Annotated in this window: 58 protein-coding genes (1 of these 58 running past the window's edge); 30 read left to right on the top strand and 28 right to left on the bottom strand. The window is 64.8% G+C overall.

Annotated elements, in window-relative coordinates; genetic code table 11:
• The 3 genes in view from ACP16H_RS19650 to dapE are tightly spaced (at most 17 nt apart) and all read right to left on the bottom strand, a layout consistent with a single transcriptional unit that may run on beyond the window.
• Positions 1–18, bottom strand: the beginning of a protein-coding gene (locus ACP16H_RS19650; RefSeq protein ID WP_425073945.1) for a TIGR04282 family arsenosugar biosynthesis glycosyltransferase. It extends 528 nt beyond the left edge of the window; the window shows 18 of its 546 coding nt (coding positions 1–18); it begins with the start codon at positions 16–18; its stop codon lies beyond the left edge, outside the window.
• Positions 19–35: 17 nt separating this feature from the next.
• Positions 36–449, bottom strand: coding sequence for a GNAT family N-acetyltransferase (locus tag ACP16H_RS19645; RefSeq protein WP_425073944.1), 414 nt, complete (start codon positions 447–449; stop codon positions 36–38).
• A complete protein-coding gene (gene dapE / locus ACP16H_RS19640) occupies positions 446–1,585 on the bottom strand; it encodes a succinyl-diaminopimelate desuccinylase (protein ID WP_425073943.1) in 1,140 nt (379 codons plus the stop codon). The genes ACP16H_RS19645 and dapE overlap by 4 nt, the downstream gene beginning before the upstream one ends.
• Positions 1,586–1,831: 246 nt before the next feature.
• Here dapE and ACP16H_RS19635 point away from each other — a divergent pair, with 246 nt between their 5' ends.
• On the top strand, positions 1,832–3,463 hold the full coding sequence (locus tag ACP16H_RS19635) for a Hint domain-containing protein (protein WP_425073942.1): 1,632 nt from the start codon (positions 1,832–1,834) through the stop codon (positions 3,461–3,463).
• Positions 3,460–4,533 (top strand): Hint domain-containing protein, encoded by a 1,074-nt coding sequence (locus ACP16H_RS19630; RefSeq protein WP_425073941.1) that lies wholly within the window; start codon positions 3,460–3,462, stop codon positions 4,531–4,533. The genes ACP16H_RS19635 and ACP16H_RS19630 overlap by 4 nt, the downstream gene beginning before the upstream one ends.
• 75 nt (positions 4,534–4,608) lie before the next feature.
• Here the strand turns inward: ACP16H_RS19630 and ACP16H_RS19625 are convergent, their stop codons facing one another.
• Positions 4,609–4,932: a hypothetical protein gene (locus ACP16H_RS19625; RefSeq protein ID WP_425073940.1), complete on the bottom strand. Its 324-nt coding sequence runs from the start codon at positions 4,930–4,932 to the stop codon at positions 4,609–4,611.
• Between the two features lie 166 nt (positions 4,933–5,098).
• On the opposite strand from ACP16H_RS19625, the gene ACP16H_RS19620 reads away from it, so the two are divergent.
• Positions 5,099–6,136, top strand: a complete 1,038-nt coding sequence (locus ACP16H_RS19620) for a Hint domain-containing protein (protein WP_425073939.1) — start codon at positions 5,099–5,101, stop codon at positions 6,134–6,136.
• 90 nt (positions 6,137–6,226) lie between these two features.
• On the opposite strand, the gene dapD is transcribed toward ACP16H_RS19620, so the two are convergent.
• On the bottom strand, positions 6,227–7,054 hold the full coding sequence (gene dapD, locus ACP16H_RS19615; protein WP_425073938.1) for a 2,3,4,5-tetrahydropyridine-2,6-dicarboxylate N-succinyltransferase: 828 nt from the start codon (positions 7,052–7,054) through the stop codon (positions 6,227–6,229).
• A gap of 90 nt (positions 7,055–7,144) precedes the next feature.
• Positions 7,145–7,927, bottom strand: a complete 783-nt coding sequence (locus tag ACP16H_RS19610; RefSeq protein WP_425073937.1) for a hypothetical protein — start codon at positions 7,925–7,927, stop codon at positions 7,145–7,147.
• Between the two features lie 213 nt (positions 7,928–8,140).
• On the opposite strand from ACP16H_RS19610, the gene ACP16H_RS19605 reads away from it, so the two are divergent.
• Positions 8,141–8,983, top strand: a complete 843-nt coding sequence (locus ACP16H_RS19605) for a TIGR00730 family Rossman fold protein (protein WP_425073936.1) — start codon at positions 8,141–8,143, stop codon at positions 8,981–8,983.
• Between the two features lie 486 nt (positions 8,984–9,469).
• On the opposite strand, the gene ACP16H_RS19600 is transcribed toward ACP16H_RS19605, so the two are convergent.
• The 3 genes from ACP16H_RS19600 to ACP16H_RS19590 form a co-directional block, all read right to left on the bottom strand.
• Positions 9,470–11,371 (bottom strand): polysaccharide biosynthesis protein, encoded by a 1,902-nt coding sequence (locus ACP16H_RS19600; RefSeq protein WP_425073935.1) that lies wholly within the window; start codon positions 11,369–11,371, stop codon positions 9,470–9,472.
• Between the two features lie 159 nt (positions 11,372–11,530).
• Complete coding sequence (locus ACP16H_RS19595) at positions 11,531–12,394, bottom strand: helix-turn-helix transcriptional regulator (protein WP_425073934.1); 864 nt, start codon at positions 12,392–12,394, stop codon at positions 11,531–11,533.
• Positions 12,378–12,839, bottom strand: a complete 462-nt coding sequence (locus ACP16H_RS19590; protein ID WP_425073933.1) for a hypothetical protein — start codon at positions 12,837–12,839, stop codon at positions 12,378–12,380. The genes ACP16H_RS19595 and ACP16H_RS19590 overlap by 17 nt, the downstream gene beginning before the upstream one ends.
• A 326-nt stretch (positions 12,840–13,165) precedes the next feature.
• Here ACP16H_RS19590 and ACP16H_RS19585 point away from each other — a divergent pair, with 326 nt between their 5' ends.
• From ACP16H_RS19585 to ACP16H_RS19575, 3 genes are read left to right on the top strand one after another with little or no spacing between them, the layout of a single operon-like run.
• Positions 13,166–13,744 (top strand): thymidine kinase, encoded by a 579-nt coding sequence (locus ACP16H_RS19585; protein ID WP_425073982.1) that lies wholly within the window; start codon positions 13,166–13,168, stop codon positions 13,742–13,744.
• Between the two features lie 13 nt (positions 13,745–13,757).
• The gene (locus tag ACP16H_RS19580) at positions 13,758–14,909 is read left to right on the top strand and encodes a benzoate/H(+) symporter BenE family transporter (protein ID WP_425073932.1); all 1,152 of its coding nucleotides are present in this window, start codon (positions 13,758–13,760) and stop codon (positions 14,907–14,909) included.
• Positions 14,906–15,343, top strand: a complete 438-nt coding sequence (locus ACP16H_RS19575) for a GNAT family N-acetyltransferase (RefSeq protein WP_425073931.1) — start codon at positions 14,906–14,908, stop codon at positions 15,341–15,343. Before ACP16H_RS19580 ends, ACP16H_RS19575 begins: the two co-directional genes overlap by 4 nt.
• 143 nt (positions 15,344–15,486) lie before the next feature.
• Here the strand turns inward: ACP16H_RS19575 and ACP16H_RS19570 are convergent, their stop codons facing one another.
• Positions 15,487–16,605 carry a beta-ketoacyl-ACP synthase III gene (locus ACP16H_RS19570; RefSeq protein ID WP_425073930.1) on the bottom strand — a complete coding sequence of 373 codons (1,119 nt, stop codon included), beginning with the start codon at positions 16,603–16,605 and terminating at the stop codon, positions 15,487–15,489.
• A gap of 123 nt (positions 16,606–16,728) precedes the next feature.
• Here ACP16H_RS19570 and ACP16H_RS19565 point away from each other — a divergent pair, with 123 nt between their 5' ends.
• Positions 16,729–16,992, top strand: a complete 264-nt coding sequence (locus tag ACP16H_RS19565; protein ID WP_425073929.1) for a hypothetical protein — start codon at positions 16,729–16,731, stop codon at positions 16,990–16,992.
• 69 nt (positions 16,993–17,061) lie between these two features.
• Here ACP16H_RS19565 and ACP16H_RS19560 read toward each other — a convergent pair whose 3' ends face one another.
• Complete coding sequence (locus tag ACP16H_RS19560; RefSeq protein ID WP_425073928.1) at positions 17,062–17,400, bottom strand: tRNA-binding protein; 339 nt, start codon at positions 17,398–17,400, stop codon at positions 17,062–17,064.
• Entirely contained in the window at positions 17,393–18,208 is an 816-nt protein-coding gene (proC, locus tag ACP16H_RS19555) for a pyrroline-5-carboxylate reductase (RefSeq protein ID WP_425073927.1), read from the bottom strand. Before proC ends, ACP16H_RS19560 begins: the two co-directional genes overlap by 8 nt.
• A 154-nt stretch (positions 18,209–18,362) precedes the next feature.
• Here proC and ACP16H_RS19550 point away from each other — a divergent pair, with 154 nt between their 5' ends.
• Both ACP16H_RS19550 and ACP16H_RS19545 read left to right on the top strand, forming a co-directional pair.
• Positions 18,363–19,406, top strand: a complete 1,044-nt coding sequence (locus ACP16H_RS19550; RefSeq protein ID WP_425073926.1) for a permease — start codon at positions 18,363–18,365, stop codon at positions 19,404–19,406.
• An 11-nt stretch (positions 19,407–19,417) separates the two neighbouring features.
• On the top strand, positions 19,418–19,654 hold the full coding sequence (locus ACP16H_RS19545; protein ID WP_425073925.1) for a thioredoxin family protein: 237 nt from the start codon (positions 19,418–19,420) through the stop codon (positions 19,652–19,654).
• On the opposite strand, the gene ACP16H_RS19540 is transcribed toward ACP16H_RS19545, so the two are convergent.
• The 3 genes from ACP16H_RS19540 to pcaQ form a co-directional block, all read right to left on the bottom strand.
• Positions 19,651–20,664, bottom strand: coding sequence for a sensor histidine kinase (locus ACP16H_RS19540; RefSeq protein WP_425073924.1), 1,014 nt, complete (start codon positions 20,662–20,664; stop codon positions 19,651–19,653). The genes ACP16H_RS19545 and ACP16H_RS19540 overlap by 4 nt on opposite strands.
• Positions 20,665–20,877: 213 nt before the next feature.
• Positions 20,878–21,378: a YbjN domain-containing protein gene (locus ACP16H_RS19535; RefSeq protein ID WP_425073923.1), complete on the bottom strand. Its 501-nt coding sequence runs from the start codon at positions 21,376–21,378 to the stop codon at positions 20,878–20,880.
• A gap of 198 nt (positions 21,379–21,576) precedes the next feature.
• Entirely contained in the window at positions 21,577–22,497 is a 921-nt protein-coding gene (pcaQ, locus tag ACP16H_RS19530) for a pca operon transcription factor PcaQ (protein ID WP_425073922.1), read from the bottom strand.
• Between the two features lie 81 nt (positions 22,498–22,578).
• Here pcaQ and pobA point away from each other — a divergent pair, with 81 nt between their 5' ends.
• The 5 genes from pobA (at position 22,579) to ACP16H_RS19505 (ending at position 26,639) form a co-directional block, all read left to right on the top strand.
• Complete coding sequence (gene pobA / locus ACP16H_RS19525) at positions 22,579–23,748, top strand: 4-hydroxybenzoate 3-monooxygenase (RefSeq protein ID WP_425073921.1); 1,170 nt, start codon at positions 22,579–22,581, stop codon at positions 23,746–23,748.
• 18 nt (positions 23,749–23,766) lie between these two features.
• Positions 23,767–24,150: a 4-carboxymuconolactone decarboxylase gene (gene pcaC / locus ACP16H_RS19520; protein ID WP_425073920.1), complete on the top strand. Its 384-nt coding sequence runs from the start codon at positions 23,767–23,769 to the stop codon at positions 24,148–24,150.
• 45 nt (positions 24,151–24,195) lie between these two features.
• Entirely contained in the window at positions 24,196–24,921 is a 726-nt protein-coding gene (gene pcaH / locus ACP16H_RS19515) for a protocatechuate 3,4-dioxygenase subunit beta (RefSeq protein WP_425073919.1), read from the top strand.
• A 58-nt stretch (positions 24,922–24,979) separates the two neighbouring features.
• Complete coding sequence (locus tag ACP16H_RS19510) at positions 24,980–25,672, top strand: protocatechuate 3,4-dioxygenase subunit alpha (protein WP_425073918.1); 693 nt, start codon at positions 24,980–24,982, stop codon at positions 25,670–25,672.
• Between the two features lie 136 nt (positions 25,673–25,808).
• A complete protein-coding gene (locus ACP16H_RS19505; RefSeq protein ID WP_425073917.1) occupies positions 25,809–26,639 on the top strand; it encodes a 3-keto-5-aminohexanoate cleavage protein in 831 nt (276 codons plus the stop codon).
• Positions 26,640–26,642: 3 nt separating this feature from the next.
• Here the strand turns inward: ACP16H_RS19505 and ACP16H_RS19500 are convergent, their stop codons facing one another.
• The 3 genes from ACP16H_RS19500 to ACP16H_RS19490 form a co-directional block, all read right to left on the bottom strand.
• On the bottom strand, positions 26,643–26,909 hold the full coding sequence (locus tag ACP16H_RS19500) for a c-type cytochrome (protein WP_425073916.1): 267 nt from the start codon (positions 26,907–26,909) through the stop codon (positions 26,643–26,645).
• A 14-nt stretch (positions 26,910–26,923) separates the two neighbouring features.
• Positions 26,924–27,463, bottom strand: a complete 540-nt coding sequence (locus ACP16H_RS19495; protein ID WP_425073915.1) for a DUF3859 domain-containing protein — start codon at positions 27,461–27,463, stop codon at positions 26,924–26,926.
• Positions 27,464–27,614: 151 nt separating this feature from the next.
• Entirely contained in the window at positions 27,615–29,213 is a 1,599-nt protein-coding gene (locus ACP16H_RS19490) for a phosphoenolpyruvate carboxykinase (RefSeq protein WP_425073914.1), read from the bottom strand.
• 347 nt (positions 29,214–29,560) lie between these two features.
• Between ACP16H_RS19490 and ACP16H_RS19485 the strand changes: the two genes are divergently transcribed.
• Genes ACP16H_RS19485 through ACP16H_RS19455 form a run of 7 tightly spaced genes read left to right on the top strand, consistent with a single transcriptional unit; the run spans position 29,561 to position 34,994 of the window.
• Positions 29,561–30,262, top strand: a complete 702-nt coding sequence (locus ACP16H_RS19485) for a response regulator transcription factor (RefSeq protein WP_425073913.1) — start codon at positions 29,561–29,563, stop codon at positions 30,260–30,262.
• Between the two features lie 3 nt (positions 30,263–30,265).
• On the top strand, positions 30,266–31,984 hold the full coding sequence (locus ACP16H_RS19480; protein ID WP_425073912.1) for a sensor histidine kinase: 1,719 nt from the start codon (positions 30,266–30,268) through the stop codon (positions 31,982–31,984).
• A 36-nt stretch (positions 31,985–32,020) separates the two neighbouring features.
• Positions 32,021–32,452 (top strand): HPr kinase/phosphorylase, encoded by a 432-nt coding sequence (locus tag ACP16H_RS19475; protein ID WP_425073911.1) that lies wholly within the window; start codon positions 32,021–32,023, stop codon positions 32,450–32,452.
• 1 nt (position 32,453) lies between these two features.
• Positions 32,454–33,380 carry an RNase adapter RapZ gene (gene rapZ / locus ACP16H_RS19470; RefSeq protein WP_425073910.1) on the top strand — a complete coding sequence of 309 codons (927 nt, stop codon included), beginning with the start codon at positions 32,454–32,456 and terminating at the stop codon, positions 33,378–33,380.
• Positions 33,377–33,775 carry a PTS sugar transporter subunit IIA gene (locus tag ACP16H_RS19465; protein ID WP_425073909.1) on the top strand — a complete coding sequence of 133 codons (399 nt, stop codon included), beginning with the start codon at positions 33,377–33,379 and terminating at the stop codon, positions 33,773–33,775. Before rapZ ends, ACP16H_RS19465 begins: the two co-directional genes overlap by 4 nt.
• Positions 33,776–33,802: 27 nt before the next feature.
• Positions 33,803–34,081, top strand: coding sequence for an HPr family phosphocarrier protein (locus tag ACP16H_RS19460; protein WP_425073908.1), 279 nt, complete (start codon positions 33,803–33,805; stop codon positions 34,079–34,081).
• Between the two features lie 34 nt (positions 34,082–34,115).
• Positions 34,116–34,994: a lysophospholipid acyltransferase family protein gene (locus ACP16H_RS19455; RefSeq protein ID WP_425073907.1), complete on the top strand. Its 879-nt coding sequence runs from the start codon at positions 34,116–34,118 to the stop codon at positions 34,992–34,994.
• A gap of 153 nt (positions 34,995–35,147) precedes the next feature.
• Here ACP16H_RS19455 and ACP16H_RS19450 read toward each other — a convergent pair whose 3' ends face one another.
• On the bottom strand, positions 35,148–36,023 hold the full coding sequence (locus ACP16H_RS19450) for a 3-hydroxybutyryl-CoA dehydrogenase (protein WP_425073906.1): 876 nt from the start codon (positions 36,021–36,023) through the stop codon (positions 35,148–35,150).
• 167 nt (positions 36,024–36,190) lie between these two features.
• Between ACP16H_RS19450 and ACP16H_RS19445 the strand changes: the two genes are divergently transcribed.
• Together ACP16H_RS19445 and ACP16H_RS19440 are read left to right on the top strand one after the other, a co-directional pair.
• On the top strand, positions 36,191–37,027 hold the full coding sequence (locus ACP16H_RS19445; protein WP_425073905.1) for a DUF6473 family protein: 837 nt from the start codon (positions 36,191–36,193) through the stop codon (positions 37,025–37,027).
• 39 nt (positions 37,028–37,066) lie between these two features.
• On the top strand, positions 37,067–38,173 hold the full coding sequence (locus ACP16H_RS19440; RefSeq protein ID WP_425073904.1) for a serine hydrolase domain-containing protein: 1,107 nt from the start codon (positions 37,067–37,069) through the stop codon (positions 38,171–38,173).
• 69 nt (positions 38,174–38,242) lie between these two features.
• Here the strand turns inward: ACP16H_RS19440 and ACP16H_RS19435 are convergent, their stop codons facing one another.
• The 8 genes from ACP16H_RS19435 to ACP16H_RS19400 all read right to left on the bottom strand — a co-directional run bounded on the left by ACP16H_RS19435 (position 38,243) and on the right by ACP16H_RS19400 (position 48,148).
• Entirely contained in the window at positions 38,243–39,169 is a 927-nt protein-coding gene (locus tag ACP16H_RS19435) for an electron transfer flavoprotein subunit alpha/FixB family protein (RefSeq protein ID WP_425073903.1), read from the bottom strand.
• Complete coding sequence (locus ACP16H_RS19430) at positions 39,169–39,927, bottom strand: electron transfer flavoprotein subunit beta/FixA family protein (protein WP_425073902.1); 759 nt, start codon at positions 39,925–39,927, stop codon at positions 39,169–39,171. The genes ACP16H_RS19435 and ACP16H_RS19430 overlap by 1 nt, the downstream gene beginning before the upstream one ends.
• 210 nt (positions 39,928–40,137) lie before the next feature.
• Positions 40,138–40,866: a hypothetical protein gene (locus ACP16H_RS19425; RefSeq protein WP_425073901.1), complete on the bottom strand. Its 729-nt coding sequence runs from the start codon at positions 40,864–40,866 to the stop codon at positions 40,138–40,140.
• A complete protein-coding gene (locus ACP16H_RS19420; protein ID WP_425073900.1) occupies positions 40,830–41,957 on the bottom strand; it encodes a M48 family metallopeptidase in 1,128 nt (375 codons plus the stop codon). Before ACP16H_RS19420 ends, ACP16H_RS19425 begins: the two co-directional genes overlap by 37 nt.
• A gap of 4 nt (positions 41,958–41,961) precedes the next feature.
• Positions 41,962–43,203: a YjgN family protein gene (locus tag ACP16H_RS19415; RefSeq protein ID WP_425073899.1), complete on the bottom strand. Its 1,242-nt coding sequence runs from the start codon at positions 43,201–43,203 to the stop codon at positions 41,962–41,964.
• Positions 43,204–43,310: 107 nt separating this feature from the next.
• Positions 43,311–44,402: a M48 family metallopeptidase gene (locus tag ACP16H_RS19410; RefSeq protein WP_425073898.1), complete on the bottom strand. Its 1,092-nt coding sequence runs from the start codon at positions 44,400–44,402 to the stop codon at positions 43,311–43,313.
• The gene (locus ACP16H_RS19405) at positions 44,399–45,619 is read right to left on the bottom strand and encodes a DUF898 family protein (RefSeq protein ID WP_425073897.1); all 1,221 of its coding nucleotides are present in this window, start codon (positions 45,617–45,619) and stop codon (positions 44,399–44,401) included. Before ACP16H_RS19405 ends, ACP16H_RS19410 begins: the two co-directional genes overlap by 4 nt.
• A 99-nt stretch (positions 45,620–45,718) precedes the next feature.
• Positions 45,719–48,148: a DNA topoisomerase IV subunit A gene (locus ACP16H_RS19400; RefSeq protein ID WP_425073896.1), complete on the bottom strand. Its 2,430-nt coding sequence runs from the start codon at positions 48,146–48,148 to the stop codon at positions 45,719–45,721.
• Between the two features lie 174 nt (positions 48,149–48,322).
• Between ACP16H_RS19400 and ACP16H_RS19395 the strand changes: the two genes are divergently transcribed.
• From ACP16H_RS19395 to ACP16H_RS19380, 4 genes are all read left to right on the top strand, one after another.
• Positions 48,323–48,901: an SH3 domain-containing protein gene (locus ACP16H_RS19395; RefSeq protein WP_425073895.1), complete on the top strand. Its 579-nt coding sequence runs from the start codon at positions 48,323–48,325 to the stop codon at positions 48,899–48,901.
• A 37-nt stretch (positions 48,902–48,938) separates the two neighbouring features.
• A complete protein-coding gene (locus ACP16H_RS19390) occupies positions 48,939–49,769 on the top strand; it encodes an SDR family NAD(P)-dependent oxidoreductase (protein WP_425073894.1) in 831 nt (276 codons plus the stop codon).
• Between the two features lie 99 nt (positions 49,770–49,868).
• On the top strand, positions 49,869–50,072 hold the full coding sequence (locus tag ACP16H_RS19385; RefSeq protein ID WP_425073893.1) for a twin transmembrane helix small protein: 204 nt from the start codon (positions 49,869–49,871) through the stop codon (positions 50,070–50,072).
• 18 nt (positions 50,073–50,090) lie between these two features.
• On the top strand, positions 50,091–50,663 hold the full coding sequence (locus ACP16H_RS19380) for a cob(I)yrinic acid a,c-diamide adenosyltransferase (protein ID WP_425073892.1): 573 nt from the start codon (positions 50,091–50,093) through the stop codon (positions 50,661–50,663).
• A 243-nt stretch (positions 50,664–50,906) separates the two neighbouring features.
• Here ACP16H_RS19380 and ACP16H_RS19375 read toward each other — a convergent pair whose 3' ends face one another.
• A complete protein-coding gene (locus ACP16H_RS19375; protein WP_425073891.1) occupies positions 50,907–52,262 on the bottom strand; it encodes a cytochrome P450 in 1,356 nt (451 codons plus the stop codon).
• A gap of 123 nt (positions 52,263–52,385) precedes the next feature.
• On the opposite strand from ACP16H_RS19375, the gene ACP16H_RS19370 reads away from it, so the two are divergent.
• Both ACP16H_RS19370 and tuf read left to right on the top strand, forming a co-directional pair.
• Positions 52,386–52,964 (top strand): hypothetical protein, encoded by a 579-nt coding sequence (locus ACP16H_RS19370; protein WP_425073890.1) that lies wholly within the window; start codon positions 52,386–52,388, stop codon positions 52,962–52,964.
• A gap of 98 nt (positions 52,965–53,062) precedes the next feature.
• Positions 53,063–54,238: an elongation factor Tu gene (gene tuf / locus ACP16H_RS19365; RefSeq protein WP_425073719.1), complete on the top strand. Its 1,176-nt coding sequence runs from the start codon at positions 53,063–53,065 to the stop codon at positions 54,236–54,238.
• The last annotated feature ends 4 nt before the right edge of the window (positions 54,239–54,242 follow it).

The raw sequence follows: 54,242 nt of genomic DNA, 5'->3' as shown, positions 1-54,242 counted from the left end.
GCGCGGTTCCTTGACCATGACCAGCAGGACGGGTTTCAGAACACCAGCTCCATGTCGCGATGCGCCACCGCCCCGTCCATGTAGCGGGCACCATAGGCGCGGAACCCCAGCTTTTCGTAGAACCCCAAGGCCTGCTCCTGCGCGCTCAGGTAAACCCGCGCCGCGCCCTCCTTGCGGAAATGGTCGATCCCGTAGCGCACCAGCGCCGCGCCCAGCGACAGCCCCCGATGCGATTTCAACACGCAGATGCGCCCGATCTTGCCGGTTGCGCCATCGCGCAACAACCGCGCCGAGGCCACGGGCGCGCCGCCGTCCCGCACCACCAGTTGCACGGCGCCCGCATCCAACGCGTCCCATTCCTCGGCCTCGGTGAACCCCTGCTCGTCGATGAACACCACCCGCCGGATGTGATGCGCCTCGGACAGGTCCTCCGTCACCTCGACCTTCATGCAAAGTAATCCCGCAGCATCCGCGTATAGATCGCCTTCAACTGCCCGATCTGCTCGACCGAGACCCGCTCGTCCACGGCGTGCATCGTCCGCCCCACCAGCCCGAATTCCACCACCGGGCAGTGATCCTTGACGAACCGCGCGTCCGAGGTGCCGCCCGTGGTGGACAGTTCCGGCACGACGCCCGTCTCCGCCTCGACCGCACGCGCCACCAGCGCGGACAAGTCCCCCGGCGGCGTCAGAAAGCTTTCGCCGGAAATCTTCACCTTCACCTCGGTCACGGTCCCGAACGCGTCATCCACCGACGCCGCCTCGGCCCGCAGCCAGTCGGACAGCGCCGCGCCGGTGTGCAGGTCGTTGAAGCGGATGTTCACGCAGGCGCGCGCCTGCGCCGGGATCACGTTGGTCGCCGGGTTGCCCGTGTCGATGGTCACCACCGCCAGCGTCGAGGCGTCGAAATGGTCCGTCCCCTGATCCAGCTCGTGCGAGGCCAGCCTGTCCATCAGCCGCGCCATCGCCGGAAGCGGGTTCAGCGCGCGGTGCGGATAGGCGGAATGCCCCTGCTTGCCGGTCACCGTGAACCAGGCCGACAGGGACCCGCGCCGCCCGATCTTCATCATCTGGCCCATGTGGTCGGGGCAGGTGGGTTCCCCCACGAGGCAGACCGACATGCGTTCCTGCTGCTCCGACATCCAGTCCAGCAGGGCCACCGTGCCGTCCGTCGCGTCGCCTTCCTCGTCGCCGGTGATGGTCAGGATCACCGCGCCGTCCGGGGGCGTCTCGGTCACGAAATCCACCGCCGCCGCCGCAAAGGCCGCCACGCCGGACTTCATGTCCGTGGTGCCGCGCCCGTACATCATGCCGCCGTCGATCTCGGCCCCGAAGGGATCGTGCTGCCAATCCTCGCGGTTGCCGATCGGCACCACGTCGGTGTGCCCGTTGAAGCCGAAGGTCCGGGGATGCCCCTGCCGCCCCCAGCGCGCGAACAGGTTCGAGGTCTCGCCCCTGTCCACACGCGTGCAGTCGAACCCGGCCCCTTCCAGCAGATCCTGCAACAGAACCAGCGCGCCGCCTTCCTCGGGTGTGACCGAGGGACAGCGGACAAGGCGGGCGGTGAGGTCGACGGGATCGGTCATGGCGGGCTCCATCATGGGCATTTGCGTCTTGGCTATCGTGCCATTGGGCTGATGGCAAACACGTCCACGACCGGGTCAAACGGGCCACAATGCTTAAGGATAGGTTAACACTCGCCTCTGGGCTGTGCTAACCATTGGAAAAAGAAACAATAATACGCCGGGCAGGCATTCCAGAAAACAGATGTCCACCCGCATTGCGGGTAACGGGCGCGCTGTCTGCCACGGTCGAGGCAAACGAGGCAGGCAATGGTTGCTCCATCAGAGCTGCCACTGAACACCAATGCGTCGGCGATGCAGATGGCGCAGACCATCTTTGGCGACGGTGTGACGGTGGTATCGGCAAGCTACACCGGGGACGGGCGGTCCTCCGGCATCTACAGCGACGGGCTGGGCACCATGTCCGGCGTCGCGCCCTCGGACACCGGCGTGATCCTGTCCACGGGTCAGGCCGGGGACATCACCAACTCTGCCGGAACGGGGGGCGGCACGGGCGGTGGCGGCTGGTGGAACTGGTGGAACCCGCCGACCTACACCAATTCGAACCAGGACACGAACACCTCTACCAACACCAGCGGGCCGAACGGCCTGTCGGACTTCAATCAGGCGGCAGGCGCGCAGACCTATGACGCGGCCTTCATCGACGCGAATTTCATCCCCACCGGGGATGTGATGACGATGCAGTTCGTCTTCCTCTCCGAGGAATACCCCGAGTACCAGACCAGCCTCTACCAGGACTTCGTCGGCGTCTGGATCAACGGTGTGCAGGTGGACCTGCAAGTAGGCGACGGCGACGTGGACCCGCGCAACCTGAACGACACGTCGAACGAGAACCTCTTCGTCGACAACATGTCGGACCAGTACAACACCGAGATGGACGGCTTCACCGTCACTATGACCCTGACGATCCCGGTGGTCTCGGGGCAGGTGAACAACATCCGCATCGGCATCGCGGACGTGGTGGATTCGAACTACGACTCCAACCTGATGATTGCCGCGAACTCGGTGCAGACCACTCTGGTGGCGCGCCATGACCAGGTGACGATTGCGCCCGATGGCACGCGCACCGTGGATGTGCTGGCCAATGACGTGAACAACACCGGCGGCACACTGACCATCACCAAGGTCAACGGCCAGACCGTCAGCGTCGGCAGCACGGTGACACTGGCCTCGGGCCAGACCGTGACCGTGAACGCGGACGGGACGCTGACCATCGACGCCGACAGCGACATCGGCGGGTCGAACTTCACCTATACCGTGACCTCCTCGACCGGGGCCACCGACACCGGCTTTGTCACCGTCAACCAGGTGCCCTGCTTCGTCGCGGGCACGATGATCGACACGCCGGACGGCCCGCGCGCCGTGCACATGCTGGAACCGGGCGACCTTGTGAACACCCGCGACCATGGCCCGCAACCGGTGCGCTGGGTCGGGCGGCGCACCGTTCCAGCCAAGGGGGCCTTCGCCCCCGTCCGCATCCGCGCCGGCGCGCTGGGCGATCACGACACGGTCATGGTCTCGCCGCAGCACCGCGTTCTGGTGCAGGACGTGCTCGCCCACCTCATGTTCGAGGAACCCGAGGTTCTGGCCGCCGCGCGCCACCTCGTCAACGATCACTCCATCCGCGTGGTCGAAGGCGGGCGCGTGGATTACGTCCATGTCCTGTTCGACCAACACGAGATCATCACCGCCAACGGCCTGCTGTCCGAAAGCTTCCTCCCCGGCCCCGAGATCACCAATATCTTTGCCGAGGAAACGCTGAGCGAGATCACCGCGCTCTTCCCGGAACTGGACGCCGCAACCGGGGAGGGCTACGGTCCTCCTGCACGTCGCGTCCTCAAAGGCTATGAAGCGGCGGCAATAAGGGGCCGGGCGGCATGAGCTGGATTGCACTATCGGGACAAGGTCTCGCCTGGGTCTGCCCGGAGCGTTTCGGCACGACCGCTGCCAGCCGCGACATCCTGATGCCGCGCGGCTCCATCGTGATCGAGACCCGGATCTCCCCCGAGGACCGCCCCCAGACCCTGCTGGCCTACGAACGCGGCCACCCGTGGAAAGGCTCGTTCTCCGTCCGCGCCGTCCCCGGCGGCGGCATCGTGCTGGTCATGAGCCAGGGCGAAGACGTCTTCCACACCGTCCTCCAGCACCGCCACGACAGTCGCACCGACGTGCTGCGCGTGACCTTCCACTGGGACAGCGAGGCGCGCTATGGCCGCATCACGGTCGAACGCCCGGAATCCGACGCCGTGGTGTCACAGGACACGCCGCCCCCGCCGCCCATGCTGCTCGAGGACATCTACACGCTGGTCCGCCGCCCGCAGCTGATCGAAAAGGACGAAGACGTGCTGTTCTTCGCCGTCTCGGACGAGATCGAGCCGGTGGGCCCCATGCCCTCGCTCGTCGGGCAGGTGCCGGTGCTGACTCCGGACGGCTACAAACCCGTCAGCAGCCTGACCACCGGCGATACGGTGGTGACCCGCAACCACGGCATCGTGCCGGTGCTGGCGCGGGTGACCCGCCGCGTGCCCGCGCTGGGCACGTTCCAGCCGGTGCGCCTGCGTGCGCCCTACTTCGGCCTGCGCCGCGACCTCGTGGTCGCCCCCTATCAACGGCTGGTGATCGGCGGGTCCGAAGTGGAATACCTCTTTGGCCGCGAGGCGGTGCTGATCCCCGCCATCAGCCTGGTGAACGGCTTTGCCGCTGTCTACGAACAGGGCGTGCAGATGGTGCGCTACCATCAGCTGCTCCTGCCGGGGCATGAACCGGTGATCTCTGCCGAGGCCGAACTGGAAACGCTCTACGTCGGACGCCTGCGCCGCAACCGCGCGCAAATCAGCCGCACGCTGCTGTCCGACGTTCCCGCCAGCCTGATCCCCGAACACGCCCGCGCCGGTCTGAAGGTGCTTGGGTCGTTCGAGGCCATCACGCTGGCCGAAGCCCGCGCCGCCTGATCCGGCGACCAACCTGACCGCAGCGCCACCGGCCCCGAATTTTCGCAGAAAATTCGTGCCCGCCCGGCACGTCCGTCAGTCGAAGAATGGCGAGACCTGCGCCACGATCACCGCGTTCTCGGCGAGCGCGCGGTCCATCAGTTCCGCCTCGTCGTCGTCGATCTCGTGGCCCTGCGCCTCGCGCTCGTCGCGGGTGCCGTAGCCGGTCACATCCAGCGGAGCCATGTCGGCCTGCTTCAGGATCGCAACCGTTTCGCGCACGGCCTCGGCCTCGTCCACGCCCGAGGCATAGCACATCAGCGCCGCGCCTGTGGCGTCCTTTGGCAGACCATCGCCCGCCTTGCGGCCGACCTCGACCAAAAGCGTGTAAACCTGCTGTATGCGCGTCTTCTTTTCCATGCGCCGCGCATGAGGCCCGCCGCACCGTTTGTCAAGAACCGCCAGTGCGCCGGCGCGGCAAGGCTGTTGCGCGGAACGCAACATTTTGTCCCTGTCCCGCCGCATTTACGCCAAGGAAACTTGCGAACCGTTAACCTGACAACGATTAAATGAGCGCTGAACCAGAATGGACGTTCCGCTTCAATACCAGATACTGACCCTGTCGCTGATCCCCGACACGCTGCTGTCGGCGGATTACAACCTGTTTCTGAACGGTCTCTCCGCGGTTCAGCCCGCGGCGCTGCTCAGCGACGACACCGGCATCCTCTATGTCGGTGAACAGGTCACCATGGGCAGCCGCACTGTCGAGATCCTCGGCTCCGGCACGGCGCAGCCCGGCGTGCAGATCCTCTCGCTCGTGGTGCCGCTCGGGACCGCCGTCGACGTGGTCTACATGCGCGACGTGGACACCGGTGAGCTGATCCTCAGCTACCCCGAGGGGCCGCCCAACCTTTTGTCTGCCGTGGCTCTGGTCCTGACCATCGAGCCCGAAGGCTACAACCTCAACACCAACGCGCCGGTCTGCTTCTGCAAGGGCACCCGTCTGGCCACCGCCACGGGCCCCGTGCGCGTGGAAAAGCTGCGCCCCGGCGACAGGCTGCTGGACTGGAGCGGTACGCCGGTCACCGTCCTCGCCTGCATCTCGACCCACTACCCGGCGCCGCCCGCCGACTGGCGCCCCATCGTGATCGACCCGGACGCCTTCGGGCCGGGCTTTCCCGAACGCCGCCTCCGCATCTCGCCGCAGCATCGGCTTTGTATGCCGGGCATTGACCCGGTCAGCTTGCCGATCCTCGGTCCGGCCAAGGGTTTCACCAGCCTGCCGCGCATCCGCCAGCGCGGCAACGGCCAGCCCGTGACCTACTACCACATCGTGACCGAGCGCCACGCCCTGCTGTGCAGCGAAGGCCTCCCCTCGGAATCGCTCCTCCTTGCCCGCAACACCCTGCGCCTGCTGCAACCCGAGACGCGGTTCAAGCTGCTCAAGGCCCTCCGCCTGACCGAGGACAGCTACACCTCCCATCCCGCCGCCACCCCCTGCGGGACGCTCCTGTCCATGCGTGATACCCGCAAGCTGGCCGAGGCATGGTCCGTCCAGAACCGCCTGACACCGCAGCCCGCATGGCCCGCGCGTCCCGGCCCCAGGCTGCGCCTCGTCGCCTGAGCGTGGGCCTGAACTCGGATCCGGGCCTGACGCGCAAACGCAAAAGGGCGGCCCCGCAGGACCGCCCCCCGTTCCGGACAACCGGAAAAATCAGTCGCGCAGCAGCTCGTTGATGCCGGTCTTCGACCGCGTCTTCTCGTCGACGCGCTTCACGATCACGGCGCAGTACAGGTTGATGCCGTTCTTCGACGGCATCGACCCCGCCACGACCACCGAGTAGGGCGGCACTTCGCCGTACATCACTTCGCCGGTCTCGCGGTCGACGATCTTGGTCGACTTGCCGATGAACACGCCCATGCCCAGCACCGAGCCCTCGCGCACGATGCAGCCCTCGACCACCTCGGAGCGTGCCCCGATAAAGCAGTTGTCCTCGATGATGGTCGGACCGGCCTGCATCGGCTCCAGCACGCCACCGATGCCGACGCCGCCCGACAGGTGCACGTTCTTTCCGATCTGCGCGCAGGACCCGACGGTCGCCCATGTGTCCACCATGGTGCCCTCGTCCACATGCGCGCCGAGGTTCACGAAGGACGGCATCAGCACCACGCCCGGCGCGATATAGGCGGACTTGCGCACGACGCAGTTCGGCACGGCGCGGAAGCCCGCGGCCTTCCACTGGTCGGCGCCCCAGCCCTTGAACTTCGAATCGACCTTGTCCCACCAGCCAGCGCCCTGCGGGCCGCCGTCATGCACTTCCATGTCCTTGATGCGGAAGCCCAGCAGCACGGCCTTCTTGGCCCACTGGTTCACGTGCCAGTCACCGCTGTCCTGCTTCTCGGCGACGCGCAAGCTGCCGGAATCCAGCGCATTCAGCGTGGCCTCGATGGCCTCGCGGGCTTCGCCGGTAGTGGCGGACGTGATGGTATCGCGCGCCTCCCAGGCGGCTTCGATGGCGGCTTCGAGCTGAGCGTTGGACATTTCTGCCTCCCGTTTTCGGTAATAATGTTGCGCAGGCTTAGACACCAAAGCCGCCGATTGCGCAATCTCCCCTGACTGCGTCCTTTCGGATCAGTCCCCTTCCGTTTGCCCCCCGCCTTGCCCGCCACCTTGCGCGCCGCCGTCTTCCTCCGCGCGGGCCCGCTCCTGCTCCAGCCATAGCTGCCGCAAGGCCTTCTGCCGCTCGTGTTCCTTCCTGATTCCCTCGTTGATGGCCTTGCGCAGGGAGGCGAGGCTGTCCTGATGCCCGCGCACCAGCGCCTTTGTCTTGTCCGAGAGGGGCACGCGCCCGGACACCGACCGCTCCTCGAAGAGCAAGTCCACCGGGTCGCCGGAACAGGTGCCAAGCACCGAGGAAAACAGCCGGAACGCAATCGGCACCTGGAACCATCCCTGCGCCTGTTCGCCATGGCCGGTGATGGTGGCCGACCAGCGGATGTAGCGCTCGATCACGAAAAGATCGACCCGGCGGCCATGGGCGATGTTGTCGACGAGCTTGTCGTAGGGGATGATGGCCACGAGGGGTGCAACCGCCGCGTCCAGCGCCTTGCGCAGCGCGTCGTCGTCCGCCACGCCCAGCGCCCGCAGCGCGGCGGCCTTGTTCTCCGCGCCATGGGCCTTGCTGAATGTCATGACGCCGGGCGGCGCGCTCTTTCCCATGTCAAACACCAGATCGGCGTTGACCGCCCACCTGTCCCGTCTTGGATCAGGCCAACCGGCATTGATGCTGCAATCCCATCGGTACAGCCGGATCGGGTCCGCGCTGAAGTCCCCCCGGTTGAGCGCAAAGAACCCATCGTAGTCTTCGTCCATTGCGGTCAGGTGCAGCGTGCCGGTGTTGACCTTCAGTTCCATGGATGTCCTCGCTTTCCCTAGGGTCATGCTGCCCCGACCCGTCCTGCCGGATCAACCCCTCGACACGGCGGCCGCCTGCGCATCGGGCAACAGCCCGCTTTTCATGCAGTCGCGGCGTTGCCGTGTCTGGTCCTCGTTCAGGGAAAGCTATACTTCTGGGGATAAGATGATTTTGCGCCGCTTCGGCGCGCCGCTTTTCCCAGGAGGGATGGAATGAAAGACGATCGCCGCAGCCCGCTCCGCGATGCCGGCACCGATATCGACACCGCGCGCAGCGTTCCCGAAACGCCGCAGTCGATGTCGCCCAGCTACCGCCTTGCCTTTGCGGATGAGACCTTTCTGGCCAAGGACGAACTGCGGCCGGTCCGCCTGCAACTCGAACTGCTGAAGTACGAGATGCTGATGGACGAACACCAGATCGACTCGACGGTGGTGTTGTTCGGCGGCGCGCGCATTCCCTCGCCCGAGGAAAAGCACACCGCGCGCACCCAGACCCTCGCCGACCTGTCGCACTTCTACGAGGAAGCCCGCACATTCGCCCGCGTCATGACGCGCAAGGCCAAGGAGACGGGGAACCGCCATTGGGTCATCGCCACCGGCGGCGGCCCCGGCGTGATGGAAGCGGGCAACCGTGGCGCCGACGAGGAAGGCGGGATTTCCATCGGCCTGAACATCGTGCTGCCGCACGAGCAGGCGCCGAACCTCTACGTGACACCGGACCTTGCGTTCAATTTCCACTACTTCGCCATCCGCAAGATGCACTTCCTGATGCGCTCGCGCGCGGTCTGCGTCTTTCCGGGCGGTTTCGGCACGCTGGACGAGATGTTCGAGGCGCTGACCCTGATCCAGACGGGCCGGATGCGCCCTGTGCCCTTCCTGCTGTTCGGCAAGGACTTCTGGAACAAGATCATCAACTGGGAGGCGCTGGCCGACGCCGGCACCATCAGCGAGGATGATCTGGACCTGTTCAGCTTCGTCGACACCGCCGAAGAGGCCGCGGCCATCATCGACGCCTGGGTGGAGCAGCCCCGCCGGGGTGAAATTCCGGGTCGCTGAAAAGCCGCCTTCACAGGGCGGGCCCGGAACATCCGGGCCTGCTGTGCCCTGCGTTTCTGCCCAGCGTTCGTCCCGCCCGCCCCGAATTTTCGTGGAAAATTCGTTCCACCGCCCGGACCTGCGCGCATCCCCGGACCACGCGGACGCTGGATGCCGCGTGCCGCAGCCGATCTCGGGCAGGGCCACCGCGTGTGCAGATCACCGTGACGCTGTTGCACGGCGTGTGTTGCAAAACGTCATGGTCCGCAGATCGCAAACCCGGAGCCAGAACCGTGTTCGACCCAAGACCGGGCTCCTGACGACAGACAGAGCAAAACCTTCCGCAAAAGAACGGGTGTTGGAAGGTTTCGACGCGATGTGACCCCGCCTTGTGTTCTGAGCACAATCCCCCCCGGCGACGCTTCGCCAGCGGCACGCCCGTGCAGCGTCTGCCTCATCCTGCGCCATGCCGTCGCTATAGCGTCAGGCCAGACATGCCGAATGGCTTCAGGGCCGTGCGACCTGGGGATTGCTTTGCCCGTCCTTGGGCGTCGCGGCCCGGGGCGCTTGTGAGGGGGCCGCTTCGACCCACCGCGCCACGACAGCACGCGCCGCAACGACGTCCCGCGCCTCCAGAGCGCTGCGCAGATCCTTCAGCGCCGTGGCCACCTCGAACTCCGACAAAGCCTTTTCCTCGGCCCGCCTGATCTTTGGATGTGGCGTCGTCACCATGTCCGCCGAGATCAGCAACTCCTCGTGCAGTTTCTCCCCCGGTCGCAGCCCGGTGATCCGCACCTCGATGTCGCCGTCGGGCTCATCCTCGGAACGCACCGTGTAGCCCGCTCCCTCGATCATCTGCCGCGCGATCCGCAGGATCGGCACCGGCTTGCCCATGTCGAGCACGAACACATCCCCGCCGCGCGCGAACGATCCGGTTGCCAGTACCAGGCGGGCCGCCTCTGGGATGGTCATGAAATACCGCGTTACATCGGGATGGGTCAGCGTGACAGGTCCGCCCCGTGCGATCTGCTCCTCGAACAGCGGGATGACCGAGCCGCTGGACCCCAGCACATTGCCGAAGCGCACCATGGAAAACCGCGTTCCCGGTGTGCGCGCCGCAAGGTCCTGCACGACCAGTTCCGCCAGCCGCTTCGATGCTCCCATGACATTGGTGGGGCGCACCGCCTTGTCGCTCGACACAAGGATGAATCGTTCGACCCCGCAGCGCCGCGCCGCCTCGGCCAGGACCTTGGTGCCCAGCACGTTGTTGCGCAGCCCGGCCAGCGGATTGTCCTCCACCAGGGGCACATGCTTGTAGGCGGCGGCGTGCAGCACCACGTCGACACGATTGTCCTGCAGCACCTCGGTCATCAGGGCATCGTCCAGCACCGACCCCAGAACCGCCGTCAGGGGCACGGAAGCCCCCAGCGCCCGCAACTCCTTCTCGACCGCGTAAAGCGCCAGTTCCGAATGATCCACCAGCACGAGGCGCTCTGGCCGACATGCCATCAACTGTCGGCACAATTCGGACCCGATGGACCCGCCCGCACCGGACACGAGGATGCGCCGCCCGCGATAGGTGTGGCTGACCCCGGGCAGTTCCTGTTCCAGCCGGGATCGGCCCAGCAGATCCGGGATCGGCACAGGGGACATTTGCGCCTGCAGGGCGCGGTCTCCCAGCAGCTCGGCAAAGGAGGGCAGGGCGTGCACTTCGGCCCCGACATTGCGCAGCCGGTGCCGCATCCGCGCCAGGTCCGCCGCCGTCAGCGAAGGCATCGCCAGCACGACCCGATCCACGCGCCGGTCCGTAACCAGTTGCGCGATCCGCGACGGCGCATGCACGCGCAGGCCGCCGATCACCTGGCTCTGCACCGTCGGGTTGTCATCGACGAACGCCACCGCCCGGATCGCCTGCCCGTGGCGCAGCGCCGCTGCCAGCTGCTGTCCCGTTGTGCCTGCCCCGTAGATCAGAACGCGCAGGACCTCCGGTCCACTTTGATAGATCACCTGCGTCAGGTGTCGCAGCACCACGCGCCACCCGGCGGACAGGAACAGCACCAGCAGAGAGAATAACACATGCGTGCCCAGCGGCAGCGGATGATGCAGCGACGGCGCCAGCAGCATGTCCAGAACGCCAAGCCCAAAGGCATAAATCACCGTCCGCGTCACGCCGCGCATTTCGTAGGCGTTGAGCTTGATCCGGGTCAGCCCCATGACCCAGCCGACAACGGCGCCCGCGCCGGCCAGTACCGTGCCCAGCGGCCAGAGCGCAGCCATCGAATCCACCGCCAGCGGATCCGACAACGGGATAGCCACCAGCAACGCCCCCAGCACCGCCAGCGCGTCGAGCATGACAAAGGCCGTGTGCTTTTGCGAACGGGACAGGCCGGTCACCAGCCGGTACAGCATTCTTCCTTCCCCCATGTCGAGGGGCCCGCGAGGGCCCGGCAACACGCGCCACCTGCGCCGTTGTCATCGTCCAGCTCGTCGCGCAGCCTGCGTGACATCGCTGACGATACCGACTCCGGGGTTAAAGGTGATTTAACCGCTGAACGACATGCCGGGGCCTCAGTCGATCAGGCGGGGATAGACCTCGATTCCGTCGCCATCTCCGCTGTTCTCGGGGCGGTTATGGGGGTCGGGCAAGACCCCCAAGGACATGGCCAGCGCCGCCAGTTCGGCCCGGTTCGATGCCCCTGTCTTCTGGATCAGCGCGTTCAGCCGCTGCCGCACAGCCGATATGGTGATTCCCAGCGTCTTCGCGATCTGCTTGTCCAGGTAGCCCGCGCCGATCATCTCCAGCAGTTCACGCTGTTTCTCGGTGACGCCTTTACGTTCAAAGAATTCCTCGGAAAAATGCTGCAAATACCGCTGATGTCCCGCCCAGGCCGCTACGGTCAGCGTCCAGGCCTCGCGCTCCAGGATCTCCAGCAGGCCCGCGCGGTCATGGTTCCCTATGAAGGAAATCATCGCGGCCGAAGGCGGGGCCGTCTGCCGCAAGGGAATGGAAATCCCCGCCCGCATTCCGCGCGCCGCCGCCGCCTCCAGCACGGCCATGCGCTCGGGTGGCAGGCTGGGATAATCCTCCGCGAATTCCAGCCCGATGCAGATCGGGGTCAGGTGATGCAGCCCGTGCACCCGGAAATACGACCCCCGGCACAGGTTCGGATCCTGATTGGTCTCGTGCAGCCAGGAGGCGTCGTAGGAGGTGCGCACGAACAGCGTCCGCTTCCAGTGCCGCCAGTCGCTGGCCGAGATGAAGTCGATGTAGGGCAGACCCGCCGTCCGCCCCAGTTCCATCATCAGGTCCCAGACCTCCGCCGAGGACTGCGTGGTTTCCAGCGCGCGCAGGAACCGCTGACCCCGGGGCGGAAAGAAATCTTCCGCCGGGATCGGGGGTCGGGAATATGCCGGCTCAGACGGCGGTCTCATCTTCGAGGTGCAGCTTTATGTCGATCAGCACCTTCTGGATCGCCAGCGTCTCCTTCAGCAGCCGCTTCGCCTCGTTGGCCGAGATCACGCCATCGTCGATCGACTGGTGATATTCCGCCATCAGCATCCCGAACCGCTGCGACAGGGCGATCACGTCACTGTTCACCCCGCCTTCCTTGCGGGAATTGCGACGTTCCTGGTCGAAATGCAGCGTGATCCCCTTCAGCTCCGCCAGGGCCGAGGTCACATGCGGGTAGCTCGCCGCCTCTTCCAGCGCGGCCACCGTGTCGATCGGCATGAAGCGGTCGGCGTGCTCGTCATAGTCCGAATAATAGCGCCCCAGAGTCGCCTTCGACTTGCCCGTCAAGGCGCAGGCGGCTTCAACACCCACGTCCTTGACGAGGGCTTCGGTGTGCTTTTTCAGATAGCGCGCAACGCTGGACATTCTTGCCTCTTGTGACTTCTGACCGGGAACGGGGGAACCTTGCTACTCCTTTCCCATTAACCTCAGAACTTGGAAAAGTCATTGATAAATCAACCCTGACACAGGTCGGGGCAGCTTCCGGGGTGGGACACCTCGCCGGGGGTGGGCGGCGCGGTTGACATATCCCCAAAGCGTAACCATTGATGCGCCGCTTCCAGTTCACGCGGGCCGGGGCAAGCCCCGCCTCGGGACGAGTTTCCCCGAGGCCCCCGGCCCGTGCTTTATCCGGTGCCTTTCCCGGCTTGCGGCGTCTTGCCACCGCCGCCGCGCTGGCGCAAAAGCGCGGTATGGCCAAGCTGCATTTCCACTACTCCACCATGAACGCGGGCAAGTCGACGCTGCTCTTGCAGGCCGCGCACAATTACAACGAACGCGGGATGGACACCTACCTGCTGATCGCCGCCTTCGACGATCGCGCGGGCAAGGGGCGGATCGGCTCCCGCATCGGTCTCTCGCGCGAGGCGGATGTCTTCGGCGACCAGACCGATCTTTATGACATGATCCGGAACCGGCTGGACCGTGGGCCGGTGGCCTGCGTCTTTGTCGACGAAGCGCATTTCATGACCCGCGATCACGTCTGGCAACTGGCCCGCGCCGTCGATGACCTCGGTGTGCCGGTCATGGCCTACGGCCTGCGCGTCGATTTCCGGGGCGAGCTCTTCCCCGGCTCCGCCGCGCTTCTGGCCATCGCCGACGTCATGCGCGAAGTCCGCACCATCTGTCATTGCGGGCGCAATGCGACGATGGTCATCCGCTGCGGACCCGACGGCAAGGCGCTGCTTGACGGGGCACAGATCCTTGTCGGCGGCAACGAGACCTACGTTTCCCTTTGCCGCAAGCACTGGCGCGAGGAAGTCGGGCAATGAAGGCCGCGCGATAATGGGCGGCTTTCAGGCGTTTTCCACCGGCGTCGTCGTCGCCATCGTCGGCTTCTTCTCCTCCTTCCCGATCTTCCTTGCCGGGGTCGAGGCGATGGGGGCAACCCCGGCGCAGGCCTCCTCGGCGCTGATGGCAGGGGGCCTCGCCATGGCGGCCTCCGGCATCCTGCTCGCTTTCTGGACGAAAACCCCCGCTTCCTGCGCATGGTCCACACCGGGTGCGGCGCTTCTGGCCGGGTCCGCAGCGGCGACCGAAGGCTTCTCCGGCGCGGTCGGGGCCTTCCTCATCGCGGGCGCCTTGACCGTCGTCGCGGGCTTCTGGAAACCGCTGGTCCGCCTCGCCCAATCCATCCCCGGCCCGATCACGCTGGGGATGCTGGCCGGCGTGCTGCTGCCGATCTGCCTGACGCCCTTCCGCGCGCTGGCCGACGTGCCGTGGACAGCGGCCCCGATCCTGCTGACATGGTTCGCCGTCTCCCGCATCTCGCGTCTGTTCGCCGTGCCCGCCACCGTGCTCACCACCCTCGCGCTGGTGCTCTGGCACAACGGCACGCTGCCCATGCCCGACCACATCCTGACCCAGCCCGTCTGGGTCACGCCGACCTTCTCGCTCCCGGCGCTGATCGGCCTCGCCGTGCCCCTTTTCATCGTCACCATGGCGACCCAGAACATCCCCGGCGTCGCGGTGCTGAAGGCCAACGGCTTCACGCCCCCACCCGGCCCGATGTTCGTCACCGTCGGCGCGGCCTCGATCCTCACCGCGCCCTTCGGCGCCATCGCCACCAACCTCGCCGCCATCACCGCCGCCATGTGCTCCGACGAACACGCGCACCGAGACCCGGCCCAACGCTACTGGGCCGCCGTCTGGGCGGGGGTCTTCTACGCGCTGTTCAGCATCTTTGCCGCTGTCGTGACCTTTGTCGCCGCCTCCGCCCCGCCCATGGCCATGGCCGCGCTGGCAGGCGTCGCGCTGATCCCGGTCTTCATCAACTCCGCCACCACGGCGCTGAAGGACGACGCCACCCGAGAGGCCGCCGCGCTGACCTTCGTCCTCACCGCCTCGGGCCTGACCCTGTTCGGCATCGGCTCGGCGGTCTGGGGCCTTCTGGCAGGCTGCCTCGTCCACCTCCTGACGCTCTGGAGGCGCAAGTGATCCGCCGCGCCACGCCCGCCGACGCCACGCGCATCCGCGCCATCACCGAGTCCGCCTATTCGAAATACATTCCCCGCATCGGTCGCCGCCCCGCGCCGATGGACGTGGATGTTGACGCGCAGATCGCCGAGGGGCTGCTGTGGGTCTGGGACGCGGGCGGCATTCTTGGGGCCGTCGTCTTCTATCCCGAAGGGGAGGCCATGCATCTCAACGCCCTCGCCGTCGCCCCCGAGGCGACCGGTCAGGGCCTGGGCCGCAAACTGATCGCCTTCGTGGAATCCGAGGCCCGCCGCGCCGGACTGTCCAAGGTCGCCCTCTATACGAATGCAAAAATGACCGAGAACCTCGCCATGTATCCTTACCTCGGCTTTACCGAGATTAACCGCCGGACCGAGGATGGTTTCGACCGGGTCTTCTACGAGAAACCTGTCTGAACGGTTCCTTACCACCCCAGCACCGCGTTAACTGCTGCGCTGCAGCGCAGGATGCCGCACTGCGATACACATGGAATGCGCATGGTTTCCGCATGGTTTCTGCATCCTCGGCACATGGCCGAAACCGCCGTTAACCGAATGGTTTACGCCCGCTGAACCAGCACCGATCCGACCGAATATCCCGCGCCAAACGAACAGATCACACCCCGGTCCCCCGGTGCCAGATCGTCCGAATGCTTCGAAAACGCGATGATCGACCCGGCCGAAGACGTGTTGGCATAATCCTGCAAGATATTGGGTTGCTCACCCTCCTTGGGCACGCGCCCCAGCACCTTCTTCCCGATGAAATCGTTCATCGTCTTGTTCGCCTGATGCAGCCAGAGCCGCTTCAGCCCCTCCGCCTCCCAGCCCGCATCCGCCATATGTTCGAGGATATGCGCCGAGACCATCGGCAGCACTTCCTTGAACACCTTTCGCCCGTTCTGCATGAACTGCATGTCGCGGCGGTCCTCCATCTGGTCATGGGTCCGCCGCAGAAAACCGTTGTTGTTCCGAATGTTATTCGAAAACTGCGTGGCGCAACGGGTCGACAGGATGTCAAAACGCGCGCCCTTGGCGTCCGTCGTCCGCTCCAGCACCAGCGCCGTGCAGACGTCGCCAAAGATGAAGTGGCAGTCCCGGTCCCGCCATTCCAGATGGCCCGAGCAGATCTCCGGGCAGACCACCAGCGCGCGGCGCACCGACCCCGACCGGATCATGTCCGCCGCCGCCTGCAGGCCAAAAGTCGCCGACGAACAGGCCACGTTCATGTCGAACCCGAACCCGCCGCAGCCCAGAAGCTGCTGGATCTCGATCGCCACCGCCGGATAGGCCCGTTCATGGTTGCTCGCGGCACAGATCACGAGGTCGATTTCCGACGCATCCACCCCCGCCATCTTCAGCGCCTTGCCGCAGGCATCCACCGCCATCTCGGCCATGTAGCCGGGGGCATCATCCGCGCGCCCCGGCAAACGCGGGAACATCCGCGCCGGGTCCAGAACCCCTTCTTTATCCAGCACAAAACGCTGCTCGATCCCCGAGGCGGCAAAGATGAAATCGGACGAGGAATGCGCCATCGGCTCCAGATCGCCCGCCGCGATTTCCGCCGCGCGCTCGCTGTTCCAACTGTCCGCATAAGCGTTGAACGCCACGACCAGCTCGTCATTGGTGATGACCTGCGAGGGGGTGAACACACCGTGGCCGGTGATGGCGGGCTGAAACATGGGGTCCTCCTGCGTTGCCGGCCAGAATCGCCAAGCCGCGCCCCAAGTCAACCCAAGGCGTTGCGGAACCCCACGCCCCGCCCTGCGTTTTCTACCGGAAAGGGAACCGCACAGGAGGCACACATGAACCGCTTATCCCACTACATCGCCCATATGGCCGGGGCCTGCATCGCGGGCGCTGCGCTGGTCACGTTCTTCATCTTTGGCTGGTACTCCTGGTGGGCCTTTGCCACCGCCGGTGTGATCGGTCTCGTGCTGGCGTTTCCGGTCGGAAAACTGATCTCGCGCTGGATCAAGAAAAGCGATCCGACATGGAACTTCCACCGCAACGCGCCGATCCGCTCCGATACGGTGCAGAATCCGGTTAACGGCGCGACGGTGCGTTAACTCCCTAGCAACGCCGCGATTAACCGGACCTATACGAAGGTTAACGTCGCAACGGACGATGTGGGCGCCTCAACACAGGCGCCCGCCGTCCTCAACCGGATGGTCCGGGCGCACCAGGGTCACGTTCCCATCGGCGTCATGCACCCCCAGAACCAGCACTTCGGACATGAATTTGCCGATCTGCCGGGGCGGGAAATTCACCACCGCCATGACCTGCGTGCCGACCAACGCCTCGGGCGTGTAGTGCTGCGTGATCTGCGCCGATGACTTGCGCTCTCCGATGCCGGGACCAAAGTCGATCCACAGCTTGATCGCCGGTTTGCGCGCCTCGGGAAACGGCTCCGCGCGCAGCACCGTCCCGGCGCGAATGTCGACCTTCAGAAAGTCGTCAAAGCTGATCTCAGCCATTCGCCAATTCCCGCGAGCGATCCGCAGCCGCCTTCACCGTGGCAGCCATCAGGGGTGGCAAGCCACTGTTGTCATTCATCAAAACCTCCAGCCCCGCCTGCGTCGTCCCGTTGGGCGAGGTCACGTTGCGCCGCAACTGCGCCGGGTCCTCGGCGGCTTGCATCGCCAGCGCACCGGCACCGGCCACGGTCGCCTTGGCCAGCGCCATGGCCAACTCGGGCGCCAAACCCTGCGCCTCACCCGCCGCCGCCATGCATTCGATCATATGGAACACGTAGGCCGGCCCGGACCCCGACAGACCCGTCACTGCATCCATTTGCCCCTCGTCCTCCAGCCGCACGACCTGACCCACGGCGGACAAAAGCGCATCCGCCAGATCGAGGTCAGATGCCGACGCCCGCGCGTTCCCGATCACCGCCGTGATCCCCTGACCGACCGCCGCCGGGGTGTTCGGCATGGCCCGGATGATCGGCGTCCGATCGCCAAGCATCTCTTCATATGTCTTGATCGCAATCCCCGCCGCCACCGACAGGAACAGCGTCGCCCCTTTGCCCATCGCCTTCAGCGCGGGCAGCGCCTCGGCCATCATCTGCGGCTTGACCGCGATCAGCACAATTGCCGGATCGGCAGGCAATTCCTCATTGATGTGAACGCCTTGACCCTTCAGCCAGTCGGACGGAAACGGGTCCTGCACCCAGACCGACCCGGCAGGCAGACCACGCGACAGCCACCCCTCCAGCATGGCCGACCCCATCTTGCCGCAACCCAGCAGCACAAGGCCCTTTTGGGCGAGAATTCCGTCTTCCATGGGAGCACTCCGCGTCTGATCCACCCGCAAGAGGTAGCGCGAGAGCAGGGGGCGGTTCAATCCGTGACCACAGTTTTGACTCATCGCAAAGCGCACCGGGCAGGAACGTGATCCGATAGGGCCACGCCCCGTCCGTAGGCAAGGGGAGTCCCCAATGGCCGACATATCCCATCCGCACAATCGCCCAGCCTGGCACTGGCACCTCGGCGTGGCCGGGGGGCTGGCGCTGTGGTGGCTGGCCTACAAGCAATTGATTCCGCTGTCCGAATGGATCGCGGGCCTGTTCCCGGTGGACCGCCACAGTCATACCGGAGAGGCCATCGCCTTCTTCTTTTACGACGTGCCGAAGGTCATGATGCTGCTCGCACTCATCGTGTTCCTGATGGGCGTGGTGCGCAGCTTCTTCTCGCCGGAAAAGACCCGCGCCGTGCTGTCGGGCCGCGCCGAGGGGCTGGGCAATGTCATGGCCGCGGGCCTCGGCGTGCTGACGCCGTTCTGTTCCTGCTCGGCGGTGCCGCTGTTCATCGGTTTCGTGTCGGCGGGCATTCCGCTGGGGGTCACCTTCTCCTTCCTGATCTCGGCGCCCATGGTAAACGAGGTCGCGCTCGTTTTACTTTTCGGCCTCGTCGGCTGGCAGGTGGCGCTCACCTACCTTGCGTTTGGCCTGAGCATCGCAGTCATCGCGGGTTGGGTCATGGGCAGGCTGCGCCTCGAAGGCTGGCTTCAGGACTGGGTCCGCGACATTCAGGCGGGCAGCACCCAGATCCCGGACGAAGCCCTCACCATGCCCGACCGCTACCGCCAGGGGATTGAGTCCGTTCGGGAAATCTTTGGCAAGGTCTGGACGTGGATCATCCTCGGCATCGCCCTTGGCGCATTGATCCATGGCTATGTCCCCGAGGATATCATGGTCCGCATCATGGGGGCCGAGGCATGGTGGTCCGTCCCCGTCGCCGTCCTGATGGGCATTCCCATGTACACCAACGCCGCGGGCGTCATCCCCATCGTCGAGGCTCTGATCGGCAAAGGCGCGGCGCTGGGAACGGTCCTGGCCTTCATGATGAGCGTCATCGCCCTTTCGCTGCCCGAGATGATCATCCTCAAACAGGTGCTGAAACTGCGGCTGATCCTCGTGTTCATCGCCGTGGTCGCCAGCGGCATCCTTGCCGTGGGCTACCTGTTCAACCTTTTGTTCTGAAAGGACATGTCATGAAAACCGTCAAGGTCTACGGCCCTGGCTGTAAGCGTTGCGAAACCACCGAAGGCATGGTCCGCGACGCAGCCCGAAGGATCGGGCTGGACGTCTCCATCGAAAAGGTCACCGACCCGCGCGAGATTGCGATGGCAGGCGTCATGTCCACGCCCGGCATCACCGTCGACGGCAAGCTGGTCCACGCCGGGGGCCTCCCCGACGCGGGCAGGCTGGACGGCTGGCTGGCCGCCTAGCGCGGCCCGTATAGCGCGTCCATGGGCGCGGTCAGAACCACGGTCAGCCCGGTCTCGCCATAGTCGAGGTCCACGGTGCTGCCCGGCGCGACGCCCATGGCCACCAATTGCGACCCGAACCCCTTCTGCTCCGGCGCCACAGCGGCGGGGCCGCCGGTCTCCCGCCAGACGATGCGCAAACGCGCCACGCCATCCACGTCGATCCTGTCCCAGGACACCGCGATCCGCCCGTCCTGCGCGGTCAGCGCGCCGTATTTCAGCGCATTTGTACCCAATTCGTGCAGAACCATGGTCAGGCTCAGCGCCGGCTGCGCGTCGATCTCGACGTCCGGGCCGGACAGGTCCATGCGTTCGCGCGCCCCGATTTCTCCGGCCACGGTTTCCGCGATCTCGATGACATGCGCCGCCTGCCAGTCCTTGCGCATCAGGATGTCATTGGCGGCGCTCATGGCGCGCAGTCGCCCGATCAGCGCATCCACCGGCCCCTTGTCCGGCACCCGCCGCAGCGTCTGCGAGGTGATGGCGAGGATCATGGCAAAGAGGTTCTTTACCCTGTGGTTCAGCTCACGGCTCAGCAGCCGCTGCTGCTCCGCATCGGCTTTCAGCGCCTCGGTATCGCGGTGGCGGCGGGTGATGTTCTGCATCACGATCAACAGGCGCGGTGCGCCGGGCAGGCGTGTGATCGCCATCTCCAGCACCTTGACCTGCGGGCCCGAAGCGCGCTCGAACCGCATCGGCACGCCGGTGTCCAGCACGCGGTCGTAATCGTCGTACCAATCCTCGATCTCGTCGGGAAAGTTCTCGCGGATGGTCTGGCCTGTCAGATCCTCGATTCCGAACATCTCGCGCATGGCCTTGTTCACGGCGAGATAGCGATAGTCCCGCAGACCGTCCGCGCGTTGGGGCAGTCGGGCGATGATGCAGGCGGCGGCGTCCAGATGGTCAAAGACGTCTTCGATACCGCCATCCAACGGCCCCAAAGGCCCTGTGGGAGTTGCATCATCATGCATGCGTTGCGCCCTTTCCTTTCCGCGATGGAGGATTAGTTCCGGTTTTTCACACCTGAATCGGGCCGCATATTATTCAGACAGATCAAGAACGGAACAAGAATATGCCCGTTCTGACGTCGCTTTGCGCTAGGTAAAGTAAATTCCCGTAACATTCGGAAATTTTCCGCCGATTTTCGGCGCTATTTTGTGAGCACTCGGCCAGGGACCGCCTGTTCAGGCGTGTCCGTAGGCCTCTGCAATGGCAATCTGCAGCGATTCCTTGGCGGTTTTGTTGGTCCAGGCCATCAGTTGAAAGGCGGGATAGTAGCGTTCCGCCGACAGGATCGCCGCCGTTATCATGGTGTCGATCTGCTCGGCGCTGGCGATATTGCCGCCCGCCAGCATCAGGCCGTACTTGTAGACCATCAGCTTTTGTTCCGCCCAATAGCTGAACGCACCGGCCCAGCACTGGTCGTTCACCGCGTTCAGCCCTTCGTGCAGGCACGCCATGCGATCCTCGGGCGGGTCCATTTCAAAGGTGCAGATCAACCGCAGGGTTTCATCGGAATGCGACCAGGCCAGCGTGACGGAATAGGTCCGCCATTGGCCATCGACCGCCATGGCGATCTGGTCATCGGTCACGCGGTCGAAATCCCACTCGTAGTATTGAGCGATGTTTTCGACGACGTCGATTGGATGCAATTCATCCGTCAGGTCGTGCTCGGACAGGGCCATTACCGCCACCTCTTTTATGGTTATTAGCGCGGGGGAATAGGTGTTTGCCCCAGCGCTTGCTGCCTGCTCTAGGGCTGCGGGGCCTGTCCCGCGCCCTTACAATATATCGTGCCCGAGCGGTGATTCGGCGTAAAGGAAATTTTTAGTGACTATCGCAATAAGTTGTGGATAGCTCCCGATTCGGTGTGGAAAAAATGGTTAAGAATCAAGGGCTACACGCAGGGATTGTTCGAAAACCTGCTGACTCCGCGTAGATGCGGCTTCGGGCCGGGTCATCAATCCGACGGGTCCGGCGGTCAGATCCAGGTCAAAGGGCAGGGCGATCAGCTGGCCGTCCGCCAGATCCTGCGCCACCACGCCTTCGGAAATGAACCACACCGCGTCCGACACCCGCAGGTAATTGCGCCCGAATGCGCCCGAAACGCAGTCGATCCGGTTCACGAAGGGTTGCAAGCCGTTCGACAGCGCCCAGCGGTCCAGCAGGGGCCGGATCGCCGCGTCTTCGGGCGGGTACAGCACAGGCCAGTCCGCCAGCGCGTCCAGCCCCGGCGACATGCTCAGCGGATGCCCCGCGCGCACCACGCAGACGACTTTTTCGACATACAACTGCGTAAACGACAGCCCCTGCATGGCCGAAGGCGCTCCCATGCGCCCCACCACCATGTCCAGTTCCCCCGCCCGCAGCGCCGCCGTCAGCACACCATGCGCCCCGTCGCGCAGCATCAGCCGCGTCTCCGGCAGCGCGCGCCGGAACCCCTCGACCGCTCGCGGCATCAGTCGCGCCGCGACCGAGGGCAGGGCGCCCACCCGCAAGGTCTCTCGCCCGCCGTCGCGCAGCTCTGACAGCCCCTCGACACCCCGGTGCAGCGCCGCAAGGCTCTGGTTCGCAAACCGCAGGAACAGCGCCCCCTCGGGCGTCATCCGCACGCCGCCCCGGTCCCGCGTCATCAGAACCGTTCCCAGCGTATCCTCCAATTCCTTCAAGGTCTTGGACAGGGCGGGCGGCGACAGATGCAGGTGTTCGCAGGCGGCCTTAAGGCTGCCATGGCGCGCGATGGCAGTCAGCGCCTCCATGTGGCGCAGCTTGATACGGTTTATCTGGATCGGATCACTTGTCATTTTGGGAAACTTAACTGCACAAACTGTCAATTTACAACATGGTTTGGTTCATCTTAACTCCGCCGCAAGGGAGAGAGACTCATGAAAACACAAGTCTGCATCATCGGCGGCGGCCCCTCCGGCCTGCTTCTCAGCCAGCTTCTGGACCGCAAGGGCATCGACAGCATCGTGCTGGAGCGCAAGACGAAGGACTACGTCCTCGGCCGCATCCGCGCGGGCATCCTCGAACACGGCATGGTCGAACTCATGCGCGAGGCTGGCGTGTCCGAACGCATGGACCGCGAAAGTTTCATCCATGACGGCACGGTCATCAGCTACGGTGACGAGCAATTCGGCATCAACTTCAAGGAGCTGACCGATACGACCGTGGTCGTCTACGGCCAGACCGAAGTCACCCGCGACCTCTACGAGGCGCGCGAGAAGGCGGGTGGCAAGATCGTCTTCAACGTGGAAAGCGTGGTCATCAACGGCGCCGACACGGACGCGCCTTTTGTCACCTACACCGTGGACGGCGAACAGCAGCGCATCGACTGCGATTACGTGGCGGGCTGCGACGGGTTCCATGGCGTCAGCCGCCAGACCATCCCGCTGGACGTCCGCCGCGAATACGAAAAGGTCTATCCCTTCGGCTGGCTCGGCATCCTCTCGGAAACCCCGCCGGTGCACGAGGAACTGATCTACGCCTCCTCGGAGCGCGGCTTTGCGCTGTGTTCGATGCGCAACGAGAACCTCAGCCGCTATTACATCCAGTGTTCGCTGTCCGACAAACCCGAGGACTGGACGGACGAGGCTTTCTGGCAGGAACTCAAGCGCCGCATCCCGAAGGAGGCCGCCGACCGTCTGGTCACCGGCCCCTCGATCGAGAAATCCATCGCGCCGCTGCGCTCCTTCGTGACCGAACCGATGCGCTGGGGCCGCCTGTTCCTGTGTGGCGACGCCGCCCACATCGTGCCGCCCACTGGCGCCAAGGGCCTGAACACCGCCGCCAGCGACATCCATTACCTCTACCACGGCCTCGTGCAGTTCTACGCCGACGGCAATACCGAAGGCCTTGATACCTATTCGGGAAAGGCCCTCGCCCGGATCTGGAAGGCCGAGCGGTTCAGCTGGTGGATGACCTCCCTGCTGCACCGCTTCCCCGACCAGTCGGAATTCGACCTGAAGATGCAGCAGGCGGAAATCGCCTTCCTGCGGTCCAACCACGCGGCGCAGGTCGCCATGGCCGAAAACTACGTCGGCCTGCCTTACTGATCCACGGGAGACCCCCAAATGACCAACCGTTACGACACCGGGATGCAGGTCCGCCGCAAGGTGCTGGGCGACGCCCACGTCGACCGCGCCGAGGCGAACAAGCAGCCCTTCGACCAGCAGTTCCAGGAAATGATTACCGAGACCGCCTGGGGCAACTGCTGGGCCTCGGACGCGATCCCCGACCGGGAACGGTCGATGCTGACGCTGGCCCTGCTGGCCGCCACCGGCAACTTCGAAGAAATCCCCATGCACATCCGCGCCACCGCGCGGACGGGCGCGACAAAGGAAGACGTGGCGCAGGCTTTCATGCATGTTGCGGTTTACGCAGGCGTGCCCAAGGCGAACCACGCCTACAAGCTGGCCAAGCAGACCTACGCCGAAATGGAAGCCCAGGGCGACTGACCAACCCCGGAAACGCGCGACAACATCCGGTATCGGAGGAGAGACATGAGCGACGCCGAATATTACCAGCGGGACCGGGAATGGCACCCGCCCGCCTACACCAGAGATTACAAGACCAGCGTGGCGCGTTCGCCGCAGTACTCGCTGATTTCGCTGCAACAATCCGTGTCCGAGATCACCGGCCCGGTGTTCGGTCACAACGACATCGACCCGATCGACAATGACCTGATCTACAACTACGCCGCCAGCGGTGAATCCGCGATTGGCGAGCGCATCATCCTGCACGGACGGGTTCTGGACGAGAACGGCCGCCCGGTGCCGAACACCCTGGTCGAGATATGGCAGGCCAACGCCGGCGGTCGGTATCGCCACAAGAAGGACACCTACCTCGCGCCGATCGACCCGAATTTCGGCGGCTGCGGGCGCACGATCACGGACGAGAACGGCTATTACTTCTTCCGCACGATCAAGCCCGGCGCCTACCCCTGGCGCAACTGGGTGAACAACTGGCGCCCGGCGCATATCCACATCTCGATCTTTGGCCGCAGCTTTGTGCAGCGCCTGATTTCGCAGGTTTACTTCGAGGGCGACCCGCTGATCGCCAAGTGCCCCATCGTCAAGACGATCCCGAACCAGGAGGCCATCGACAGCCTCGTGGCGGCGCTGGACCTGAACGCCACCGTGCCGCTGGATTCCATCGCCTACAAGTTCGACATCATCCTGCGCGGACGCCGTTCGACCCTGTTCGAGAACCGTCTGGAGGGCAATTGATGCATTTTCAGAAAAAGTGGGAACCGGTTTTTCGCCCGGAAAATGCAGGAGAGAATTGATGGTACAGAAGCTCGATTACCTGAAAGAAACCCCCTCGCAGACCGCCGGGCCTTACGTCCACATCGGCCTGGCACCCGGCGCGGCAGGCTTCGACATTTACCGCGAAGAACTGGGCTGGGACATCGCAGGCCCCAATGCCAAGGGCGAGCGCATCCGCATCGAGGGCACCGTCATCGACGGCACCGGCTCACCGATCAAGGACGTTCTGCTGGAGGCGTGGCAGGCCAACGCCCAAGGCTTCTATGCCCATCCCGAAGGCGGCGGTGACGTGGAAGAGGGCTTTCGCGGCTGGGGCCGTGTCATCACCAACTTCGAGACCGGCGAATGGGGCTTCGACACCATCAAGCCCGGCCCGGTGAAGGCCCGCAAGAAACTCGGCTCCGCCGCCATGCACCCATCCGCCCGCGCCAATGACGACTGGCAGGGGCGCGGTGACGAGCATCATCACGACATGGCGCCCCACATCAACCTGTGGATCGTCGCGCGCGGCATTAACGTCGGCCTAAACACCCGCCTGTATTTCGAGGACGAGTCCGAGGCCAACGCCAAGGACCCGGTTTTGAACCTGATCGAATGGGAACGCCGTCGCGGCACCCTGATCGCCAAGCGCACCGAGCGTGACGGGCAGGTGGTCTACCGCTTCGACATCCGTGTTCAGGGCGAGGACGAGACGGTCTTCTTCGACATCTGACGGGGGATCTGGACCCGCAATTGTCAGCCGGCAATTTGCATCCGCAATCCGCAACTGTTGGAAATCAAGCACTTGGTGTCCCCGGGGCCTGCCCTCGGGGACATATTGTTAACCTCTCGTTATCTCAGGACCGGACATGACCAAGCCCTGCATCATCTGCGTTGCCATCACCGGCTCCCTGCCGAAGAAGGCCGACAACCCCGCCGTGCCGATCTCCATCGCCGAGCAGGTCGAAAGCACACAGGCGGCTTTCGAGGCCGGGGCGACCATCATGCACGCCCATGTGCGCAACGATGACGAGACGCCCACCTCCGACCCCGAGAAATTCGCGCGGCTGGTGGAAGGCATCCGGAAACACTGCCCCGGCATGATTATCCAGCTCTCCACCGGCGGTCGGTCGGGGGCCGGTCAGGCGCGCGGCGGGATGTTGCCCCTGCGGCCCGACATGGCCTCGCTGTCGGTGGGGTCGAACAATTTTCCGACCCGCGTCTACGAGAACCCGCCGGATCTGGTGGAATGGCTGGCGTCCGAGATGCGGACCTACGCCGTCAAGCCCGAGATCGAGGCCTTTGACCTCTCCCACATCTTCAAGGCCGCCGAGATGAACAAGGATGGTCACATCCCCGGCAAGCTCTACGTGCAGTTCGTCATGGGGGTGAAGAACGCCATGCCCTGCGACAAGCATGTCTTTGACTATTACATCGAGACGGTGAAACGCCTGACCCCTGACGCCGAATGGTGCGCGGCGGGCATCGGCAGGCACCAGATCGAGGTCAACGAATGGTGCATCGCCGCCGGGGGCCATACGCGGACCGGGCTGGAGGACAACATCCGTCTTGATCGCTCCACCCTCGCGCCGTCCAACGCGGCGCTGGTGCAGCGGGCCGTCGACCTGTGTGACAAGTACGAGCGCCCCGTGGCGACGGCGCGCCAAGCCCGCGAGATCCTCGGGCTGCGGCCGGCGTAAGGCTCACTCCATCTGCAAGGGCGCGAGAAAGGCGGCCAGTGCCGCCAGTTCGGCGTCGCTCGGGGTGAACCCGCGCAGCTTGCCCACATGCGCCGCGGCGATCTGATCCGCCGTGGCGTTCAGGATCGCGCCTCCCTTGCGCCCCCCGCTGCCATCATTGCCATGACATCGCGCACAGGACGCGGCGTAAAGCGCCGCGCCGTCCTCGACCATGTCCGCCAGAGCGGGCAGGGGCATTGCAAGGGTCAGCAGGATCAAGGGGATACGCATGGCGGCTCCTCGGGTCAGGACATGATCATGGAACCGTAGCAGGTTTTCTGCACGGCGGGGACGGTGCCCTTGGGCGTGACGAGGAAATCCTGCTGAAGCAGCACCTCGTCCTCCTTCACCAGCTGGAACCGCCACGGTCCCTCGACCAGTTCGTAGGGCTTTTCGAATGTGAACAGGTTCAGCGCCGGATCCCCGGGGGCCATCAGTGCGTCCCAGGCCTCGACCTCCTGCCCGTTCGGCCCCATGGGCGGATGGGTCACGACCACCGTGTAGGTGCCTCCCTCCCCCTCGGGCAGCAGCTGGGCGCGGATGCCGAAACTCAGCCCCAGCTCGGCGGGCACCATGGGCGAGGGCACGTCGATCGGCGCGCTCTGCCGCACGAGGTTCAGCACGCCGGACACGGTGCCGGGGGCCGCGCGTTGCTCTTCGGGGCGGATGTCGCAGATCACACCGGCCTCCACCAGCGCCATGGGCGGAGTGGCAAAATTCCCCTCCTCGGCCGAGGCAAGGCTGGCGGTACAGATCAGCAGAAGGGGTCCGAGACGGGTCATCATGGGCCTTTCGCGGGGCATCATCGACGTCACGCTACCATGGCCCCCGATGCTGGGGAATGCAGGCATCCCTGACCTGCGTCACGATCCGTTGAGGCAAACGAAAAGGCCCTCCGCGCGGGGAGGGCCTGTCCGAAGCATCTGGCAGAAGGGGTCAGCCGATGGCCGCCGCCTTCACGTCCTCGTCGATGTAAGGCACGTACTGGGCAAAGTTCTCGGCGAACATGCTGACCAGCTTCTCGGCCTGTGCGTCGTAGGCTTCCTTGTCGTCCCAGGTCTTCTTGGGATCGAGCAGCATGTCCGGCACGCCTTCGACGTGGGTCGGAACTTCGAAGCCGAAGTTCGGGTCCTTGCGGAACGGCGCGTTGTTGAGCGAGCCGTTCAGCGCGGCATGCAGCAGGGCGCGGGTCGCCTTGATCGGCATCCGCGAACCCGTGCCATAGGCGCCGCCGGTCCAGCCGGTGTTCACCAGCCAGCAGGTCGCACCGTGCTTGGCGATCTTGTCGCGCAGCAGGTTGCCGTAGGCCTCCGGACGACGCGGCATGAAGGGCGCGCCGAAGCAGGTCGAGAAGGTCGGCTGCGGCTCGGTGATGCCACGCTCGGTCCCGGCCACCTTGGAGGTGAAGCCCGACAGGAAGTGGTACATCGCCTGCGCCGGGGTAAGGCGCGCGATCGGGGGGAGAACGCCAAACGCATCACAGGTCAGCATGATGATGTTCTTCGGGTGACCCCCCAGCGCGGTTTTCGACGCGTTGGAGATGTAGTTCAGCGGGTAGGCGCAACGCATGTTGGCCGTCAGGCTGTCATCTTCGAAGTCGAGATCGAAGGTCTCCGGGTCAAAGACCATGTTCTCGATCACGGTGCCGAACTTCTCGGTCGTGGCGTAGATTTCCGGCTCGGCCTCGGCGCTCAGGTTGATCGTCTTGGCGTAGCAGCCACCTTCGAAGTTGAAGGTGCCGCGATCCGACCAGCCGTGTTCGTCGTCTCCGATCAGAACGCGCTCGGGGTCGGCGGACAGGGTGGTCTTGCCGGTGCCCGACAGGCCAAAGAATACGGCGGTGTCTACGGGATTGTTCGGCGCGTGGTTGGCAGAGCAGTGCATCGCCATGATGCCCTTGCCCGGCAGGATGTAGTTGAGCAGCGTGAACACGGATTTCTTGTTCTCGCCGGCGTATTCGGTATCCGCGATCAGGATCAGCTTCTTGTCGAAGTTCAGCGCGATGACGGTCTCGGTGCGGCAGCCGTGACGCTCCGGATCGGCCTTGAACGACGGGCAGTTGATGATGGTGAAATCCGCGGTGAAGCTGTCCAGGTCCTCGCGGTCCGGGCGGCGCAGCATGTGGCGGATGAACAAGCCATGCCAGGCCAGTTCGGTCACCATGCGCACGTCGATGGCGTTGGCCGGATCGGCACCGCCGACAAGGTCCTGCACGTAGTAATCGCGACCCTTCATGTGCTCGAGCATGTCGGCATGCAGGCGGTCAAAGGCCTCGGGCTCCATCGGCGCGTTGTTTTCCCACCAGATCGAATCCTCGACCGAGGGGGTGCGGACGATGAATTTGTCCTTAGGCGACCGGCCCGTGTACTTGCCCGTGGTCACGAGGAAGGAGCCACCCTTGCCCAGCGTGCCCTCGCCCCGTTTGAGCGCGGCTTCGATCAGCGCGGGCTCCATGAGGTTGTAATAGACATTGCCGAGCCCTTCGATCCCTTGATCTTCAAGCTTGAACTGGGGGTTTACCCGTCCGAATGTCATTGTCGTGCTCCTGTTGCAGCCTTGCTGACGAAAGAAAGTTGCGTCGCGGTATGCGTCGGTATTCGCTCCCTTAGCATGACGTTTTCGGCGGGGAACAGGGCGCATTTAAGGGTTAGCGCAATCAAATGCCGCTTTAGCGATACCATGCCCCACAGTAGGCGGTGACGCGCCGGAATGTGGAAAATCCTATCCGAAAGGAGTGGGACATTTTAGCCATTCCTTTGCCAAATTCGCGTCCCATCTGAGGCAGGCCCGTTGCCGATTCGCAGTTAAGGATTGCCGGAAGGCAGGATTTCGCTGATACTAAGGGAAAAAAGCAGGTAACAGAGCAGTATAAGGACAATACAATGTCTAAGATCGCCCTTGTGGACGATGACAGGAATATCCTGACGTCGGTTTCGATGACTCTTGAGGCCGAGGGCTTTGAAGTCGAGACCTATAACGACGGCCAGGCCGCGTTGGACGCCTTCAACAAGAAGATGCCCGACATGGCCGTGTTCGACATCAAGATGCCGCGCATGGATGGCATGGACCTGCTGCAACGCGTCCGCCAGAAATCCAAGATGCCGGTGATCTTCCTCACCTCCAAGGATGACGAGATCGACGAGGTTCTCGGCCTGCGCATGGGCGCGGACGACTACGTCAAGAAGCCCTTCAGCCAGCGCCTGCTGGTGGAACGCATCCGCGCGCTGCTGCGCCGTCAGGAAGCGGTGGCCGGCGACGTCGTCGGCGAGACCGAAGAGACCAAGCTGATGACCCGCGGGTCGCTGACCATGGACCCGCTGCGTCACGCGGTGACCTGGAAGGGGCTGGATGTGTCGCTGACCGTCACGGAATTCCTGCTGCTGCAGGCGCTGGCGCAGCGTCCGGGCTTCGTCAAGTCGCGCGATCAGCTGATGGACGTGGCTTATGACGATCAGGTCTACGTCGACGACCGGACCATCGACAGCCACATCAAGCGCCTGCGCAAGAAGATGCGCACCGTGGACGCAGAATTCTCTGCCATCGAAACGCTTTACGGTATCGGTTACCGGTACAACGAAGAGTGATAGATGGCCTTGGCCGAGCGGATCTCCATGCGTGATGGGGACGATGAAAATCGTCGGGATGCCGATGTTGTTCTAGGCGACGATTGGGTCGCCCCGGACAGCACGGTCGAAAAGGAGCTGCGCGAGAGCCGCGCGCAGCGTGGCCTCTTTACGCTCAATCGCTCGCCGCTGACCCGCAAGATCATCACGTTCAACCTGATTGCGTTGAACGTGCTGGTGGCGGGGGTCCTCTGGCTCAATTCCTCGCGCGATACGCTGGCGATCCAGCGCATCAACGCGTTGCAGTCCGAGGTCGAGCTGATCGCCGACACCTTCGAGGCGCAGCTGGCGGTGGATACCCCGCCGCTGGGCACGCCCGGCGGGCTGGACGTGGCGACCACCCTGAACGGGATCGACCTGCGGCAGGGCATGCAGGTCATGGTCTTCGACAGCGCGACCTTCCTCGTGGGCGAGGCGGCAGGGCATGTCCCGCCCGTCATCGCCCTGAAAACGCAGGAAGACGAGCCGACGCTGATCTCGGATTTCCTGAATGGCGTCTGGCACGGCGTGGCCGGGCTGTTCACCTATTTCGCCGACGAGCCCGACCTCGTGCTGGAGGACCGCCTCCGCCGCGAGATCGAGACCGGCGACCCCGCGCGCACCCGCGTGGTGCAGGGCGGCGGCACGGGCGAAACCGTGTTCTATGCCTTCTCGCCGATCCGGCTGGGCGACACGATCCTTGGCACCGTTGCGCTGGCCTCGGAGGCGGCGGAAATCGACGCGGCGGTCCGGGCCGAGCGCGAGCGCGTATTGCAGATGTTCATCATCGCGACGCTGGTGTCGATCGGCCTGTCTCTGGTGCTGGCCTCGACCATCGCCAACCCGATTTCCGACCTCGCCGACGCGGCGGAGATCGGCCGCGACCGCGACCGCAAGCACAAGAACATGGGCCGCATCCGCATCCCCGACCTGACCGCGCGCCCCGACGAGATCGGGCGGCTGTCGGGCGCTTTGCGCGGCATGGTCTCGGCGCTGTATGACCGCATCGATTCCAACGAACAGTTCGCTGCCGACGTGGCGCATGAGATCAAGAACCCGCTGGCGTCGCTGCGCTCGGCGGTCGGATCGCTGCGCATGGTCAAGAAGGACGAGCACCGCCAGAAGCTGCTGGACGTGATCGAACACGACGTGCGCCGTCTGGACCGGCTGGTCAGCGACATCTCCAACGCCTCGCGGCTGGATTCCGAGCTGGTGAAGGAAGAGGAGCAGGAATTCGACCTGCTCAAGATGCTGGGCAACCTGTCGGAATTCCTTGGAGAGGACGCGCGGCACAAGGGGATCGAGTTCATCACCGATCTGCCGAAGCGCCCGATCCTCATCAACGGCCTTGAGGCGCGCCTGGCGCAGGTTTTCGTCAACCTCATCACCAACGCGATTTCGTTCTGCGAGGACGGCGACGCCATCCGCGTCTGGGCGCGCAGGCGTGACAACCGCGTGCTGGTGGTGGTCGAGGACACGGGGCCGGGCATCCCCGAAGAGGCGATCCAGAAGATCTTCAAACGCTTCTACACCTCGCGCCCGCAATCGGACTTCGGCAACAACTCGGGCCTTGGCCTGGCGATTTCCAAGCAGATCGTCGAAGCCCATGGTGGCGTGATCTGGGCGGAGAACATCCGCCCGACCGAGGCCGACGTGACCTCGGAACCGCTGGGGGCGCGCTTTGTCGTGGGTCTGCCGATCTGAGCCACAAGCTTTCCGCGCGCGGTGGCGCGATTTTTCATGAAAAATCGGGCGCCCGCGGAGGAGGTGGTGCATGCAACAGCGGTTGCGCTGGACGGGCGCGGGCTGTTGATCTGCGGTGCGTCCGGCTCGGGCAAGTCGTCACTGGCGCTGGAGCTGATGTCGCGCGGGGCGGTCCTGGTCTCGGACGATCGCACGATCCTGCGACGCGAAGGTGCGGACGTGCAGCTCAAGGCCCCCGACGCGATCCGCGGCATGATCGAGGCGCGCGGTCTGGGCCTGTTGAATGCAGACACCACGGAAGCGACCTTGCACGCCGTTCTGGACCTCGACAGCACAGAGACCGAGCGTCTTCCGCCTATACGATTGAGAAACGTGCTTGGCGTAGACTTCCCATTGCTTCACAAAAGCGCGTGTCCCTATTTTCCCGCCGGACTCGTACAATATCTGAGAGCGGGACGCAGAGAGTAACATGAGCGAGTCGGATCGAGACAAATCAAGGGTTGTGCTGGTCACCGGGCCTTCGGGCGCGGGGCGGGCCTCTGCGATCAACGTTCTCGAGGATCTCGGCTTTGAGACGATCGACAACATCCCGCTGAATTTCATCCCCCGCCTGTTTGATGATGCAACACCGCTGGCGCGTCCGCTGGCGCTGGGCATTGATGTGCGCAACCGGGATTTCAGCGTCGAAGGCTTGCTCGAGCTGCATGGGGCGCTGGCAGGGCCGGCGCGAATCGTTGACCTGCTGTATCTCGACTGTTCCCCCGAAGTGTTGATGCGCCGTTACTCGGAAACGCGCAGGCGGCATCCTCTGGCCCCGGACGAGAGCCCGTCGGACGGGATCGCGCGCGAGAAGACGCTGCTGGACGATGTGCGTGCCCGCGCCGACATCCTGATCGACACCAGCGAGCTGACCGTCCACGATCTGCGCTTCGAGATGGAGGGATGGTTCGGGCAGGAGACCGGGCAGAGCATGGCCGTCTCTGTGCAGAGTTTTTCCTACAAACGCGGGCTGCCGCAGGGGCTGGACGTGGTCTTTGACTGCCGTTTCCTGCGCAACCCCCATTGGGAGCCGGAGCTGCGCCCCTACACGGGGCTTGATCCCGAGGTGGCCGCCTACGTCGCGGAGGACCCGCGTCATCAGGCCTTTACCGAGAAGGTCGAGGATCTGATCCTGCTGATGCTCCCGGCCTGCATCGAGGAAGGGAAGGCGCATTTCGCGGTGGGCTTTGGCTGCACCGGGGGGAAACATCGTTCCGTTGCCGTCACAGAAAGCGTCGCTGCTGCACTTGCAAGCGAGGGCTGGCGCGTGTCTATTCGGCATCGGGAGTTGGAACGCCGCAGCGCAGCACCGCAGGTGGGGCACCGTGGCGATCTTGGTGGAAGGAAAGCCGGTTGATCGGAATCGTGATCGTCGCGCATGGCGGGTTGGCCCGCGAATACCTCGCTGCGGTGGAACACGTGGTGGGACAGCAACCGGGCATGGCCGCGATTTCCATCGAGGCGGATTGTGACCGTTCCTCCAAGCAGTCCGAGATCATGGCCGCTGCTGATTCCGTCGACCAGGGGCAGGGGGTCGTGGTGGTGACGGACATGTTCGGCGGCTCGCCCTCCAACCTGTCGCTGAACGCCTGCCGCCCGGATGACCGTCGCATCCTGTATGGGGCCAATCTGCCGATGCTCATCAAGCTGGCCAAAAGCCGCCATTTGCCGGTGGGTGACGCCGTGCGCAGTGCGCTCGAGGCGGGGCGCAAGTATATAGACAGCCAGAACGTGCCGGCCGATCCGGCCTGAAGCACGCGAGCGACAGGGATTTCTGCCATGACCGACTCCATCCGCCGGAGCCTCAAGATCGTCAACGAGAAGGGTCTGCATGCCCGCGCCTCGGCCAAGCTGGTGGAGGTCGTCGAGGGTTTCGACGCCAGTGCAGAGGTGTCACGTGACGGCATGTCGGCGGGCGGGGACAGCATCATGGGGCTTTTGATGTTGGCAGCAGCCAAGGGAACCACTATTGAGGTTCAAACCTCGGGCCCGGATGCCGAGGCGCTGGCAGACGCGATCGAAGCCCTCGTGGCGGATCGCTTCGGCGAGGACCGCTGAGACCCGGGCCGTTAGCACGGGACGGTTTGGGCGGATGGTGGACAGTACCCAGGCGACAGGCATGGACGCTCGGCGCGTGACGTCGGAGAGCGAGCCTTATGACAAGCGCAGGATCAGCTACGCCAATACCTTCAAGAACCCGTGGAAGGCCAATGTCATCCGCGCAATGGAGTGGATGACCGGCAAGATCCCGTTGATCCGGCTGGTGCGCCGGTTCGAGGCGCTGGGCTACGTCGAAGGACAGGCCTTCTGGGCGCAGGCTTTGGGCGTGATGGGGATCGAGCTGAAGACCCCGGCCGAGCAGATCGCCCATATCCCTGAAGACGGGCCGGTGATCGTGGTTGCGAACCATCCGCATGGTCTGGTGGACGGCATGGTGCTGGCGGAACTGATCGGGCGGGTCAGAACCGATTACAAGATCCTGACGCGGTCCTTGCTGACCGGGGTGAAGGAAATCGATCCCTTCATGATCCCGGTGCCCTTCCCGCATGAGCCCGACGCGCGCGAGCAGTCGCTGGAGATGCGGGCCAAGGCCATGGCGCACCTGAAGGACGGCGGCGTCATCGCGTTGTTCCCTTCGGGTGTGGTGGCGTCTTCGGAGGATTGGTGGGGACCGGCGGTCGAGCAGGGCTGGAACCCGTTCACCGCCAAGATGGTGCAGCGGTCCGGCGCGACCGTGGTGCCGATCTACTTCCCCGGGCAGAACTCGCGCGCTTACCAGATCGCGAACCGGGTCTCTCCGACGTTGCGACAGGGGCTGCTGATCCACGAGGTCGTGCATGCCTGCGGTCGCGCACAGAAGCCGGTGGTCGGGGCACCGATCACGCCGGAGGAGGTGAAGGCCTTCCCCGGTGGTCAGCGGGAGTTCGTGGCCTGGCTGCGGGAACGGACGCTGGCGCTGAAGGGCACCTGAGCTTTACTCGGTCCGACCGGTTGCGAAATGTCTGTGACGGTTTTTCCGGACAGGTTTCGCCCAAGCGGCGCTCGGGCAAGCCTCGCGCCGCCGGAGGCTCTGCCTCCGGACCTCCGAGGTATTTTCAAAACCAAAGAAGCAGGGCGTGCAGGTTCAGCGCGTCGGCACGGGTTCGTCGCCCCGGTAGTCGTAGAAGCCGCGCTGGGTCTTGCGGCCCAGCCAGCCTGCCTCGACGTATTTCGTCAGCAGCGGGCAGGGGCGGTATTTCGTGTCGGCCAACCCGTCGTGCAGCACGTTCATGATGGCGAGACAGGTGTCCAGACCGATGAAATCGGCCAGTTCCAGCGGGCCCATCGGGTGATTGGCGCCCAGTTTCATCGCCATGTCGATGGATTTGACGTTCCCGACGCCCTCGTAGAGCGTGTAGACCGCCTCGTTGATCATCGGGATCAGGATGCGGTTCACGATGAAGGCGGGGAAGTCCTCGGCGCTGGCGGCGGTTTTGCCGAGGCGGTTCACCACGGCCATGCAGGCCTCGTAGGTGGGTTGGTCGGTGGCGATGCCACGGATCAGTTCCACCAGTTGCATCACCGGGACCGGGTTCATGAAGTGGAAGCCCATGAAACGTTCCGGTCGGTCGGTCCGTGACGCGAGCCGTGTGATCGAGATCGACGAGGTGTTGGAGGTCAGGATCGTGTTGGGGCGCAGGTGCGGGCCAAGCGATTCGAAGATCTTGTGCTTGAGCTCTTCCCGTTCCGTCGCGGCTTCGACCACGAGGTCGGTGTCGCCGATGGCGGAAATATCTAGAGTTGTCGTGATCCGGGCGAGCGCCGTATCGCGCTCCGCGGCGCTGATCTTGTCGCGGCTGACCTGTCGGTCGAGATTTTTCTTGATGATCGCGACGGCGTCGTCCAGCGCTTCCTGCCGGACATCGTTGAGGCGCACATCGTAGCCTGCAAGGGCCATCACATGGGCAATCCCGTTGCCCATCTGGCCTGCGCCCACGACTCCGACCGTCTTGATTTCCATTGCGCGTCTCCCGGCTGTTCGGGGCAACCATAGGGCCGGGGCCGAGGCATCCGCAAGTGCAGACGGACCTTGGAGAATTCTGTCGGGTTCTTGAGGAATTTTAACATTCACCAAATGGCAAAGGGTTTGGGTGATTCTCCTCCCCGGGTGAAGAAAAGGGGTGTGTCATGTCCGTACATGGCGGGGGCCTGGGGGCTCTTGAGTACTATCCGTGCCGTTATGGCAATTCCCGCGTGTTGTTTCGCGGGCCGCGCAAACCGCTGGAGACCGACTTTGTCGCGTTCCTAGGGTCTACCGAAACCTATGGGCGATTCATCGAACAGCCGTTTCCACACTTGCTGGAATCGCGGTTGAGGATGCCATGCGTGAATTTCGGCGTGGTAAACGCAGGGGTCGATCTGTACCTGAACGATCCGGCGGTGATGGACATGGTCATGCAGGCCAGCGCCAAGGTGGTGCAGGTCATGGGCGCGCAGAACATGTCGAACCGCTACTACTCGGTGCATCCACGGCGCAACGACCGGTTCCTGCGCGCCTCCGAGCGGTTGGAAGAACTGTATCCGGAGGTCGATTTCACAGAGTTTCATTTTGTCCGGCATATGCTCGGGCGGCTTCTGGAGGTTTCGCCGGAGCGGTTTTCGACCGTTGTGGACGAACTTCGGCAAGCGTGGATCGCGCGGATGAAGAACGTGTTGACCCAGATCCGCGGGCATGTCGTGCTGCTGTGGTTCTCGGACCGTCCCGTGCCGGAGGAGGACGCGGTGGAACTGGACCACGATCCGCTGTTCGTGACCCGGGACATGGTGGACACGCTGCGGCCAAGGGTCTCTCAGGTGGTGGAGGTTGTGGCTTCTGACATGGCTCGGATGGAAGGCACGGCGGGCATGGTTTTTTCCGACTTTGAAAGCTGCGCCGCCGCGGAACTTCAGGGCGTTCAGGCGCATAAGGAGGCCGCCGATGCGTTGGAGGGCGTGCTGCGCCCCTTGCTGGGGCGACAGGCGTGATGGCTTGACGCTCTGACCGCCCGGTGTCACGCCGGTGCCATGAAGATGTTCGGGGCGATACTTGCGGGCGGTTGCGCCTTTGTGGCGGTCGGGTTGCTGGTCTTGTGGGCCTTCGCGCCGCAGGTTCTGGTCCTAGCGCGGGAGGGGTTCCCGGCGTCTGTCCTGACGGACCGGGGGACCTATGCCGTGGTGAAGGGGGCGGAGGCTGCCGCTCTGCCCCGTGATCTGCGGCCTTTGCCCGCGTCCGCTGCTGCGCGTTTCGCCCAAAGCGGCGGGCGGGCGTTGCTGGTGATGCAGGACGGTGTTCTCGTCATGGAGCACTATGGCAATGGGGCGGATCGTGACACGCGGTTGAATTCCTACTCGCTGGTGAAGTCGCTCGTGGGCGCGCTGGTTCTCAAGGCCGTGGCGGAGGGGCGGATCACCGGGCTGGATGTTCCGCTTCGCTCGCTGCTGGGCGCGGATGCGCCGGATGTGTCGCTGCGCGACGTCATGGAGATGACCAGCGGGCTGTCCCTGTCTGGTGAGCCGCCCAAGGATGCCACTGAGAAACCTGTCGACGATGCGGATTTTTCACCCTTTGGCGCGGTGGCGCGGCTACAGGCCTTTGGCGTCGAGGCGATGATGCCGCGCCTGAAGGTCGAGCCCACTCTCCGGGGCACGTTTCATTATCAGAGTGTGAACACCGCCCTGCTTGGGCGTGTTGTGGCGCATGCCTATGGGGTGCCGCTCGAAGAGGTCTTGTCCGCAAAGATCTGGCAGCCGGCGCAGGCATCGGAGGCGCTTTGGCGGGTGACTCCCGGTGACGGGGCGGTTTCGGCGTGGTGCTGCCTGTTTGCGCGGCCCGAGGATTGGGCGCGGGTCGGGTGGTTCCTGATGACCAACGGCGATGGGGCATTCCTGCCCCGGGACATGTGGCGCGACTGGCTGATGCCCGAAGAGACGCAGCCGGTGCGCTACGGTTGGCAGATCCGGCACGATGTGCTGGACCGGCCTGGTGCGGCGGTGCAGGGGCGCTTTGCCTACATGGCGGGGCACAAGGGGCAGCGGGTCTACATGTTGCCCGAGAGGGGCACCTTGGTGGTGCGCTTTGGCGAACAGGAGCAGTTGCTGCATTCGACGCTGTACGACGTGCTGGGCGACTAATGCAAAAGGCCCGCGTGGGACGCGGGCCTTTCGGGGATGCGTAGGTCGGGGCTTGCCCCGACCCTGTCGTTACAGCTTCTCGGTGAGTTCCGGGATGGCGTCGAAGAGGTCTGCGACGAGGCCGTAGTCGGCGACCTGGAAGATCGGCGCTTCTTCGTCCTTGTTGATCGCGACGATCACCTTCGAATCCTTCATGCCCGCGAGGTGCTGGATCGCGCCGGAGATGCCGACCGCGACGTACAGGTTCGGCGCCACGACCTTGCCGGTCTGGCCGACCTGCCAGTCGTTCGGGGCAAAGCCCGAATCGACCGCCGCGCGGGATGCACCGACCGCCGCGCCGAGCTTGTCGGCGAGCTTTTCGATGATGGCGAAGTTTTCCTCGGAGCCGACGCCGCGGCCACCGGAGACGACGATGCCTGCGGAGGTCAGTTCGGGGCGGTCGGATTCCGCGACCTTGTCCTCGACCCACTCGGACAGGCCCGGGTTCTCGCCCGCGCCGACGGTTTCGACAGCTGCGGAACCGCCAGTGGCGGCCGCGTCGAAGGAGGCGGTGCGGAAGGTGATAACCTTTGTTTCATCCTTGGACTTTACGGTCTGGATGGCGTTGCCCGCGTAGATCGGGCGTTCAAAGGTCTCGGCGTCGACGACACCGGTCACGTCCGAGATCACCATCACGTCCAGAAGCGCGGCAACGCGCGGCAGGATGTTCTTGGCGTCGGTCGTGGAGGGTGCAACGATGTGAGAATAGCCAGAGGCCATGGAGGCGATCAGCGCGGCGACCGGCTCGGCCAGGCGGTGACCGTACAGCGCGTCCTCGGCGACCAGCACCTTGGACACGCCCGCGATGGTGGCGGCCTCGTTGGCTGCGGCAGCGGCCTGTGCGCCCACGGCGAGGACGGTCACGTCACCCAGCGCCTTGGAGGCGGTCACGGCCTTGGCGGTCGAATCCATCGACAGGGCGCCATCGGTGATTTCGGCAAGCAGAAGAACGGCCATTACACGATCCCCTTCTCTTTGAGTTTCGCCACCAGCTCGTCGACCGAACCGACCATTTCACCGGCCTGACGGGCCTCGGGCTCTGCGGTCTTGACGATTTCGAGGCGCGGAGAAACGTCGACGCCGAGGTCGGCGGCGGTCTTTTCGTCCAGCGGCTTTTTCTTGGCCTTCATGATGTTCGGCAGCGAGGCGTAGCGCGGCTCGTTCAGGCGAAGGTCGGTGGTGATGATCGTCGGCAGCTTGACCTTGATGGTCTGCAGGCCGCCATCCACTTCGCGGGTCACGGTGGCGGTGTCGCCGTCCACGTCCACGGTGTTGGCGTTGGTCGCCTGCGACCAGCCGGTCAGCGCGGCCAGCATCTGGCCAGTGGCGCCGAGGTCGTTGTCGATCGCCTGCTTGCCCGCCAGCACGATGCCGGGCTGCTCTTCGTCGATCACGGCCTTGAGGATCTTGGCCACGGCGAGCGGCTCGATGTCGGTGTGCACGTCATCGGCAGCGACGACGAGGATCGCGCGGTCGGCACCCATCGCCAGCGCGGTGCGCAGCGTTTCCTGCGCCTGCTTCACGCCGATGGAGACGGCGACGACCTCGGTGGCCTTGCCCGCTTCCTTGAGGCGGATCGCCTCTTCGACGGCGATTTCGTCGAAGGGGTTCATCGACATCTTCACGTTCGCCAGATCGACCCCGGAACCATCCGCCTTTACACGGACCTTCACGTTGTAGTCGATCACGCGCTTGACCGGTACGAGTACCTTCATGCGTGTCTCTCCTGTTGCTGCGGGACTGTCCCGCGGGATTCCTCTGGCAAGCGGTGTAACGCGCGTTTCCCCTAGGAAACAGGGCAAAAACGTCGCGTTGGCGGTAAACTACGTCGCGTTTTCCCGCCAGCTTGCATCGCGAGGCTTGTAATGGTCGCGCAAGATCGTTGCAATAGCGGCGCAGCAAACCTTAGAAAATTACGCTGCGCGTCAGATGTTGCCGGTGCAGAGCAACAGGCTGTCCGCCTTGTCGAAGATGTCCGGGCGTGCGGTTTCGTCGCAGATTGCCTCGTGGATGCGGTGCAGCACGAATGGGCCGGTGTACCAATCCGACACCTCGGTGGACCATGCCGCCGGGACATCGCGGTCGCTCCAATGGCCCAACTGGCGGAGGCAGCGTCCGCCGTCCCAGTCGCGCCAGAGCCGCTCGACGAGGTCGACGGGCGGCCAGGCCTGCAACTGGCGCAGCATGGGGCCGGGCGGATGGCCGTCGCGACAGAACACGCAGAGGATTTCGTCCAGCGCATACACGCCGTCGACACGCAGGGAGTCGATCAGGGCGGTGCGCCAGCGCAGGATCAGGGCGCGCTCTGCCCCGGTCCAGAAGGTCCCGTCGCCCGTGCGGAACCGCTTGAGCGCACCGTCGGTGCCAAAGGTAAAGTCCGTGTCGTCCTGCAGCGCCTGGAAAATGGCGGGCAGCAGGTAGCGGGCGAGGTCCGGCGCGGCGGGCGCGTCGAAGGCGGCGCAAAGCCATGCGTCCAGCCAGTCGGGCCCGAGGGCGCGCGCCCCGCGGGTAAAGAATGCGCGGTCCTGTTCGGCGGTCAGGCAGCAGGCGGTGCAGGCCCCGTGCGACGCAGGGCGCGGCACGTCGAAGAGGCGCCAGGCCTCCTCGGTCACGGCGGTCAGTCGCCTTTGCAGATCGCCTTCAGCGCTGACCATTCGTCGTCCGTGAGGATGGGGTTGGTCGGCCCCTGTGCATCAGCAAAGTCGAAGGCCTGCCGGGCGCGGGCGCCGGTCACCGGGTGCGTGGAGAGGTATTCTGGGATCTCGATACCTTCCATGTCCTTGAGCACTTCGAAGAACTGCGCAAAGCCCGCCGCGTCGACCTGTGCGGCTTCGAGCATGTCCAGCGCAAAGAGATCGGCCGCGCCTTCGGCGTCGCGTGAGTAGGAGGCGGAGATCAGGTTCTCGCCGATCAGGGCGATGGCCGTGCCGCCGGTGAAATCGCCAAGGATCATGGTCAGCAGCCCCGCGGACCCGGCGGCGCGCAGGGCCAGACGGGTGGAATCGCGGCTTTCGACGTGGCCCAGTTCATGGGCGAGGACACCGGCCACCTCTTCGGGGCTTTCGGCCTTGTCCAGAAGGCCGCGCAGGATGATGACCTGTCCGCCCGGCGCGGCGAAGGCGTTGACCATGCTGTGATCGAGCACCTTGAGCGAGATGTCGTATTGCATCTCCTGCGCCGCGGTCAGGCGGGTGAGCATCTTGTTCAGCGCCTGCCGGCCCGCCGGGTTGGTACAGCCGAGGTCGCGGTCCTCGTCCATCCAGCGCAACTGGCGTTCCATCTGGTTCACCACGGTCTTGCCAAAGGCGATCTCGCGCTCGATGGGGATGAGGGTGGCGAGGGTGTTGGCCATGGCGGGCAGGATGACAAACAGCATCAGCATGGTCGCCACCACCGCGCCCCCGGCGTAGAGGAAGAGTTTGCGCACGTGGCCGGGGTGGGTTTCCGCCTTCCAGAGGTTCGGGCGGGTCTTGTGCATCCACGCGATGAGATCGGGGTCGAGGATCACCAGCCGCGCCACGTCGCGCGGGGCCTCGTCGTCGCTGGCCGCGTGGCGGGTGACGGTCAGCCGTTCGGTGTCGGCGGTGTCGGACAGGGCGCGCAGGTCGCCCAACTGCCAGCGCAGCGGCCCGGGCAGGGTGTCGCCCGCGATCATCAGCGCCTGCCGGTCGTCCGAGAGGGCGACGGTGACGGTGTGTTTCTTCGACGTGAGACCGTCGAAGAACTGGGCTGGGGTGCCTTGCATCGCCTCAGATCGCCCCGCCGATGTCGAGCGCATCGGCAAAGCCGTCGGCGTCGATACCGGTGAGTGCCTCGCGCTGGTGGACGCGGTCGAGACCCTCGGGGTTCACGATGGTGATCGTCTGGATGTAGTGGGCAAGGATCGGCTGGGTGATGAGGATCATCGACAGCGCCTGCATCACGACGATGCCGACGAGGTAGCCCACGGCGATCAGGGCCACCAGCAGGCCGACGGTGACCATGTTCGGGTCGGTGGTGTTCTCGGCCATGAAGATCAGCGGCATGGCCAGCGCAAAGACGATGCCGAAGACCACGGAGGACAGCAGGCTCCAGAGCAGGCCGCCGAGGATGTAGGTCTTGATGACGGTGCCGGTGCGCGGGCCGGAGGTGAAGCGGACGTCATCGCCCAGCACCTTGTGGCTCATGAGGTAGCCGAAGGCGCGGACCTGATAGTAGATCGCGCCGATGAAGAACCAGACATATCCGACGAACATGGAAATCCCGCCGAGGATGCCGAGGCCCGCCGAATCCTGGCTGACGCCGACGGCGATCATGATGCCGGACAGGATCAGGATGCCGAGCGCGATGAAGACGTGTTTCATCGCGCTGTAGAGGTCGGTCCACTTGCCGTCCTGACGCAGCCGGGTGGTGCCGTAGTAGCTGCGGTCGGTCATGTATTTTTCCAGCCGGAAGGTCATGAGCGGCGCGAGGATACCCAGTGTCGCCATGGACAGCAGGCCGTAACCGATGGCGCGCAGGACGTAGCCCCAGGCGCCTTTCTCCATCCCGAGGCGGATGCCGCGATAGCGCGTGCGGGCCATCTTGTACCGGCGGGCGCGGTACACGGCAAAAAGGATGAAGGGCATGACGGCGAAGATCGAGATGTAGATGGCCGCCACCTGCGCGATGATCTGCTCTTGCGAGGCGGTGTCCGGGTCCACGAACACGTTCAGGCCGAGGTAGAACAGCACCATCTGGATGATGCCGAGGTAGACGGCGAGGAACACGATGGCGACGAGGAAGCCGAGGAACTTCTCCATCCCCGTGCCGGTGTATTCGAAGGTGTCTCCGCCGGCGTTGACCGAGGACCAGATGTATTTCCGCACGCGGGTCTTCTGCCAGAAGCGGTAGATGCCGAAGGTCACCAGCGTCAGAAGGCCGGTTTTCAGCATGAGGCTGAACATGGGACCTTTGTCACCGGTGTAGCTGATGCCCATCTGAGGCTGAACCTCGCCGTGATCTGAATACATGCCTTAAAAACCTCTTAAACGTTCTTGCGTCTTGCATTCACCTTAGAGTGGCATGGCGTGGCGTTAAAGTACGGAAATACCGTCCTTTCGTGGCCGGCGTGCCGGCGCTAATCACCGGTGGTCCAGCTGCACACGGTCTTCAGCGATTGCCACTGGTGATCCTCCAGCAACGGTTCCGGCAGGAATCCGGCGGGCACGGCGCGGCGGGCGTTTTCGATGCGGTCGCCCATGGCGGGATGGCTGAGGAAGTGCTGGACAAAGCCCTCGGCGTCGCCGCCAAGCGCCTGAAAGCGTTCGAACATCGACGCAAGCGCCCCCGGCGACAGCCCGGCGCGCAGCATGACGTCATGGGCAAAGACATCGGCGGCGGCCTCGGCCCCTTGGCTGTATTGCGCGTCGATCAGGCGTTCGGCGAGGAACAGCACCACGGCGCCGCCCGCGAAGTCGCCGAACATCAGGCCCAGCACGCCGATGCTGCCCGCGCTGCGCAGCGCATGGCGGGTCGGATCGCGGCTGGCGACATGGCCCATTTCATGCGCAAAGACGGCGGCGAGTTCGTCGGGTGCGTCGGCCTGGTCGATGAGGCCCCGGAAGAACACGATATGCCCGCCGGGCAGGGCGAAGGCGTTCACCATGTCGTGGTCGAGCACGTGGACGGTGATCTCGACCGGGAGGCGGGCCTCTTCGGCGAGTCGGGCCTCGATCTGGCGCAGGGCGGCGAGGCCGTTTGGTTCGGTGCAGAAGCGGATCGGCTCGACGCCGGTTTCGTCCATCGCGGCGCGGATTTCGTTGAGCGTGACCTGCCCCAGGGCGCGCTCGCCTTCGGGCGGGATGTAGTTGGCCAGCTGGTCGGCCATGAGCGGCACGAGGACAAAGAGGATCAGCGCCACGGAGCCCACCGCAGCGGCGGCCCATTTCATCAGCAAGGGACGGTCTGCCACCGGGGCGGGGCGGCGGTGGTAGGGCAGGTGGTCCCGGATCGCGGGGTCGCGCAGGATCAGACGTTCCACGGCGTTGTCCGCGCGCGACAGGACGATCAGGTCGCCGCCCGCCGTGTCGGGCTGTTCGCGGATGGTGGTCAGCGGCCAGTAGATGCCTGGGCCGGTCAACGCCTGTTTCGCGGTATCGACGGTGACGGTCAGGCGCATGGGCTGGCCGATCTCGCCGTCGAAGTGGATCGCTTCGGTCGAGAAGGTCATAGCGAGGCCCCCACGTCGAGTGCCTCGGCAAAGCCTTCGGCCTCGGTGTGTTCGTCACGGGGACGCTGGCGGAAGGTGGCGATATGCTCGGTTCCGATGACGCTGAGGCCGCTGCTGTAATGGCGCACCGTGGGCAGGACGACCCAGGCCTGCGTGCAGGCGGTCCAGGTGAGGAAGATGGCGAAGTAGGTCATGACCGACAGGGCGATCAGCGCCCAGCGGTCGAGTCCTTCGAACAGGGCGGGCACGTCCTCCATCCCCAGATCGACCAGCGTTTCCAGCGATTGCAGCTGGGCAAAGATGCCGATCAGCAGCAGGGTCGGCAGGGCCGAGACCAGCAGCGACGCGGTGTAGCCCGAGGTCTGTATCCAGAACACCCGCAGCGGCGAGGCGTCGAGGCGCAGGCGCAGGGGGCCTGCGTGTTTGTTATTCGTCAGGCGCTTCAGGCTTTCGACTCGGTAGTAGACGGCGGCGTAGAGCCACAAGAGCGCGCCGAGGATCAGGAGCGGGATGGCCAGCGCCTCGTTCGCGCCGATCACGAACAGGCCGACAAAGCCGATGCCGAGGTTGATGAAATACCACTTCAGCGCGCCGAACAGCATGGTCCAGCGGCCATCCTGATGCATCCGCGTCTCGCCGTAGAAGGTGCGGTTGGTGCGGTATTCTTCCAGCTTGAAGGTCATGCGCGGCCAGAGCAGCCCGGCGGTGATGAGCGCGAGAAACCCGTGCCAGAGCGCGCGGAGCGCGTAGCCCCATGCCCCCGGTTCGAGGCCGAAGCGCAGGCCCAGCCAGCGGGTGCGCGCGAGGATGTAGCGGCGGGCACGGTAGCGGGCGTAGAACCAGATCGGAAAGACACCGATCAGGGACAGGGTGTAGGCGGCGTAATTGCCCTGAAACAGGGAGAAGCTGGCGAACATCAGGAGCAGGTTCACGATCCCGATGTAAAACGCGAGGATGACCACGGCGATGAGGAAGCCCAGCAGCTTCTCGTAAGGATCGCCCACGTATTCCAGTGGGTAATTCCCCGGACGGATGGCGGACCACAGCCAGCGGCGCACGCGGGTCTTTTGCCAGAAACGGTAGAGGCCGAGGGTGAGGACGGTCAGCAGGCCGGTCTTGAACACGAGTTTGAACATGGGCCAGCGCTTGCCGATGAAGCGGGTGGCCCAGACGCGGTGCTCTCCTTCATCGGAGGCGATGTCGCCGGTGGTGGTCAAAATGCGTGGTCCGAAATCAGGTGTCGTGGCGCAGAGTGCCGAAATGCGCTGCCTGTGGCAAGGAATGCGAAAGGCGCGCCGGGTGGGCGCGCCTTGGTGTCAGTTGAACTTGTTGTCGCGGGGGAAGCCGCGCGGGGCCATGCGACCGGACCCGGCGCGCTTGCCGATCCATTCCTCCAGCTCGGCCTGATCGACGGTGCGGGTGCGGCCCGCCGGGTCGGACCACGAAAGGCCGGTTTCCAGCGTGAAGGTGCGCGCGTCCGACAGGCCGCCGTCCTTGTATTTCTGGAGGCGGACGCCCTTGCCCCGGCCCATTTCGGGCAGTTCGTCGAGCATGAAGACCAGAACCTTGCGGTTCTCGCCCACCACGGCGACGGCGTTGCCGGTGACGGGTTTCGCCAGCAGGGCGCGGACGGGCTCCTTGACGTTGAGCACCTGCTTGCCGGCACGGGTCTGGGCGATCACCTCGTCCTCGGGGACGAGGAAACCGTCGCCCGCGGTGGAGGCCACCAGCAGGCGCTCGCCGGGGCGATGCACGAGGATGTCGATGATCTCGACATCGTTGGGCAGGTCGATCATCAGGCGCAGCGGTTCACCCATGCCACGGCCACCGGGCAGGTTGGCCGCCATGAGCGTGTAGAACCGCCCGTTCGATCCGTAGACCAGCAGTTTATCCGTGGTTTCGGCGTGGAAGGTGAAGCGCGGTCCGTCGCCGTCCTTGAACTTCAGCTCGCGGGTGAGGTCGATGTGGCCGGTCATGGCCCGAATCCAGCCCATTTTGGAGCAGACCACGGTGACCGGTTCGCGTTCGATCATCGCCTCGAGCGGGACATCCTCGGCCTCCGTCGCCTCGGCGAAGGTGGTCAGGCGCTGGCCGCGGGTGTAGCCCTTGGTGAACTGCTTCTTGACCTCGTTCAGCTCGTCCTTGACGCGGGACCATTGCAGGTCCTCGGAAGCGAGCAGGTCCTCCAGCCCCGCGCGTTCCGCCATGAGGGCGTCGCGTTCGTTGACGAGTTCGAGTTCTTCAAGGCGGCGCAAGCTGCGCAGGCGCATGTTGAGGATGGCCTCGGCCTGCACGTCGCTGAGGCCCTCGGACCGCCCGACAAAGCGTTTCGGCACGGCGGAGGAGGTGCCGTCGTCGGCCAGAACACCGCGTTCGATGGCGTCGGGATCTTCGAGCAGGGTCAGGCCCTTGACGTCCACCCCGGCCAGCGGCGAGCGGTAGTCGCGTTCGTCCATGGCGCGCGGGATGGTGGCCTGATGCGGCTTCGACCAGTCCTCGTACATCAGCGCGGCCTTGGGGTCGTCGTCGTAGCGGATGATGTCGATCACGCGGTCGAGGTTGAGGAAGGCGATAATCAGGCCTTCGAGCACTTCGAGTCGGTTGTCGATCTTGGCCATGCGGTGACGCGAGCGGCGGATCAGCACGTCGCGGCGGAAGTCGAGGAAGGCGCGCAGGCATTCCTTGAGCGAACACACCTTGGGTGTCACGCCGTCGATCAGCACGTTCATGTTCAGCGAGAACCGCGTTTCGAGGTCCGTGTTACGGAACAGCGCGGTCATCAGGACGTCGGGGTCGACGTTTTTCGTCTTTGGTTCGAGGACCATGCGGATGTCCTCGGCGCTTTCATCGCGGACATCGGCGAGGATCGGCACCTTTTTGGTCTGGATGACCTCGGCGATGCGCTCCACCAGCTTGGATTTCTGGACCTGGTAGGGGATTTCCGTGACGACGGCCTGCCACATGCCGCGGCCCAGATCCTCGACATGCCAGCGGGCACGGAGGCGGATGGAACCGCGTCCGGTGGAATAGGCCTGCGCGATGTTCTCGGCCGGTTCGACGATGACGCCGCCGGTGGGGAAATCGGGGCCGGGCACGTATTGAAGCAGCGTGTCGTCCACGGCGTTGGGCGATTTGATGAGATGCAGGCAGGCGTTGATAAGCTCACCGATGTTGTGCGGCGGGATGTTGGTGGCCATGCCGACCGCGATGCCGGACGAGCCATTGGCCAGCAGATTCGGGTAGGAGGCGGGCAGGACGGAGGGTTCTTCGAGGCGCCCGTCATAGTTCGGACGGAAGTCGACGGCGTTTTCGTCGAGGCCGTTCAGCAGCGCCTCGGACATGACGGTCATGCGCGCCTCGGTGTAGCGCGAGGCCGCCGGGTTGTCGCCGTCGATGTTGCCGAAGTTGCCCTGACCGTCCACCAGCGGGTAGCGGATGGTGAAGTCCTGCGCGAGGCGGGCCATGGCGTCGTAGATCGCCGCGTCGCCATGCGGGTGGAAGTCGCCCATGGTATCCCCTGAAATCTTTGCAGATTTCAGGAAGCCCCCGGTGGAACTAAGTCGCAGCCTGCGCATTGCATATAGGATACGACGATGCACTGGCTTCAGCCCGTCACGCGCGTCGGGCAGCGCCCGGTGCATGATGGTCGACAGAGCATAGGTCAGGTAACGCTCCCCGATCGCTCGGCGGAGTGGCTCCGCAAGGTTGCGGGCGTTGTTTTCGGGGTCGAGATCATCGTCGCTCATGCCGGTCGTGATACCGTTGCCTTTCGGGCGCAGCAAGCGACGTTGTGGGAATCTTTCCCGCATTTTCCCTTCGGTGAGGTCGGGGAATCGGGTATTCTTGGAAATGTCGCCAAGCTGCGGGCGACGGGGCTGCTGCTGCGGTGGCTCCTTATCGGATAGTGGGGGTTCTTGGGGATGCTGCGCATTTTCCTTATCACATTTGGTGTGCTCGGTTGGGCTTGGTACGAATTGTCGGGTGGGTCGAATTTTGTGCCCGGTGAGCATGGGGTTCAGTTGCTGGCCGCTGCGCATCAGCCTGTGGCCGTCGATGAACCGACAGAGGTCGTTGCACGGGACACGCCCGCCGCCGACCTGAACGCGATCATCCAGCCTGCCGTTGCCCGGCCCGCGGTGGTGCGTGCCGCTGCCGCCCCGGTGGCCGTGGCCCCGATCCTGACCGTGGACAGCGGCAAGCAGCAGATCGTGGCGACTCCGGCGGTGTTCAGCGATGCCATGCCGGCCGACGAGGATGGCTCGGCCACCATCGAGCAGGCCGTGGCCGAGGCGGCGCTGGTGGATTACCGCACCGTGACGGCGTCGCGCGTGAACCTGCGCGGTGGTCCCTCGACAAGCTTTGACGTACTGACCCAACTGCTGCGCGGCGAAGAGGTGGAAATCCTCGACGACGCGGGCGATGGCTGGGTGAAGCTTCGCGCCTTGGACGGCAACGACATCGGCTGGATGGCGGACAGCTTCCTGACTGCTGCGAACTGAGCTTGACCTTGGTCGTGCCGCCGGGTTTCTGGGCGGCATGACACGCTCCATTCTGATCACGGGATGCTCTTCGGGCATCGGATATGACGCCGCTCACGGGTTGAAGGCCCGCGGGTGGCGTGTTTTTGCGTCCTGCCGCCAGGAGGCCGACTGCGAACGCTTCCGCGCCGAGGGGTTCGAAAGCCCGCGCATCGACTATACCGATGCGGCGACGATCCACGCGGGGCTGGCCGAGGTGCTGGCCGCGACCGGCGGCACGCTGGACGCGCTGTTCAACAACGGCGCGCATGGCACGCCGGGCGCGCTGGAGGACCTGCCGACGCAGGCCCTGCGCGAGATCTTCGAGGCGAATGTCTTTGGCTGGCACGAGTTGACGCGGGCGGTGATCCCGGTGATGCGGGCGCAGGGTCACGGGCGGATCGTGAACCATTCCAGCGTGTTGGGGCTGGTGGTGATGCCGTGGCGTGCGGCCTATACCTCGACCAAGTTTGCCATCGAAGGGCTGACGGACACGCTGCGGATCGAGATGCGCGATACGGGTATTCACGTCTGTGCGCTGAACACCGGGCCGGTGACGTCGAAAATCCGCGTCAACTCCATCCCGCATTTCGAGAAATGGGTGAATTGGGAGGCCTCGCCGCGCGCCGAACAGTACCGCGCGTCGCTGTTGAAGCGGCTTTACCAGGAGCGCGAGGGCAAGGACCTGTTCGAACTGCCGCCCTCGGCGGTGACGGAAAAGCTGATCCATGCTATCGAGAGCCCGCGCCCGAAGCCGCGCTATTACATCACCAAGGCGACATGGCTGATGGGCTTTGCCCGGCGCATCCTGACGACCCGGCGGCTGGACTGGCTGATCGCCAAAGGCTGACGTGCCGCAGGGCGGCGGGGTTCGCTTTTGTGCCGGGCAAGGCTATGTGAAAGGCGAGACCGTCCCGCGCTGACGCGGTGACGATGCGAGGGAGACGACATGGCAAACGATCCTCTATTCATCCTGATCGCGCTGGTGATGCTTGGCGTGGTGGGCGTTTTGCTGTTTGGCATCAGCAGCTTTGCCCGGGGTGGCGCGTTCAGCCGCAAGTGGTCGAACAAGGCGATGCAGTGGCGCATCGGCGCGCAATTCGTTGCGGTCGTGCTGATTCTGCTGTTCACCTACCTGCGCAGCAAGGGCTGACAAGATATTGGGGGGACCATGGTCGTTCTAAGCAAGATCTACACGCGGACCGGCGACAAGGGCGAGACGGCGCTGGGCAATGGCACGCGGGTGAAGAAGTACGATCCGCGCGTCGAGGCCTATGGCACCTCGGATGAGCTGAACTGTTTCGTCGGCGTCGCGCGGCTGGAGGCGGAGGGCGAGATGGACGTGGCGCTGTCGCGTATCCAGAACGACCTGTTCGACCTCGGCGCCGATCTGTGCCGCCCGGATATGGAGAAGGACGCTACGGCGGAATACCCGCCGCTGCGCATGGTCGAGTCGCAGGTCGTGCGGCTGGAGGCCGAGATCGACGCGATGAACGCGCGGCTGGAACCGTTGCGGTCGTTTGTGCTGCCCGGTGGGTCGAAGCTGTCGGCGCATCTGCATGTCTGCCGCACCGTAGCCCGGCGGGCCGAGCGGCTGGCGGTTGAATTGGCGGCCGACGAGGCGGTGAACGAGGCGGCGGTGAAGTACCTCAACCGTTTGTCGGACTGGTTCTTTGTCGCCTCGCGGATCGCCAATGACGACGGTCGGGCCGATGTGTTGTGGGTTCCGGGCGCGAACCGCTGACAAGCGGGGATAGGTCCTGTGGACCTTTCGGCGACCGGAAGGGCGGAGCCCCGGCCCGGAGGGCGGGCGCGAACCGCTGACAAGCGGGGATAGCTCCGGTGGACCTTTCGGCGACCGGAAGGGCCAATCGTCGAGGGGTGGTGGGTTGGAAACCCACCCTACGGTCGATCGCTTGCGGTGTGCCTTTGGCGGCGTTGCAGGTGAGTATTTTTACCAAGAAGAAGCAGGGGCGTGGTGCGTCCCTCAGAGCGGTTCGGCTTCGAGCCAGACGCCGCCTTCGGGGCGGAGGGTGAGGATCATCACCGGCTCCGGATCGCGCCCTTTGACCGGGGTGAAGCGGAAGTTGGCGAGCAGGGTCGCGAGGATGATGACGGCCTCCTGGAGCGCGAAGCTGGCACCGATGCAGATCCGCGGACCGTCGCCGAAGGGCAGGTAGGCGTAACGGTCGGGCTTGGCCTCCCAGCGGTCGGGGCGGAAGGCGTCGGGGTCGTCATAGAGCAGGTGGTGCCGGTGCAACGCGTAGATCGGGATGATGCAGGTGTCGGCCTTGCGGATTTCGCGGCCGCACAGCGTGTCCGGTGCCATGGCGGTGCGCGAGACCATCCCGGCGGGCGGGTAGAGGCGCAGCGCCTCGTCGATGACGCGGCGGATGAACGGCAGGCGGGCGACGTCTTCTCCGGTGGCGGTGTCGCCTGACAGGGTGGATTGCGCCTCGGCGCGGGCGCGGTCCTGCGCGTGCTGGTCGAAGGCGAGCAGGTAGAGCGACCACGACAGGGTGAGGGCGGTGGTTTCATGCCCCGCGACGATGAAGGTCAGAAGGTTGTCGCGCAGTTCGGCGGGCGTCATGGTGCGGCCGGTCTCCGGGTCCTCGCCCGCCTGGAGCAGGTCCATGAGGTCGGGAATGCCCTCGGACGTGCGACCTGCGCGGGCGGCGATGGCGCGGTCGGCCATGTCCTTCATCTGGGCGACGCCCCCGGCGTGAAAGGCGCGGCCCGGGCGCGGCACCCAGTCGGGCATCCCGAGGATGTCGAAGAGCGAGACCTTGCCCGCCTCGGAGATATAGGCGTCGATGGCCTTGTGCACGCCGTCGCGGTCAAAGGTGCTGTCGCCGGAAAAGGTCACGTCGGAGATGACGTCGAAGGTGGTCGAGACCATCTCGTCCAAAAAGTCGATGGCGCGCGGTCCGGCGGCGCGGATGCGCCCCACCGAGCGCGCGGCGGCGGCGCTCATGACCGGGGCGAGGTTCATCACGTTTCGGTGAGAGAAGACCGGGGCGGCGGTGCGGCGCTGCCAGCGCCAGTGCGCGCCCTCGGCGATGAACATGCTGTCACCGATGGCGGGTTTCAGCAGGTTCTTGGTGACCAGCGATTTCGGGTAATTGTCGAGGTTCTCGAGCAGCATCCGGCGGATGGCGCCGGGGTCCATTACCATGTGCCAGCGTTTGCCGGTCTTGCCGGAGACCATGGGCTGACGGGCGGCCAGTTCGGGGATGATGGACAGGACGTTGCGGCGGGTGGCCTGCAACGAGGCCCACAGGCCCATGGGTTGCGTCACCAGCGGGACCTTTACGGGACGGCGTTCGGGCTTCATCTCGGTCATGGCGGGCCTCGGCCTGTTGTATCCCTGCAAACATAGGCGGGAATGCGCCATTGACAAAGGGGGGTGCGATTGCACGGGCGTCACCGCTGCGCTAGGGGACGAAGCAGCCATGAGGGGATGTTCATGATCCGTGTTCTTGCCATTCTGACGGTATTGCTGGGGCTTGCGGCCTGTACGGACGCGACGCAGGACCTGTCGCGCCCGGTGGAACCGCTGGGCAATTTCACGCTGGGGCATTCCATCGTGGTGGCCCCCAATGCCCAGAAACTGCTGGTGTCGCGGGATGCGACCTCGGAAGAATGGATCGAGACGGTGGATGCCGCCATCGAGAAGCGGTTCCGACGGTTCTCGGGCGGCAAGTATTACCACTTTGGCATCTCGGTCGAGGCGTTCAGCCTGCCGCCGCCCATCGTGCCCGGCAAGTCGGCGCTGGCGCTGCGTCTGACGGTCTGGGACGACGCGGGTAAGAAGAAGATGAACGAGGAGACCGAGCTGATCCACGTGATCCAGGTCTTCGAATCGCGTTTGCAGCTGACCCGCGAGGAGCAGATGCAGAAGCTTGCCGACCAGGCCGCGTTGCAGATCGAGGACTGGTTGCGTGAACGCATGGCCGAGGACGACTGGTTCCGCGCGCCGGTCGGCGAAACCATTCCGGCGGATGCCGTTGTTGTGGCAACACCGACACCCGCAGCGGGTGGCTGATCGAAGCGCTTGATTTTCCCTGCCCGACTCAATAAACGGCGCGCGATGGAAACCCGGGCCCGCCAGTGTGGCCCCCAAACCGCGAGGCGTCTGAGAAGATGGCAAAAGGTAAGTTTGAACGCAGCAAGCCGCACTGCAACATCGGCACGATCGGTCACGTTGACCACGGCAAGACGACGCTGACGGCTGCAATCACCAAGTACTTCGGCGAATTCAAGGCCTACGACCAGATCGACGGCGCGCCGGAAGAGAAGGCCCGTGGTATCACGATCTCGACCGCGCACGTGGAATACGAGACCGAAGCGCGCCACTACGCGCACGTCGACTGCCCCGGCCACGCCGACTACGTGAAGAACATGATCACCGGTGCGGCGCAGATGGACGGCGCGATCCTGGTGGTGAACGCCGCTGACGGCCCGATGCCGCAGACGCGCGAGCACATCCTGCTGGGCCGCCAGGTGGGTATCCCCGCCATGGTCGTGTTCATGAACAAGGTTGACCAGGTCGACGACGAAGAGCTCCTCGAGCTCGTCGAGATGGAAATCCGCGAACTGCTGTCGACCTACGACTTCCCGGGCGACGACATTCCGATCATCGCAGGCTCGGCTCTGGCCGCAATGGAAGGCCGCGACCCGGAAATCGGCGAGAACAAGATCCGCGAACTGATGGCCGCCGTGGACGAGTACATTCCGCAGCCGCCGCGCGCCACCGACCAGCCGTTCCTGATGCCGATCGAAGACGTGTTCTCGATCTCGGGTCGTGGTACGGTTGTTACGGGGCGTGTCGAGCGTGGCGTGGTGAACGTTGGTGACGAACTGGAAATCGTCGGCATCAAGGACACCACCAAGACGACCTGCACCGGCGTGGAAATGTTCCGCAAGCTGCTGGACCGCGGGGAAGCCGGCGACAACATCGGCGCGCTGCTGCGTGGTATCGACCGTGACGCGGTCGAGCGTGGCCAGGTGCTGTGCAAGCCGGGTTCGGTGAAGCCGCACACCAAGTTCGAGTGCGAGGTCTACATCCTGACCAAGGAAGAAGGCGGCCGTCACACGCCGTTCTTCAAGAACTACCGTCCGCAGTTCTACTTCCGCACGACCGACGTGACCGGCACGGTTGAGCTGCCCGAGGGCACCGAGATGGTGATGCCGGGCGACAACCTGAAGTTCAACGTTGAACTGATCGCACCGATCGCCATGGAAGACGGCCTGCGCTTCGCAATCCGCGAAGGCGGCCGCACCGTCGGCTCGGGCGTCGTGTCCAAGATCCTGGCGTAAGCCG

Origin of the sequence: Sagittula sp. S175 (genome assembly GCF_049800975.1) — a bacterium.
Classification (GTDB): domain Bacteria; phylum Pseudomonadota; class Alphaproteobacteria; order Rhodobacterales; family Rhodobacteraceae; genus Sagittula.
The sequence above is the reverse complement of the archived record's forward strand: the minus strand, read 5'-3'. Positions and strand labels throughout refer to the sequence as shown.

Excerpts from the sequence above, each read along its gene's own strand:
- ACP16H_RS19400 (WP_425073896.1), bottom strand. The coding sequence starts at position 48,148 with ATGAGCGACGATGATCTCGACCCCGAAAACAACGCCCGCAACCTTGCG.
- ACP16H_RS19590 (WP_425073933.1), bottom strand. The coding sequence starts at position 12,839 with ATGTCCAGCGTTGCGCGCTATCTGAAAAAGCACACCGAAGCCCTCGTC.
- ACP16H_RS19390 (WP_425073894.1), top strand. The coding sequence starts at position 48,939 with ATGACACGCTCCATTCTGATCACGGGATGCTCTTCGGGCATCGGATAT.
- ACP16H_RS19585 (WP_425073982.1), top strand. The coding sequence starts at position 13,166 with ATGGCCAAGCTGCATTTCCACTACTCCACCATGAACGCGGGCAAGTCG.
- ACP16H_RS19560 (WP_425073928.1), bottom strand. The coding sequence starts at position 17,400 with ATGGCTGAGATCAGCTTTGACGACTTTCTGAAGGTCGACATTCGCGCC.
- ACP16H_RS19490 (WP_425073914.1), bottom strand. The coding sequence starts at position 29,213 with ATGACATTCGGACGGGTAAACCCCCAGTTCAAGCTTGAAGATCAAGGG.
- ACP16H_RS19620 (WP_425073939.1), top strand. The coding sequence starts at position 5,099 with ATGGACGTTCCGCTTCAATACCAGATACTGACCCTGTCGCTGATCCCC.
- pcaQ (WP_425073922.1), bottom strand. The coding sequence starts at position 22,497 with ATGACAAGTGATCCGATCCAGATAAACCGTATCAAGCTGCGCCACATG.
- ACP16H_RS19450 (WP_425073906.1), bottom strand. The coding sequence starts at position 36,023 with ATGGAAATCAAGACGGTCGGAGTCGTGGGCGCAGGCCAGATGGGCAAC.
- ACP16H_RS19460 (WP_425073908.1), top strand. The coding sequence starts at position 33,803 with ATGACCGACTCCATCCGCCGGAGCCTCAAGATCGTCAACGAGAAGGGT.
- ACP16H_RS19505 (WP_425073917.1), top strand. The coding sequence starts at position 25,809 with ATGACCAAGCCCTGCATCATCTGCGTTGCCATCACCGGCTCCCTGCCG.
- proC (WP_425073927.1), bottom strand. The coding sequence starts at position 18,208 with ATGGAAGACGGAATTCTCGCCCAAAAGGGCCTTGTGCTGCTGGGTTGC.
- ACP16H_RS19435 (WP_425073903.1), bottom strand. The coding sequence starts at position 39,169 with ATGGCCGTTCTTCTGCTTGCCGAAATCACCGATGGCGCCCTGTCGATG.
- ACP16H_RS19370 (WP_425073890.1), top strand. The coding sequence starts at position 52,386 with ATGATCCGTGTTCTTGCCATTCTGACGGTATTGCTGGGGCTTGCGGCC.
- ACP16H_RS19645 (WP_425073944.1), bottom strand. The coding sequence starts at position 449 with ATGAAGGTCGAGGTGACGGAGGACCTGTCCGAGGCGCATCACATCCGG.
- ACP16H_RS19580 (WP_425073932.1), top strand. The coding sequence starts at position 13,758 with ATGGGCGGCTTTCAGGCGTTTTCCACCGGCGTCGTCGTCGCCATCGTC.
- ACP16H_RS19430 (WP_425073902.1), bottom strand. The coding sequence starts at position 39,927 with ATGAAGGTACTCGTACCGGTCAAGCGCGTGATCGACTACAACGTGAAG.
- ACP16H_RS19565 (WP_425073929.1), top strand. The coding sequence starts at position 16,729 with ATGAACCGCTTATCCCACTACATCGCCCATATGGCCGGGGCCTGCATC.
- ACP16H_RS19410 (WP_425073898.1), bottom strand. The coding sequence starts at position 44,402 with ATGACCTTCTCGACCGAAGCGATCCACTTCGACGGCGAGATCGGCCAG.
- ACP16H_RS19395 (WP_425073895.1), top strand. The coding sequence starts at position 48,323 with ATGCTGCGCATTTTCCTTATCACATTTGGTGTGCTCGGTTGGGCTTGG.
- ACP16H_RS19385 (WP_425073893.1), top strand. The coding sequence starts at position 49,869 with ATGGCAAACGATCCTCTATTCATCCTGATCGCGCTGGTGATGCTTGGC.
- ACP16H_RS19495 (WP_425073915.1), bottom strand. The coding sequence starts at position 27,463 with ATGATGACCCGTCTCGGACCCCTTCTGCTGATCTGTACCGCCAGCCTT.
- tuf (WP_425073719.1), top strand. The coding sequence starts at position 53,063 with ATGGCAAAAGGTAAGTTTGAACGCAGCAAGCCGCACTGCAACATCGGC.
- ACP16H_RS19455 (WP_425073907.1), top strand. The coding sequence starts at position 34,116 with ATGGTGGACAGTACCCAGGCGACAGGCATGGACGCTCGGCGCGTGACG.
- ACP16H_RS19600 (WP_425073935.1), bottom strand. The coding sequence starts at position 11,371 with ATGCTGTACCGGCTGGTGACCGGCCTGTCCCGTTCGCAAAAGCACACG.
- dapE (WP_425073943.1), bottom strand. The coding sequence starts at position 1,585 with ATGACCGATCCCGTCGACCTCACCGCCCGCCTTGTCCGCTGTCCCTCG.
- dapD (WP_425073938.1), bottom strand. The coding sequence starts at position 7,054 with ATGTCCAACGCTCAGCTCGAAGCCGCCATCGAAGCCGCCTGGGAGGCG.
- ACP16H_RS19500 (WP_425073916.1), bottom strand. The coding sequence starts at position 26,909 with ATGCGTATCCCCTTGATCCTGCTGACCCTTGCAATGCCCCTGCCCGCT.
- ACP16H_RS19510 (WP_425073918.1), top strand. The coding sequence starts at position 24,980 with ATGGTACAGAAGCTCGATTACCTGAAAGAAACCCCCTCGCAGACCGCC.
- pobA (WP_425073921.1), top strand. The coding sequence starts at position 22,579 with ATGAAAACACAAGTCTGCATCATCGGCGGCGGCCCCTCCGGCCTGCTT.
- ACP16H_RS19480 (WP_425073912.1), top strand. The coding sequence starts at position 30,266 with ATGGCCTTGGCCGAGCGGATCTCCATGCGTGATGGGGACGATGAAAAT.
- ACP16H_RS19380 (WP_425073892.1), top strand. The coding sequence starts at position 50,091 with ATGGTCGTTCTAAGCAAGATCTACACGCGGACCGGCGACAAGGGCGAG.
- rapZ (WP_425073910.1), top strand. The coding sequence starts at position 32,454 with ATGAGCGAGTCGGATCGAGACAAATCAAGGGTTGTGCTGGTCACCGGG.
- pcaC (WP_425073920.1), top strand. The coding sequence starts at position 23,767 with ATGACCAACCGTTACGACACCGGGATGCAGGTCCGCCGCAAGGTGCTG.
- ACP16H_RS19605 (WP_425073936.1), top strand. The coding sequence starts at position 8,141 with ATGAAAGACGATCGCCGCAGCCCGCTCCGCGATGCCGGCACCGATATC.
- ACP16H_RS19550 (WP_425073926.1), top strand. The coding sequence starts at position 18,363 with ATGGCCGACATATCCCATCCGCACAATCGCCCAGCCTGGCACTGGCAC.
- pcaH (WP_425073919.1), top strand. The coding sequence starts at position 24,196 with ATGAGCGACGCCGAATATTACCAGCGGGACCGGGAATGGCACCCGCCC.
- ACP16H_RS19545 (WP_425073925.1), top strand. The coding sequence starts at position 19,418 with ATGAAAACCGTCAAGGTCTACGGCCCTGGCTGTAAGCGTTGCGAAACC.
- ACP16H_RS19540 (WP_425073924.1), bottom strand. The coding sequence starts at position 20,664 with ATGCATGATGATGCAACTCCCACAGGGCCTTTGGGGCCGTTGGATGGC.
- ACP16H_RS19630 (WP_425073941.1), top strand. The coding sequence starts at position 3,460 with ATGAGCTGGATTGCACTATCGGGACAAGGTCTCGCCTGGGTCTGCCCG.
- ACP16H_RS19425 (WP_425073901.1), bottom strand. The coding sequence starts at position 40,866 with ATGGTCAGCGCTGAAGGCGATCTGCAAAGGCGACTGACCGCCGTGACC.
- ACP16H_RS19440 (WP_425073904.1), top strand. The coding sequence starts at position 37,067 with ATGAAGATGTTCGGGGCGATACTTGCGGGCGGTTGCGCCTTTGTGGCG.
- ACP16H_RS19445 (WP_425073905.1), top strand. The coding sequence starts at position 36,191 with ATGTCCGTACATGGCGGGGGCCTGGGGGCTCTTGAGTACTATCCGTGC.
- ACP16H_RS19415 (WP_425073899.1), bottom strand. The coding sequence starts at position 43,203 with ATGTATTCAGATCACGGCGAGGTTCAGCCTCAGATGGGCATCAGCTAC.
- ACP16H_RS19375 (WP_425073891.1), bottom strand. The coding sequence starts at position 52,262 with ATGACCGAGATGAAGCCCGAACGCCGTCCCGTAAAGGTCCCGCTGGTG.
- ACP16H_RS19485 (WP_425073913.1), top strand. The coding sequence starts at position 29,561 with ATGTCTAAGATCGCCCTTGTGGACGATGACAGGAATATCCTGACGTCG.
- ACP16H_RS19610 (WP_425073937.1), bottom strand. The coding sequence starts at position 7,927 with ATGGAACTGAAGGTCAACACCGGCACGCTGCACCTGACCGCAATGGAC.
- ACP16H_RS19635 (WP_425073942.1), top strand. The coding sequence starts at position 1,832 with ATGGTTGCTCCATCAGAGCTGCCACTGAACACCAATGCGTCGGCGATG.
- ACP16H_RS19420 (WP_425073900.1), bottom strand. The coding sequence starts at position 41,957 with ATGCAAGGCACCCCAGCCCAGTTCTTCGACGGTCTCACGTCGAAGAAA.
- ACP16H_RS19475 (WP_425073911.1), top strand. The coding sequence starts at position 32,021 with ATGAAAAATCGGGCGCCCGCGGAGGAGGTGGTGCATGCAACAGCGGTT.
- ACP16H_RS19625 (WP_425073940.1), bottom strand. The coding sequence starts at position 4,932 with ATGGAAAAGAAGACGCGCATACAGCAGGTTTACACGCTTTTGGTCGAG.
- ACP16H_RS19595 (WP_425073934.1), bottom strand. The coding sequence starts at position 12,394 with ATGAGACCGCCGTCTGAGCCGGCATATTCCCGACCCCCGATCCCGGCG.
- ACP16H_RS19570 (WP_425073930.1), bottom strand. The coding sequence starts at position 16,605 with ATGTTTCAGCCCGCCATCACCGGCCACGGTGTGTTCACCCCCTCGCAG.
- ACP16H_RS19535 (WP_425073923.1), bottom strand. The coding sequence starts at position 21,378 with ATGGCCCTGTCCGAGCACGACCTGACGGATGAATTGCATCCAATCGAC.